A 54,831-nucleotide genomic window follows, 5' to 3' on the forward strand; every position below is an offset into this window, starting at 1 on the left:
ACCCCAGCCCCATCCCCGACCAGCCCTGGCGCCGATCGAACGCCGCCACCGCCAGCAGCCAGGCACACGTCGCCGCCGCGATCCGCCCCGCCCACCGGCAGATCACCTCCTCCACCTCCCCCAACGACGCCGACTCCACATCCACCCCCAGCGCCGAGGAGGCGGCAGGATCGGCGGAANCGGGGAACACAGGAACAGCCATCATGATCACCGGGCCAGGGGTGTCGTCGAACAGGACTCGAACATCGTCCCACCCCCCACCGACAAAAACCCACCAAGATCAACCAGGCGGCAACGCCCACACACCGCCGCGACCGACCCGCACCCCCGCCCCGGACACGGAACCCGGCTTGCAGCACGGCGTCCGGGCATCAGGGCATCAGGGCGTCCGAACATGGAATGCCGCGGAACCCGCACCAGCCGGCGGCAGACCCGCAACGGCGCCTGGAAGCCACGCCGGCGACCAAGCCGGCGGCGTGGCCGGCAACCAAGCCGGCACCCCAAAGACGATCTTGGTGTTCCGCGGAACCGCGTCACGGTCATCGTGCCTGCGCCGCAGGGCGGGCGCGTGATTGCGTCGGTTCCGCTGCGGCTGGCGCTGCGCTCGGGCCTTGTCTGATGCTCGGGCGAGCTCGTCCCGGTCACTGCTGTGGCGTCTCGGTCATCTCCGCCGATCCGGGTCGGGGTCGGCCGGCCGGTGCGAGAGGCCTGCGTGGGAACGGACCATCCGGGTCCTACTTCAGCGCCAAACCGGACGCCGAACCCACCAGAGGAATTCGGGCACGCGGAGATCAGGATGACGCCGGGCGGTCCCAGAGGTGGTGGAGGGCGGCGGCGCGTTCGCGGCGGTCCAGGCCGCGCAGGTCGGCGGTGCCGTGTTCGGTGACGACGACGTCGACGTCGTGGCCGGGGGTGCTCACGGGGGCCGACAGACGCTCGACGAGGGTGGGGCGGCCGCGGTGGGTCGCCGGCATGGCGATGATGGACAGGCCGCCGGGCGAGCGGGCGCCGGCGGCGGCGTAGTCGGCGTGGCCGCCGACGCCGCCGACGGTCGCGCCAGGGAAGCCCTCCACGTTGACCTGGCCCTGCTCGTCAAGCTCGATCGCGGTGTTCACCGCGACGAACGGCAGCCCGCTCGACAGCCGGCCCAGGTCGTGGGTGTGCTCGATGGGATGCAGCAGCCGGCGGCCCGCCGCCCAGGCCAGCAGGCCGGGACCGCCGGCCAGGTAGGTCGTGACCGGGGTGCCGGCGAGCAGGCCGCGGCGGTCGAGGTCGACGACGCCCTCGGGCAGCAGGCCCGAGTCCATGTGCACGGGGGTGCGCAGCGCCTCCAGCACCGCGACGCCGAGCGCCCCCGGCCCGACCTGCAACCGGGCACCGGCGGGGACGAGGGCGGCGACCCGCTCGGCGATCGCCCGGTGCTCGTCGCCGGGGGGGCTGAACTCCAGCGCGATCGGCGGGGTGTCGGTCTCCCCCACCAGGACGAGCCGGTCGGCGGGCAGCGGGGGGCCCGCGTCGCAGTGCGGGGTGGCGTGGGCGACGACGCCGGCGACGCGGGCGCCGGCGGCGATCGCGGCGTGCATCCACGCCACCTCGGTACCGAAGGCGTAGCCGCCGCCGGGAGCCGGCACGACCGTGGCGACCAGCAGGTCCGGGCGCAGCGGACCGTGCAGCAGCGACGGCACCGCCGACAGCCGCACCGGCAGCGCGCGGACCCGCCCGTCGTCCACCGGCCGACGCAGCCCCCAGCCGGACATCACCGCGCGGACGTCGGCGAAGGCGGCGAGGTCGAGCTCCCGGTCGGCGACGGGCAGCCAGCCGAGCAGCAGCCGCACCCCGCCCGCCGCGGCAGCCGCGGCGGCGAGCTCGCCGGACACCGACCGCGGCGCGCCGATCCCGTCGGCCAGCGCCACCCGGCTGCCCGGCTCGACGAGCTCCGCCAGCTTCCCGCTCTCGACACTCATGCCAGCACCGACACTCACGCCATCACCCTCGTCGTCGGGTCAGTCAGCTCAGGTGGACAGGATGGTGACGGCGGCGGTGCCGGGGGCGCCGTAGAGATGGGCGTAGCCAACCCGCGGACTGCCGGCGACCTGGCGGTCCCCGGCGCGGCCGCGAAGCTGGGTGACCAGCTCGTGGATCTGGCGCAGCCCGGAGGCGCCGACCGGCTCACCATTGGCGAGCAGCCCGCCGTCGGTGTTGACCGGCAGCTTCCCGCCGATCTCGGTGGCACCCTCGGCCAGCAGCGTCTCCTGCTCGCCGTCCTTGCAGAAGCCGTTCTCGGCCAGATGGATGATCTCCGAGCCGGCGTCGGTGTCCTGGAGCTGGGCGACGTCGACGTCCTCGGGGCCGATGCCGGCCTGCTCGTAGGCGGCCTGGGAGGCGAAGACGGTGGGGCTCGGGGCCGTCTCCAGCGGCAGCGACGGGCTGAGCAGCTCGAAGGCGCCCTCGCGGCGGGAGAACAGGGTGCTGGCGCGCAGGTAGATCGGCTTGTCGGTGTACTTCGACGCCAGGTCCGCGCGGGCGAGCACGACCGCGGCGGCGCCCTCGTCCGGCGAGCAGTACATGTACTGGGTCAGCGGGTAGTTCAGGTACTGCGACTCGAGGATCTGCTCGGCGGTCATCGGGGTGCGCCNCCATGCCCGCGGGTTCGCCGCGCCGTTGCGGAACGCCTTCGCCGCCGCCCGGGCCAGCGTGATCGGGGTGATACCGAAGTCGTGCATGTAGCGGTTGATCTTCATGCCGAAGAAGTGCGTGGTGAGGAACAGGCCGGCCTCGCCNTACCAGCCGGGCAGGCCGGAGACCGACGGGTGGTCGGAGAACGCGCCGCGGGGGTGCTTGTCCAGGCCGATGGCGATCGCGATGTCGGCGTCGCCGAGGCGGATGGAGTGCGCCGCCATCGCCAGCGAGGTCGCGCCCGTCGCGCAGCCGGTGAACACCGCCCGGCCCGGCACGCCGGTCAGGCCCAGCAGGCCGACGATCGCCTCGGGGTTCTTGACCTCCATGCTGCCCGCGTAGAGCGCCTGGATGGCCGACCACTCGACCCCGGCGTCGGCGAGGGCCTCGATGACGGCGTCCTCGCCCATCTCCAGCGCCGACTTGNCGGGGTAGCGCCCGAACGGGTGCAGGCCCGTGCCGATGATCGCAACGTCACTCGGAGCCATCGCCGTGTCCCTCCTCGGCCCCGACCGGGGCGAACGCGTAGATCAAGGTCTGGTTGCCGTCGGCGTCGGTGCCGAACGGGACGATGCGCAGTTCCATCTCCTGGCCGATGTGCAGCTTGTCGGGGTCGGCCTCGGTGAGCCGGGCCTCGACCCGCAGCGCGCCGGGCAGCTCGACGTAGCCGACCGCGAACGGCTCGAACGTCTTCGGCGTGTCGTCGCCGGTGTAGGGCGGGGACGGCGGGCGGAACCGCTGGCCCGTGAACGTCCAGAGCGTGCCGCGGCGCGGCAGCTCCACCCGCTCCAGCTCCTCGTTGACGCCCCCGACCAGCTTGTGGCTGCGGTACGGGAAGACGACCTTGCCGTCCGACGACCGGCCGCCGATCAGGGCGGGTTCCTCCNCCGGCCAGGTGAACAGATCTTCGGCCAGGGGTACCTGCTGTGCCATTCCCACTCTCCTTCGAGCCTTCGAGCCTGTGCGCGGTCGAGCCTGTGCGCGGGTGGAGCGGTCGAGCGGTCGAGCGGTCAGACGGAGGCGCCGGTGACCAGCGCCCACAGCGGTTCGTCCGAACCGGTGGCGACCACCTCGTCGCCGAGCAGCCGCTCCCAGCGCCGCTGCGTGCCCTCGTCGTCGCGCCACGACCACAGCCGACGGGTCACCAGGTGCAGCGGGTACTCCTGGGTGATGCCGATCGCGCCGTGCAGCTGGTGGGTGTCCGTCGCCACCGTCCCGGCGCTGCGGGCCGCCACCGCGCGGGCCGCCGCCGCGGTGCCGCGCCCCGGGCGGGTCACGGCGACGCTGAGCGCCGCGTCGAGCAGGTCGCGCTCGACGGCCAGGCCGGCGACGAGCTGGCGCACCGCGGGCAGCGCCGACAGCGGCCGGCCGAACTGCTGGCGGGTGGTGACGTGGTCCTTGGTCAGCGTGCAGGCCCGCTCGACGGCGCCGGAGATCGCCGCGGCACGCAGCACCGCGACGCGGTCGAGCACGTCCCCGGCGAGCCCCGCGGAGGCCGCGGCGACGCGGTCGGCGGGCACCCGCAGGCCGTCGAGGCGCAGCGTCCCCGACGGCTCGTCGGCCAGGTCACGCTCGGGCGGGGTGGCGCTCGCCGCGGCGTCGAGGATGGCGACGACGGTGGCGTCGGCCTGCTCGACGACGAGCACGACCGTGGGCACCTCGGACAGCCAGCGAACGCGCGCGACGGTGCCGTCAAAGATCCAGTCGCCCGCGTCGCCGCCGTCGGCGCCGTCGCGGCGGGCCTCGACGGAGCCGGCGGGAGCCAGCGCCACCGCGGCGCGCTCGGCGGTCGCGGCGACGGGCAGGCCGGCGCCGGCCAGCGCCCAGGCGGCCAGGCCGGTCTCGATCAGGGGGACGGCGACGGCGTGGCGCCCGACGCCCGCGGCGAGCTCGGCGACCGCGGCGAGATCCCCGCCGGCGCCGCCGTCGTCCTCGGCGACGCCGACGACCGGCCAGCCGAGTTCGGTCAGCAGCGCCCACAGCGCGCCGGGGGCGGTGTCGGTGTTCGCCCCGAGCACGTCGTCGACGACGGGGCGCAGATCGGCATCGAAGATCATCGTGGCAGCTCCGCCCGGCTGATGACGGTGTACAGGACTTCCGACGAGCCGCCGCGGATCGACGCACCGGGCACGACGGCCAGGCCGTCGACGAGCAGCCGGTGAGCCTCGGTGTCGCCCTCGCAGACGTCGAGGACGTACCGGGCGGTCTCCACGACGTCCTTCTCGAACCGGGTGCCGGCGAGCTTGAGGCCCGCGGCCAGGCGCACCGGCGCCTCGCCCTGGTCGAGGGCGCCGGCGAGCTGCAGGCCGAGCTGGCGCAACGCGGTCAGGCGCGCGGCCAGCTCGCCGAGGCGCTCGGTGGCGGCCCGGTCGGGATGGCGCGCGACGGTGCGGATCATCGCGGCGAGCACGGGGTAGGTGCTCAGGTAGCGCTCCACCCCGCCGCGCTCGAAGGCGAGCTGCTCGGTGACCTGCTTCCAGCCGGCGCCGACCGTGCCGAGCACGCGGTCGTCGGGCACGTGCACGTCGTCGAGGATCACCTCGTTGAAGTGGTGCTCCCCGACGAGGTCGAGGATGGGCCGCACGGTGATGCCGGGGGTGTCGGCGTCGACGAGGAACTCGGTCAGGCCCTCGTGCTTGGAGGCCCCCTCGCCGGTGCGGGCGAGGATGTACAGGTGGGTGGCGTGGTGCGCCGAGGTGGTCCACACCTTCGCCCCGGTGATCGACCAGCCGCCGTCGATCGCCGTCGCCCGGGTACGCACGGCGGCGAGGTCCGAGCCGGCCTCGGTCTCGGACAGGCCCAGACCGACGACGACCTCNCCACGGCAGATCTTCGGCAGGATCTCGGCGCGCTGGCCCTCGGTGCCGACCCGAAGGATCGTCGGGCCGATCTGGCGGTCGGCCGTCCAGTGCGCGGTGACCGGAGCACCGGCGCGCAGCAGCTCCTCGGTGACGACGAACCGCTCGGTGTTCGACCGCCCGCCGCCGCCGTACTCGGTCGGATAGGTCATGCCGATCCAGCCGCGGCGGCCGAGCTCGCGGGTGAAGTCGGGGTCGTAGCCGCGCAGCCAGCTGTCGTTGCGCGCCACGATGCCGGCCTCGGCGACGAACGCGCGGACCTCCCGGCGCAGCTTGTCGTGGGGGTCGGCCATCAGCCGACCTCGTCGCGGGCGACGATCATGAGGTTTCCTCCGAGTGCGCAGCCGCCGCGGGACGCCGCTCGCACCGATGTCGGCGGGATGCTTCGCACCGCGGCCCGGGGGGNGCGATCCAGCCCGCACATCGTAGTTGACGATTTCGTCAGAAGTAAACCGCCGCGCCGGCCGCCGGGCCGGCGCGGACCGAGGCCGGCACGTCACCGGGCGAGCAGCCGGCGAGCCGCCCGGCGGCCGTCGACCGTCGGCTTGTCCGGGAATGCCGTTCCCCGTAGGGTGCATTCATTCTGGGAAGTCCCGCAGGCCGGGAGAACGCGGAGGTCGGGGCAGTGAAACTGCACGGTTTGGATTTGGCGCTGACCGGATGGTTCCAGGTGGCGTGGTCGGTCGACGTCGGCCCGGAACAGGTCGTCCCGCTGCGGTACTTCGGCCGGGACCTCGTCGCCTACCGCGGTCGCGACGGCGTGGTCCGTGTCCACGACCGGTACTGCCGGCATCTCGGCGCGAGCCTGGCCCACGGCGGCTGCGTCGTCGACGACGGCATCCNCTGCCCGTTCCACGGCTGGGTCTGGAGCCCGGAGGGTCGCAACGTGTCGATCCCCTACCAGGAGCGGCCCAACCGCGGCCCGAAGCTGGGAACCTGGACGGTGGCCGAACGCAACGAGACGATCTACGTCTGGCACGACGCCGCCGGCCGGGAGCCGCTGTGGGAGGTCCCCGACGCACTCGGCGACGCNCCACACGCGGCGAGCCGGCGTTTCCACCCGGCCGGCGTGGAGGGCCGCCAGCACTTCCGCGACCTGCGCGCCCACCCGCAGATGGTGCTGGAGAACGTCGTCGACCCGCACCACTTCCAGTTCGTCCACCACACCTCGCGCAGCCCGGTGGTGCTCGAAGAACGCGTGGAGGGGCCGCAGTGGTGGTCGCGGGTCGNCTTCGGGCGCGGCTGGGCGGAGCACGCCCTCGACGCCGCGGGAAGGCTGCGCACCGACAGCGCGAACACGATCGAGATCCTCTGGTCCGGCCCCGGCGTCAGCGTCAACGTCGAGCACATGGGCGAGGGCGTCCGGGTCATCTCGATCAACACCACGCCGGTCGAGGACGGCCGCACGGAGATCTTCGCGACCTACTGGATCGACGAGCTCGACGGCGACCTCGCCGACGGAACCTACGAACGGCGCATGGCCGACGCCAAGCTGGCGCTACCTGACGACATCGTCATCTGGACCAACCAGACCTTCCTCGACGCGCCGGCGCTGGCGACCGAGGAGGCCCGCGGTTTCCGCGCGCTGCGCAGCTGGTCCGCGCAGTTCTACCCGGACGCGGCGGTCGGCCCCGAGGCCCGCAGGACCGCCGCCGCGCCACAGGACGCTGCAGGAGCTGCGAGCCGCTAGAGCTGCAGCAGGGACTTGAGGTTGTCCGAGAGGATCAGCTTGCGGTCCTCCTCGGAGAGCACGGCGGCGTCGCGGACGAAGGCACCCGGAGTCGGCAGGCCCTCCGGGTGCGGCCAGTCCGACCCGAAGATGATGTGCCCGATGCCGAGGGCGTCGGAGAGCGCGAGCAGGTCGTCCTCGTAGAACGNCGCGACCCAGACGTGCTCGCGGAAGCTCTCCACCGGGTCGACGGCGAACTTCTGCGGGATCTTGCCGTAGGCGCTGCGGATCCGGCGGACGAGGTCGAGCACCCAGGTGGAACCGGCCTCGATGGTGGCGACCTTCAGCGCCGGGTGCCGCTCGAACACGCCGTGGCCGACCAGCGCCGCGATGGTGTCCTGGATGGGCCGCTCGACGTGCAGCTNCATGATCTCGGGCAGNGGCGTGGTGCGCAGGCCCTCGAAGGCNCCCTCGCCCCACTTCTCGGCGACCCACTCGTAGCCGGCCTCACCGGTGTGGTATGACACGACGATGCCGGCCTCGGCCGNGGTCGCCCAGAACCGGTCGAAGATCGGGTTGCCCGGGGAGCGGGTGATCGCGCCGGCGCGGACGGGGCCCGGCACCAGCACGACGATGCGGGCGCCGGCGTCACGCACCCGCTCCAGCTCCTTGACGGCCAGGTCGGGGTCGGCCAGCGACAGCACCGGCGTCGAGATGATGCGGTCCTGGTACGAGTAGCCCCACTCGTCCTCGATCCACCGGTTGAACGCCTCGACGATGGCGTGCAGCGCGTCGGGCTTGTCGGTGAGCAGCCCCTCGACGGCGACCCCGACCGTCGGCAGCATGATCGTCGCGGCGACGCCCTGTTCGTCGAGCTTGGCGATGCGCGCGTCGCGGTCGGTGTACTCGGGCTGGCTCTCCTGCAGCCTGCCGACGAACGACGCCAGCTCCCGGCCCTCGGTGTTGTTGCTGCGGAAGTACTGCTCGAACACGCCGGGGGCGGCGACGGTCGGGAACGTCGGGTCCGGGTTGGTGGTGTAGAGCCTGTTGTTGATCACCATCCGGGTCCGGCCGTCCGGCGTCTGCAGAATCTTGATCAGCCGCTTGTACTCGGGCGCCAGGTGACGGGTGAGCGCGTCGGCCGTCTCGTAGTAGTGCTGGTCGGCGTCGTAGAGCGGGTAGCCCAGCGACGGGAGCACGGCCGCGTCGCCGGGGGCTGCCAGGGTGGTCATGGACTCTCCTCGTTGTCGAGCGTGNGGGACGTGAGCGGCAGTTCTTCAGAGCGGGGCAGACGCGAGGGCCTTGCCGAACAGCTCGATCTCGGCCAGGCAGTCGTCGATGCTGCGGGCGTGCGACTCGACCGACAGGTGCGTGACGCCCGCGGCCTCGTACCCGGGGGCGGCGGCCGCGAGCGCCTCGGCGGCGCGCGCCGGATCCCGGCTGACCTGCGGGGTGAAACAGACGTCGAAGGTGGACGGGCGGCCCGCCGCCACGCGCAGTTCACGCAGGGTGGCGATCCGCTCGCCGATCTCGTCGGCGGCCAGGCTCGGCGTGGTGGTGATCTCCGCCATCTGCGCGGGCTGCTCGAAGGGCAGCCAGCCGTCGGCGACCTCGGCGACCCGGCGCATCGCCGCCCGGCTGTTGCCGCCGATCCAGATCGGCGGGCCGGGGCGCTGCGCCGGGCGGGGCAGCATGACGTGGCCCGACGCCGGGAAGTACGGGTCGTCGTCGCGCTCGACGACCTCGCCCGTCCAGGCGGCGTGCATCGCGGCGATGGCCGCGTCGAACCGGCCGCCGCGGCCGTCGAACTGCGCGCCGAGCACGTCGAACTCGGGCTTCTGGTACCCGGCGCCCATGCCCACGATCAGCCGGCCGCCGGAGAGCAGGTCGAGGCTGGCCGTGGACTTCGCCGTCAGGTACGGGTTGCGGTAGCCGGCGACCAGGATGAACGTCAACAGGCGCACGCGCCGGGTGACCGCCGCCATGAACGCCAACGAGACGAACGGGTCGAAGGAGTGGTGGCCGCCACCGTCGATCCACGCGCTGGACGGGAAGGGGTGGTCCGTCGTGGAGACGATGTCGAAACCGCTCTCCTCGGCGGCGACCGCCACGTCGGCGAGGTCACGCTCGCCGATCCACCGCTCCCAGTGCTTCACCGCACGGGTCGGAAACTGGTAGTTGAACTCCACGGCGTCAGACCGCGACCGGGGACCGGTCACCGGCGGGGTCGCGCACCGGCAGGCCGAGTAGCCGCCGCGCGTTGTCACCCATGAAGTCGCGGGTCCGCTTCTCGTCCATGCCCTCGGCGTAGGCGTAGTAGCCGCGCGGCTCGGCGAGGCCCTCCGGGTGCGGGAAGTCGGAGCCGAACAGCACCCGGTCCCAGCCGACCGTGGAGATCACGTCGGCCANGGAGCCCNCCCAGAACGGGCTGACCCACACGTTGCGGCGGAACACCTCCAGCGGGTGCTCGGGGAACGCCTGCGGCATCTTGTTGTAGGCGGCCTGCAGGTCGTCGAACAGCGGGTGGATCCAGGCGCTGCCGTTCTCGATGCTGGCGATGCGCAGCTTCGGGAACCGGGTGAGCGTGCCGTGGCAGATCAGGCTGGTGAGCATGTCGGCGATCTCGCGGTGGCCGAGCGTCACCCAGCGGAAGGCGCTCATCTCGGTGAAGTCGTTGGAGTCCGGCGGCTCCCACCGGTTGATGTAGTCGTCCAGCGGCGGCTGGCTGGAGTGCAGCACCACCGGGATGNCGGCGCGCTCGACGTCGGCCCAGAACGGGTCGAACTCCGGCAGCGCCGGGGAGCGCCAGCCCCGCAGGCCCTTGACCGGCGCCGGCTTGNTCAGGACGACCTTCGCCCCGTTCTCCAGGACGTAGTCGAGCTCGCGGCGGGCGTCGTCGACCAGGGCGCAGCTGATGACCGGCGTCATGAACAGCCGGTCGGCGTGGGTGTAGCCCCAGGTGTCGAGCATCCATCGGTTGAGCGCGTGGATCATCGCGACGACGAGCTCGGGATCCTCGGCGGCGGAGTGCTCGACCAGGTTCGCCAGCGTCGGGTAGACCAGCGCCTCGTCGACGCCCTGGGCGTCCATCTCCACCAGGCGGGGGGCGGGCTCGCGGAACGACGGGCGGGACTCGATGGCCCGCCCGGTCATCTCCCGCAGCGACTGGCCCTCGCGGTTCTGGCCGGAGAAGAACTTCTCCCAGGCACCGGGCGCCGCCACCCGGTCGAAGGTCGGGTTCGGGATGTAGTCGGTGATCTTGCCTCTGATCGCGATCCTGGTCGCCCGGCCGACCTGCACAAACTNCACCGCGCGCCGGTAGCGCTCCGGCAGGTGCCGGGTGAGCGCGTCCGGGGTCTCGTACATGTGCTGGTCGGCGTCGAAGATCGGCGCGTCGGTGAACTGCGTCACGGCTGCTGCTCCTCGCTGCCCGGGGGAACTCGCCGTCGGCGTCAGGTGCCGTCGACCGTGGGCGACCGGGCTTTCGCCACCTCGGTGCTGTCTCGCGTACTGCTGCGCGAGGCCACACTAAGCCGACTTGACGAAACTGTCAACTTTGTCAGAACGTAGCTGACACGGACATGTGGGACCCCGCCGGGTCACTTCGGCCGATGGCAGGCACCGGCGTCGACAGGTCCGTCAGGCCCGGCCCCGGCATGCCCCTCCTAGACTTGGGAGAATCATGGATGAGCCCCCTGCCGTCGATGCGATGGACGCGACGGACGCGACGGACGCGGTCAAGGCGGTTGACGCGGTCAAGGCGGCTCCCAGGGCCATGGGCCACCGCGCGGCCCGCACCCGCGGGCTCATCCTCGACGCGTCCCGCCGGCTGTTCCTGGAGCGCGGCTACGCGGGCACCCGGGTCAACAACATCACCGACGCCTGCGGCATCTCCCGCGCCGGCTTCTACACGTACTTCCGGGACAAGCGGGAAATCTTCGACACCCTGGGCGAGGCCACCTACCACGAGATCCTGCAGGTCATGGCGCGGTGGGAGACCATGGCACGCCCCTGCACCCAGGCGGACGTCGCGGCCTGGGTGTGGGAGTACTTCGCGTTCATGGACCGCCACGGCGCGTTCATCCTGTCCGCCCAGTCCGGCCCCGGCGATCTGGCCGTCGGCAGCGCGCGTAACAAGATGGAGCTGCGCGTGGTCTGGCTGCTCGGGGTGCACCTGCGGGGCCGTCAGCGCACGCCGACCGACGCCCCCGAGGCGCTGGGCCTGGCCGTCCAGTCGATGATGGACCGCGCCTGGTACCACTGCCACGGCCAGCACCTGCCGGTCGACGACACCGACGTCGTCGCCACCATCGCCGGCTTCATCATGGCGGTCCTGACCGCCTGACGCTGACGCCGGCCCTACCGCCTGATGCCGGCCCTGCGCGCGGTGCCGGTCAGGACTCGCGCGGCTCGAAGCGGGCGCGCAGCTGGGCCTTGGCGACCTTGCCGAGCCCGGTGCGCGGCATGAGATCGATCAGCTCGAGCTGCTCGGGCAGCTTCTGGCGCATCAGCCCGGCCTCGCGCAGCCACGCCGACAGCTCCGACAGCGACGGGACCGGCCGCCCGGGTCGGGCGACGACGACGGCGCACACGCGCTCGCCGCGATCGGGGTCCGGCAGGCCGATCACGGCGACCTCGGCCACGTCGGGGTGGCGGCCGAGCAGCGCCTCGATCTCCTGGGGGGCGATGTTCTCGCCCTTGCGGATGATGAGGTCCTTGAGCCGACCGACGATCTCGATGTGGCCGGAGGGGAGCAACCGGCCGAGGTCGCCGGTGCGGAACCAGCCGTCGGCGGTGAACGCCGCCCGGGTCGCCTCCGGGTCGGTGTAGCCGTGGCACACGCCGTGGCCGGCGACCTGCACCTCGCCGACGGCGCCCGGCGCGAGCGGNGCACCGCCCTCGTCGACGAAGCGCAGCCGGTTGACCGGCACCGGCCGGCCGTCGGTGGCGGCCAGCACGTCGGGCGGGTCGGCGATGGCGGCCACCGCCACCATCGGCACCTCCGTCATCCCGTAGTCGTGTGCGAGCACCGCGCCGAGCACCCGGTCCACCTCGCCGACCAGGTGCGGCGGGCAGGGGGCGCCGCCGCCCTTGAGGCTGCGCAGCGTCGGGATCAGCGGCTCCCCCGGGCGGGCGGCGGCGAGGTCGAGCAGCGCGGTGTAGAACGGCGTGCTGCCGCCGGTGGCGGTGACGTCATGGCGGCGGAAGAGCTCCACGGCCTGGTCGGGCACGAACGCCTCGAGCAGCAGGATCGGGAAGCCGGCGGCGAGCGCGGCGATGAGGTACTGGATCCCGCCGACGTGCGCCACCGGGAAGCCGACCGCGCCGACCTCCCCCGCGGCCCGGCCGAGACCGCTCACGCCGGCGAAACAGACCGCGGTCGCCAGCAGCGTGCCGTCGCTGTGCCGCGCCCCCTTCGGGATGCCGGTGGACCCGGAGGTGAAGTAGATCCAGCGCACCTCGTCCGGGAGGTGGTCCGCCCGGTGGTCCGCCCGCTGGTCCGCCCGCTGGTCCGGACGGGGGTCCTGGCCCGCGACCGCGCCGGGCGGGTCGGCCTCCGGCGCGTCGTGGCCGATCTCCAGCAGTCGGGGCGCGGGCCCGCCGGCGGCGGCGACCGCCTGGGCGATCGCCGTGAAGTCGGTGCCCCGCCACGTCCCCGGCACCAGGAAGACCTCCGCGTCGACGGCGGCGAGCGCGGCGCCCACCTCCCGCTCGCGGTAGATCGGGATGACCGGCGCCTGCAGGGCCCCGAGCCGGCGCAGCGCGATCATCACCAGCAGGGTGCTGATCCGCGTGGGGAGCTGCCAGGCCACCCGGGTGCCGGNCGTGACGCCCTCGCCCGCCAGGGCCGCCGCGACCCGGTCGACCTTCGCGTCGAACTCGGNGAAGGTCAGCCGGGCGTCGTGCTCGTCGACGAGCATCAGTGCGTCGGGGGTCGCCTGCGCGCGGCGGGCGACCAGCCCGTCGACCGTGGGAGCCGTCAGCAGCCACGGCCACTGCTCGGCGGCCTGCGCCAGGGCCACCGCCTCGGTCGCGGCCAGACCGCCCGCCGCGGACTGCTCGCTCGACACGGACGTCATGACGCGCCTCCTGAGACTCCGGCGTCCGGCGAGCAGACCACCGCGCCTCCGGCGGCGCGGCGGGGGTCCATGATCGACGGCTCCGCGGGTGACGGCTCCGCGGGTGACGGCGGCTCCGTGATTGACGGCAGTGTCGGACGGGTGCTCTCCTTGACCAGGGCAACCACATCAAAGAGTTGAATCCTTTGTCAACATGGCGCGGGCTGCCGCACCCAGCGAAGGAGACCTCGGATGAACCGACCCGCCACTGCGAGCACGGCCGGCACTCCGAGCACGGCCGCGGGTCCGCTCGCCGGGCTGCGGGTGCTCGACGCCGCCTCCCTGTACGCCGCCCCCCTGCTCGCGAGCCTGCTCGCCGACCAGGGCGCGGACGTGGTCAAGCTGGAGCCCCCCGGCGGGGACGCCTACCGGGCGACCGCGTTCTGGCCGCTGGTCGCGCGGGGCAAGCGGTCGGTCGTCCTCGACCCGGCCGACGCGGGCGGGCGGGCGGCGCTGCGCGGCCTGGTCGCCGCCGCCGACGTCGTCGTCGTCAACGAGCCGGCGGCGCGGCTGGCCGCCCGCGGCCTGGATCCCGCCACGATGCTCGCCGTCAACCCCCGCCTCGTCGTGGCGCACGTGAGCGGGTACGGCGCCGACGGCCCCGCCGCGGGACGGCCGGGCAACGGGACGATGGGCGAGGCGTTCGCGGGCCTGACGCACATGACCGGCGATGCGGACGGGCCGCCGATGCTGCCCTCGGTCCCGCTCGGCGACGCGGTGATGGCCTACGCGGGCGCCTTCGGGGTCGCCGCCGCCTGCCACGACGTGCGGGTCAACGGCGGGCCCGGCCGGGTCGTCGACGTCAACCCGGTGGAGGCGATGCTGCACGTCGTCGGCCCGACGCTGGTCACGGCGGCGGCGGGGGTCGGGGCCGGGGCCGCCCCGCCCGGGCGCCTCGGCGGCGGGCTCGCGGGCTCGGCGCTGCGCGACGTGTACGCCTGCGCCGACGGCGGCTGGCTCGCGGTGAGCGTCTCCACCCCCCGCCAGCTGCGCGACCTCGCCGCGATCGTCGGCGCGCCGGCCGGGACGGTCGGCGGGGAGCTCGGCGCCGCGGTGCGGGCGTGGGCGGGCGGGCTCGACCGCGCCGAGGCCGTGAACCGCCTCGCCGCCGCGCGGCTGCCCGGGGCGCCGGTCAACACCGCCCACGACGTGGTGACGGACCCGCACCTGCGCCACCGGGGAGCCCTGCGCACGCTGCGCACCCCGGAGGGCGCGACCGTCACCGTGCCGGCGCCGTCCCCCCGCGCCGCCCACGAGCCGGCCACGGGCGACCCGGCCACGAGCGCCACCCCCCTCGCCGGTGTGCTGCCCACGGTCGGGCAGCACACCGGCGAGGTCCTGCGTGCATGGGCTGCGTCAGCCCACGAACCGGCGGCTCACGAACCGGCGGCTCAGGAACCGGCGGCGTCGGCGAAGTAGTACCGGGCCAGCAGTTCGACGACGCAGCCGGGCTTGGCGGAGCCGTCGACGTCGATCGTCACCCGGTTGGTGACCTGGACGGCGCCGTCGTCGAGCTTGCGCAGGTCGATGAGGGTCGCGCGGGCGCGGATGCGCGCGCCGGCCCGCACCGGCGACGGGAAGCGCACCCGGTCCAGGCCGTAGTTGATGCCCATCCGGATGCCCTCGATGGTGCGCAGCTTGTTCATGAAGTACGGCACCAGCGAGGCGGTGAGGAAACCGTGGGCGATCGTCGCCCCGTACGGGNCGCCGGCTGCCCGCTCGGGATCGACGTGGATCCACTGGTGGTCCTCGGTGGCGTCCGCGAACAGGTCGATCCGCGACTGCTCCACGGTGAGCCAGTCGGTGGGGCCGATCTCGGTGCCGAGCGCGGCCTCCAGGTCGGCCGCGCTGCGGTAGATCTCCATCTGGGCGTTCTCCCTGTCCGTCGGGCTCAGCGGGTGCTGAGCAGCATCGCGCCGCCGACCGGGCCGCCGCCCACGCCCACGACCGCGACCTCGGGGCTGTTGCGCGCCTGCCGCTCGCCGCCCTCGCCCCAGAGCTGGACGCACGCCTCGTGCAGGAAGCCCATGCCGTGCAGCCGGCCGCCGGACAGCTGCCCGCCGGAGGTGTTCAGCGGCAGCGGGCCGTCCAGGGCGATGCGCTCGCCGCCCTCGATGAACGGCCCGACCTTGCCGTGCTCGGCGAAGCCCAGCGCCTCCAGCCACATGACGGTCAGGAAGCTGAACCCGTCGTAGAGCTGGGCGTGGTTGACGTCGGAGGCACGCAGCTTGGTGTGCTCCCACAGGGTGGCGGCCACGTCGTGCGCCGCCATGGTGGTGATGTCGACGCGCTGGTCCCAGGTGGCCCGCTCGAACATCCCGGTGCCGACCGACTCCACCGTCAGCGGGTGGNGCGGCAGCCCGGCCGCGGCGTCGCGCCGCGAGATGATGACCGCGGTCGCCCCGTCGCAGGGCACGTCGCAGTCGAACAGGCACAGCGGCTCGGAGATCATCCGGGCGCCCAGGTAGTCGTCGAGGGTGAGCGGGTCGCGGTAGATCGCGTCGGGGTTGAGCCCGGCGTTGGCGCGGGCGTTGAGCGGGATGGCGGAGAGCTGCTCGCGGGTGAGCCCGAAGTCGTGCATGTAGCGCTGCGCGGGCATGGACAGCCAGTTCGCCGCGGACAGCGCGCCGAAGGGGCCGGTGTACTCCAGGTGCCCGGACAGGGCCCCGNCGCCGAACAGCACCGACGCCCGGCCGGCGCCGGCCTGCGCGGTCGATTCCCAGACCGAGCGGTAGACGACGACGTGGTTGGCCAACCCCAGGGTGACGGCCATGCACGCCTCGATCGCCGGGCCGATCTGCCCGGCGGTCTCCGTCGAGGACAGGTACCAGCGGCTGCGCAGGCCGAGGGCGTTGNGGACCTCGGTGATCGTGGCCCCGGAGAAACCCAGGTCCGGCACGCCGGGCCCGGGGTAGCTGGCGATGCCGTCGATGTCGTCGACCGACAGGCCCGCGTCGGCGATCGCGCGGGTCACCGCCTCGATGGTCAGGTCCAGCCCGGTGCGCCCGAGGCGCCGGCCGACCTGGGACTTGCCGGCCCCGGTGACGACGGCCTTGCCGTCGAACGGCCCGCCGCTCATCGCGCACCCCCGACCGTTGCCGTGGCCGGCCGGAACAGCGGCAGCCACACCGGCGCGTCATCCGGACCGGGCTCGGCCGGCCACTGTTCGAAGAACACCTCTACCTCCAGGCCCACGNGCACCTCGTCGAGCGGGATGTCGACGATGTTGGTGATGAGGCGGACGTCCGGCTCGTCGGCGAGCTCCACCATCGCCACCACGTACGGCGGCGGGTAGCCGGGGATCCACGGCTGGCGGTTGATCGTGTAGGTGGCCACCGTCGCCCGGCCGGAGACCGGCTCCGGGCCGACGTCGGTGCTGCGGCAGCGCCAGCACACCGGGCCCGGCGGGTGGAAGAAATGTCCGCAGCCCCGACAGTGGCTGATCAGCAGCTTGCCGTCGCGCCCACCGGTCCAGAACGCCGCCGACTCGGCGGTCGGCTGCGGCAGCAGCCGCCGCTCGGGCCTCGCGTACGCCTGGGAACTCGCTGGTGCCGGGGAACTTGTGTCCGTCACGCCGCCTCCTCCCGCGACCCCGCGTGCCGTCGCGGTCGACGGCACCGGCCGGGCCGCGCGCTCGTCGGACGGCGCCCTCGGAGCCGCCGTCCGCAGGTCCCACAGTGGACCTCGGGGGCGGCTGACGCCGCCACCAGGAGCACCCNAGGAGAACTTGACATTTCCGTCAAACAACGGTCTCATGGCCGGGGTGGCGCACCACCGGTGGCGTTGCCAGGCAGGGCAGCGGGCAGTTGACGGGAGATTCACCCCCGGCGGACGAAGGCCGGCCGGAGGCGGCCCGGACGCCCGCCGCGGCCCGGCCGGTCGCGCGGCGGGCGGGGCACGGCACGCCGCGGGCCCACCGCCGACCTACCGACCTCGCCGACCGACCTCGCCGACGTACCGGCCCGCCGATCTTTCAGACCTATCGCAGGCGCACAGCAGGACCGACAGGAGAACTGATGGACAACCCGTTCGCGCCGGAGCTGCTCATCGAGGAGAGGGGTCCAGTCCGCCTCGTCACCCTGAACCGGCCGGAGGCGCTCAACGCGACGAACGAGGCGCTGCACCACGCCCTGGTCAGGGTGTGGCGGCATCTGGCGGAGGACCCGGACGCGCGCGCGGTCGTGCTGACCGGGGCGGGCCGGGCGTTCAGCGCCGGCGGCGACTTCCAGCACTTCGTCGAGCTGTGGGACGACCGTGAGCTGCGCCGCGCCGAGATCGACGGCGCCCGGCGGCTGCTCAACGAGATGGTCGACTTCCCGCTGCCGGTGGTGGCCGCGGTCAACGGCGCCGCGGTGGGTCTGGGCTGCAACCTGGCGGTGTGCAGCGACATCGTGCTGCTCGCCGAGAGCGCGTTCATCTCCGACCCGCACGTGGGCGTCGGGCTGACCGCGGCCGACGGCGGCGCGCCGACCTGGCCGCTGCTGATGGGCATGCTGCGTGCCAAGGAGTACCTGCTGACCTCCGAGCGCATCCCCGCCCACCAGGCCGTCTCGCTGGGCCTGGCCAACCGGGTGGTGCCCGACGCGGAGCTGCTCGACGAGGCGCTGAAGGTCGCGGACAAGCTCGCCGCCCAGCCGCCGCAGGCCGTGCAGAGCACCAAGCGGGCGCTGAACATGCACATCAAGCGGGCCGTGGCCGGCGTGCTGGAGTACGCCCTCGGCGAGGAGTTCGCCTCCTTCGACACCCCCGAGCACCAGGCGCTCGTGCGCAGCTTCCTCGAGCGTTCCAAGGCCCGGGCGGCCGCGGCGGGACGCCCCGCATGACCACCACGACGGCGACCGATCCGACGGCGAGCGGCCCGACGGCCGCCGAGGCGGTGACCGACCCGGCGGTCCTGCGCGACGACCTCGACGCCTACGCCCGCGGGCTGCGCGCGTGGCTGGCCAGCGAGCCGGCGCTGGATCGGTGGCGCGGGCGGCACTACCCGAACACCGAGGAGCGCATCGCCGACCACGGCCTGCTCATGGGTGTGCTGTTCCGCGCCGGCTGGAACCGCTACGGCTGGCCGGAGTCGGCCGGCGGCCTCGGCGGGGACGAGCGCCACCGCGCCGTCCTCTACGACGGCCTCGCCGCCGCCGGGCTGCCGATCCCCGCGCCGCACCTGATGCTGGAGACCCTCGGGCCGCCGGTGGTGCACTTCGCCCCCGAGCTCGCCGCCGCCTACCTGCCGGCCTACCTGCGCGGCGAACAATGGTGGGGGCAGGGCTTCTCCGAGCCGGAGGCCGGCAGTGACCTGGCGTCGCTGCGCTGCCGCGCGCGGCGCGAGGGCGACACCTACGTCCTGTCCGGGTCGAAGCTGTGGACCAGTCACGGGGCGACCTCGAGCCGGCTGGTGTGCCTGGTGCGCACCGGCACCCCGGAGTCGCGCCACCGCGGCCTGTCCATGATCATGCTCGACGCCGACGCGCCGGGCGTCACGATCCGGCCGATCGCGCTGGCCAGCGGCGAGAACGAGCTCGNCGAGGTGTTCTTCGACGACGTCGTGGTCCCCGCGTCCAACCTCGTGGGCGAGGAGGGCAAGGGCTGGGCCGTCGCGATGTACCTGCTGCAGTGGGAGCGGGCGATGTACGCCTGGCTCAGCGCCGCCGACGCGNTGCGCCGGCTGCGGGACCTGCGCGGGCAGGTCGCCACCCGGCTCGCCGCCGGCGCCCGGCTGCCCGACGGCGCGGCCGCGCGCCTGGGCTTCGTCTACGAGCAGATCATCGCGCTGCGCGCCCGCAGCGCCGGCACCGTGCGCCGCCTCGCCGCGGGCGACACGGTCGGCCCCGAGGCCAGCGTCGACAAGGTCCTGCTGGCCACCGTCGAGATCTCCCTGTTCGACCTCGCCCGCGACCTGCTGGGCACCGAGTTCGTCCTCGGCGCCACGGACGAGGTCAGGGCCTGGCGCAACGAGTGGTGGTTCTCCCGCTCGGCGACGATCCTCGGCGGCTCCGCCGAGGTCCAGCGCACGATCATCGCCGATCACGTCCTCGGCCTGCCGAAGGAGGCGAAGTGACCACTTCGGGACTCGATGACGCCACCGCCGAGCTGCTGGCGGGCTCCCTGCGGGAGGTGCTCGCCGAGGGCGGCGACCTCGCCGCGGCGCTGGCGGAGCTCGGCTGGGCCGACGTGCTCGCCGACGACCCGGCCCGCGCCACCACCCTGCTGTTCGCCGAGCACGGGCGGGCGCTGGCCCACTCCCGTGTCCTCGACGACGTCCTGCTCGCCGAGCTCGCCGGCGCGCTGCCCGCCGCGACCGGCCCGCGGGCCCTGCTCTACCCGCTGCACTCCGACCAGCCGGCCGACCCGCGCGGCCCGCTGACCGGGCTGCTGCTCGGCGGCCTCGACGGCATCACCGAGGTCGTCGTGCCGACCGCCCTCGACGCCGCCGACGCGGGCGACACCGCCGACGCGGGCGGCGCCACGCTGCGGATCCTGCCGGCCGAGCTGGTCGCGGCCGCCGCGCAGCCGGTGCGCGGCTTCGACACCGCCGCGGGCTGGCTCACCGTCTCCGCGGCGCCGGCGGGCGCGGCGGGCCCCGCCACCCCGGCCGGCGAGGCGTGGACCCGCGCCGTCGCCGCCGGGCGCCGGGCGCTCGCCGCCGAGATCATCGGCGGCTGCGAGGCGGCGCTGGCGATCGCGGTCGCGCACACCTCGGCGCGGGTCCAGTACGGCCGGTCCATCGCGACCTTCCAGGCCGTGCGCCACCGCCTCGCCGAGGCGCACGTGGCGGTCGAGTCGCTGCGCTCCGAGCTGACGGTGGCCTGGGGCAGCGCCGGGCAGGCGGACGGCGGCGCCTGGGCGGCGCGGCTGGTCAAGCTGCGGGCCGGGCTCGCCCAGGCCGAGGTCATGCGCCACGCCGTGCAGGTCTGNGGCGCGATGGGGCTGTCGCTGGAAAGCGAGCTGCACCGCTTCGTCGCCCGGACCGCCGCGCTCGACCTGCTGCTCGGCGACCACCGTACCCTGGCCGAACAGCTCGGCACCGAGCTTCTCGCCGGCGCCGAGCTCGAACCGGTCGTCGCGATCTGACCACCGCCGCCGTGGCCGGCGGTCGCCCCGTGCGGCCGCCCGCCACGGCGGCCACGGTCGACGCGCTCGAGATGATGGCCATGCAACCGTCCGACACTCCCCGACAACGCGCCCCCGTCTCGGCGGCGGACCTCGGCCCGCGCGCCGCGCGCACCCGGGCCGTCATCGTCGACACCGCCCGCGGGCTGTTCCTGCGCCACGGTTACGCGGGCACCAGCGTCGCCGACATCACCGAGGCGTGCGGCATCTCGCGGGCCGGGTTCTACACCTACTTCCGGGACAAGCGGGAGATCTTCGCCGAGCTCGGCCGGGCCGGGTACCAGTCCAGCCTCGCCGTCGTCGCCCGGCTCACCGCGGTGCCCGACGACTGGCCGGCCGCGGCCGTCGAGGAGTGGATCCGGCTCTACTTCACCCACCTCGACCAGCACGGGGCCTTCGCGCTGGCCGCGATGCTGTCCGCGCCGACGGACGCGGCCTTTCGCACCGACTCCCATCGCACGCAGATCCGCGTCGCCCGCAAGCTCGGCGAGTTGCTCCACGCCCGCCAGCACGACCCCGCCGGCTCGCCGGAGGCGGTCGGCCTGGTCGTGCTCGCGATGCTGGACCGCTGCTGGTACAAGATCCGGGCCACCGAGATCCGGATGGACGAGACCGACATCATCGCCGAGGCAGCGGCCCTGCTCGTCGCCACGATCCACCCCGGCTGAGCCGGGGTGGACTGCCCGCCGCCAGAGTCAGGCCGGCGGGGTCAGGCGGGTCAGGCGGGTCAGGCGGGTTCGGTGGGGCGGCGCACGGCCGAGCGGGGACGGTCGACGAACTCGACGACGGCACCGTCCGGGTCGTGCAGGAACAGCACCGTGAAGCCGCCGGTCGGCGTGTCCGGCATCGGCATGACGACCGGGTCGTCGACGTCGCCGATCGCGCCGTCGGCGACGAGCGAGGCGTGCGCCTCGCGGACGTCCTCCACGGCGAGCGCGATCCGGTAGAGGCCCTGGACGTTGGCCGGCGGCGTCGCCGTGGCCCCGGCGGGCGCGGGCTGCTGGACGAACTCCAGGGAGAACGTCGGGTCCTCGGGCAGGACCAGCGACGCGGTCGGTCCGGTCGGGCTCTCGCCACGGTCACGCACCGTCCAGCCGATCCCGGTGTACCAGGCGAGGGTGCGTTCGAGGTCGGTGCAGCGCATCCGCTCGTGGGACAGCAGCGGCAGCCGGCGCGGATCGCCGGGGGCGGCGGGGATCTCGACGACCTCGATGACGGCTCCGTCGGGGTCGGTCAGCCGCAACGCCGGGCGAACGGCGCCGCGGACCGCCAGTCCCTCGGGCACCGGTGTGAACGCGACGCCGGTGGCCTCCAGGCGCGCGGTGACGATGCGCAGGGACTCGACGCGGTAGCCCAGCGCCGTGAACCCGGTGGGCCGCTGGTCGGCGGTGGCGGGCACGGTGTGCGGCGTGGTCCAGNCGACCAGCTCGACGGCGGGGGCCGAGCGCGGGCCGCGCAGGTCGTAGAGGAACGTGGTGACGCTGGCGGTGCCGGCGCCCAGGCCCATGGTGGCGGTGTCGCCGTCGGTGCTGATCGAGCGCATCCGCGGCTCGCCGCCGAACAGCGACAGGTGGAAGGCGGCGGAGCGGTCGACGTCGACGGTGTTGAGGTTGCAGTGCAGCACGGCGTGGGCATGGTGGGCCGGGCTGGCAGAGGGGGCCGGGCGGGCAGAGGGGGCCGGGCTGGCAGAGGGGGCAGGGCGGGCGGACGGCGACGCCGCCGGGACGCCGCTCGCCGTCGACTCGGTGCTGGTGCTCATGGGGCGCCTCCGGGAAGGGGAGCCGGATCGGCCGCGGGGACCACGGCCGGTCCGGCGGTGCGGTCACGTTCGGTGCGGGTACGCGAGGACGCTCGGCGGACCGTCACGGGCCCAGCACCGCGGCCATCGAGCTCCGCCTGACCCTAGCCAAACTTGACACTTCCGCCAACACTTGTCGCGAACTCGGCTCAGGCTGCCTCGCGGCGTCAGACGGCTCGGCAGCTCAGACGGCTCGGCAGCTCAGACGGCTCGGCAGCTCAGACGGTCGCGGTGGCGGCGGCCCAGGCGGCGGCGAGGTCGTCGACCGTGGTGACGCGGGCGAGCATGGCGATCGTGTTCGCCAGGATGTGCTGGCCGTACTCGGCCGGGGTCGACGCGGCCGCGTCGCGCGTGACGATGACGTGGAAGCCCTCGTGCACGGTCTGCCCCACCGCGAGCGGGATCGCGACGTTGAGCGAGACGCCGGCGAAGACGACCGTGTTCACCCNGTGCCCGCGCAGGATCGGCAGCAGCTCGCTGCCCCAGGTCGGCGACAGGCCGTGGTGGCGCGGGATGATCAGGTCTGTGGGGTCGAGCAGGTCGGGCACGACCTGGGTGGCCGGGTGGCCGGGGCCCCAGTCCTTGCTGCTCTGGGCGGCGGTCCGCCACAGCGGCGCGGTCCCGGGGTCGGTGGACCCCAGCCAGCCCTCGAACGTGGCATGCACGACGAGCACTCCGGCGGACCGCGCGGCGGTGACCAGCCGGCGCAGGCCGTCGCGGATGTCGGCCGAGTCGGCCGCGAGCGACGGCAGCATGGAGTCCGGGCCGAGCACCCCGTTCTGGCACTCCACCAGGACGACCGCGCTGGTCCGGGGGTCGATCGGCCGCGGGGGGCNCTTGCCCGCGGTGTCGTTGTTTGACATCATCGTCAAACATTAACGCTCGGAGCTTCGACGGAGTAGCCCGTGCCGACGAAACACATCCCGGATCCCTGCCTCGCCGACATCCTGCGCCGCAATGCGGAGCGGTTCGGCGACGTTCCCGCCTACCTGTACGAGGGGCGCAGCGTCACCCACCGTGAGCTGCTGCGTCGCGCGACGGCGATCGCGGCGGCCCTCGCCCGAGCCGGCCTGCGCCGCCAGGACCGGGTGGCCCTGCTCGGTCGCAACAGCATCGCCTTCGGTGAGGTACTGGCGGCCGGGCAGCTCAGCGGCCTCGTCATCGCAACCGTCAACTTCCGCCTCGCGGCGCCCGAGATCGCCCGCATCCTCACCGACGCGAAGCCTCGGGCGATCTTCGTCGACGCCGAGTTCCTGCCGATGGTGACGGCGCTGCGCGCGGAGCTCGGCCTCGAACTGGTCGTCCGTCTCGACGACCCGGCCGCGGACCCGGACGGCGCCGGCGTGAACGGCACGAACGTGAACGGCGCCGGCGTGAACGGCGCGAGCGTGGCCGCGGACGGCGCGGGCGGCGAGGTCGTGGGGCTGGCGGAGTTCCGCGACGCCGCGCTCGGCGACGCGCTGCCGTTCGCCGCCCGGCCCGACGACATCGCCTGCCTGATCTACACCAGCGGCACCACCGGCCGGCCGAAGGGCTGCATCATGGGCCAGCGGGAGATGTTCCGCGTCGGCCAGACGATGAACGTCGAGATGCGCACGGGCAGCGATGACCGGATCCTGCTGGTGATGCCGCTGTTCCACATCGGCGCGATGGCGATGGCCTTCGGCCTGCACGCCCGCGGCGGGACCGCGGTGCTGCACCGGCAGTTCGAGCCGGCGGCGCTGCTGGCCACGGTGCCGGCCGAGGGGATCACGGTGCTGCACCTGGCGCCGAGCATGCTGCAGGCGGTGCTGACCGAGGCCGGGGCGGGCCCGGGGGTGGCCGACCCGGCGCCGGTGGCGGCGCTGCGCGGGGTGCGCTCCATCGTCTACTCGGCCGCGCCCATCACGGCGCCGACGCTGGCCGCGGCGCTCGCCGCGATGCCGGACACCGGCTTCCTCAACCTGTACGGCCAGACCGAGGTGATCACCTCCGGGCTGCCCCGCGAACTGCACCGCGGCTCCGGGCCCGAGCGCGACCGCCGGCTCACCTCCGTCGGCTTCCCCTACCCGGACACCGAGATCCGCATCCTCGACGACGACGGGGCGCAGTGCCCGCCGGGCGTGCCCGGCGAGATCGTGGTGGCCTCGCCGGCGATGTTCCGCGGGTACTGGAACGACTCGGCGACCACCGGCGTGACCCTGGCCGAGGGCTGGTGCCACACCGGCGACGTCGGCGTGTTCGACGAGGAGGGTCTGCTGCACCTGGTCGACCGCAAGAAGGACGTCATCATCAGCGGCGGGGAGAACATCTACTCCCTCGAGGTCGAGGACGCCGTGCTCACCCACCCCGCCGTCGTGCAGTGCGCCGTGGTCGGCGTGCCCGACGAGCGCTGGGGCGAGGCCGTGTGCGCCGTCGTCGTCCTCGCCCCCGGCGCCACGCTCACCTCGGGCGAGCTGCGCGAGCACGTGGCCACCCGGATCGCCCGCTACAAGTCACCGCGGTCCGCGGTGGTCGTCGACGCACTACCCGTCCTGCCGACCGGAAAGATCGACAAGAAGGCGCTGCGTGCCCGGCTGGCGGCCGCGCCGCACGAGGTGCCGCGAGAGGTGTCCGCGTGAGCTACCGCTACATCGACTACNACACGCTCGGTGAGGGCCGGATCGCGCGGATCACCCTCAACCGNCCGAAGGCGCGCAACGCCCAGAACCGGGGCCTGCTCGTCGAGCTCGGGGAGGCGTTCGCCCGGGCGGAGGCCGACGACGGCGTGCGCGTGGTGATCCTGCGCGGCGCCGGGGCGTCGTTCTCCGCGGGCCACGACCTCGGCACCCCCGAAAGCATCGCCGAGCGCGACCCGGACGGCCCCGACCTGCATCCCACCTTCCTGTGCAACGGCGCCTCCTACGGCGGCGCGGAGAACCGCACCCGCCAGGAGTGGCACTACTACTACGAGAACACGAAGCGCTGGNGGAACCTGCGCAAGATCACCATCGCCCAGGTGCACGGCAACGTGCTGTCCGCCGGGCTGATGCTGGCCTGGTGCTGCGACCTGATCGTGGCCGCGGACAACACCGTGTTCGCCGACGTCGTCGGCACCCGCCTGGGCATGTGCGGGGTGGAGTACTTCGCCCACCCGTGGGAATTCGGCCCGCGCAAGGCCAAGGAGCTGCTGCTCACCGGCGACTCCCTCGGCGCCGACGAGGCCCACGCGCTGGGNATGGTGAGCAAGGTCTTCCCCGTCGCCGACGTCTCCGAGCGCACGGTGGAGTTCGCCGCCCGGATCGCGAAGGTCCCGACGATGGCGGCGCTGCTGGTCAAGGAGTCGGTCAACCAGGCGCAGGACGCGATGGGCTTCAGCTCGGCGCTCGACGCCGCCTTCACCCTGCACCAGCTCAACCACGCGCACTGGAGCGAGGTCTCCGGCGGCAAGGTGTACGTCGGCACCGCCGAGTACGGCCTGGACGACTGGCGCAACGCCCCCGCCATCCTGNCGGCCGACAAGAACCGGCCCTAGCCACCCGGCCTGCACAGCCCCGCTACACAACCCCGCTACACAACCCTTCCTGCCTACCTGAGCCACCGCGTTCGCGAGCAGTCGCGACGCGGTGGCTCAGTCGCGTCCGTCGACTGAACAGTTGTTCAGTAATCTGAACGGCACTTTGACACGGCGACAGCGATCCGTGAGTGTCATCACATCCCCTCACCATCTTTCCCCGCCCCTTTTCCCCGGAAGAGCGCGGCGATGATCCTCGACCCTGGAGCGCGTCATGATCACGACTGAGAAGCATGCCGAGGTCCGCGAGCTGCTCGACGCCGAGCGGGCGGCCGGGCGACGGGTCGCCATGGTCGGCACCAGCGGCGNCACCCACGCCGGGCACATCTCCCTGGTCGAACAGGCGAAGAAGGAGTGCGACGTCGTCGCGGTGTTCTGGAACGGGGCGCTGAAGCTGGAGTGGGCCTCCGGCGGCGTGCAGGCCTACAACCGCGACCTCGCCCACGACCAGGCGCTGTTCGAGGCGGCCGGCGTCGACATCTTCTACATCCCGATGCGCGACGACCTCTACCAGCGGCCCTCGAACACCTTCATGGCCATGCCGGGGATGCTGCGGCACCTGACCGGCATGCCCGAGGGCGAGCACATGGAGCTGCTCGTCACGATGGTCGCGACCCTGCTCAACATCGCGGGGCCCTGCCTGACGTTCTTCGGCGAGAAGGACTGGCAGCAGCTGGTGATGTTCCAGCGGATGGCCGAGGACCTGCACCTGCCGTCGCGGGTCATCGGCTGCCCCACCCGCCGGGAGCCCGACGGGGTGGCGATCTCCAGCCGCAACACCAAGCTCTCCCCCGAGCAGCGCGCCGCCGCGCCGGCGCTGTACGCCGCGCTGACCGCCGCGGCCGACGCGATCGCCGCCGGGGAACGCGACGCCCGCGCCGCGGCCGAGGTCGCCCTGGCCCGGCTGCGCCCGGTCGCCGACCCGGACTACATCGTCGCCGTCGAGGCCGCGACGCTGCGCCCGCTGGACACCCTCGACCCGGCCGCGGAGGGCGGGCCGAGCGACGGCGAGGTCCGCCTGCTCGCCTCGGTCCGCTTCGGCACCACCCCGCTGGTCGACAACATCGGCGTCACCGTCCCCACCGCCTGAGCGGCGGGGCCCACGTCCGCCCCGCCCCCNCCGCCACGGCCTGACAGCCGCGAACCGCCAACCGCCAACCGCCACCCCTGACAGGAGCGCCCCATGGATGTCGGTGACCTCATCCTCGTCAGCGTCGACGACCACGTCGTCGAGCCGCCCACCATGTTCGACGCGCACATCCCCGCCCGCTACCGCGACCGCGCGCCGCACGTCGTCGAGACCGCCGACGGCAACCAGATCTGGACCTACGAGGGGCAGATCACCCCGAACATCGGCCTCAACGCGGTCGCCGGCGTTCGCCCCGAGGACTACGGCTTAGACCCGACCCGGTTCGACCAGATGCGGCCGGGGTGTCACGACATCGACGAGCGCATCCGCGACATGAACGTCAACGGGGTGCTGGCCANCCTGAACTTCCCGACGTTCGCCCAGTTCTGCGGCCAGTTCCTCACCCGGGCCACCGCCGACCGCGAGCTCGGACTCGCCGTCGTGCGCGCCTACAACGACTGGCACATCGACGAGTGGGCCGGCGCGCATCCCGGCCGGATCATCCCGCTGGCCGTCATGCCGCTGTGGGACGCCGAGCTCATGGCCGCCGAGATCCGGCGGGTCGCCGCGAAGGGCTGCCGCGCGGTGACCTTCTCGGAGAACCCGGCGAAGCTCGGCCTGCCGAGCCTGCACAGCCGCTCCTGGGACCCGTTCTGGGCGGCCTGCGCCGAGACGGGCGTCGTCGTCTGCCTGCACATCGGCTCGTCGTCGCAGGTGCCGGTGACCGCCGAGGACGCGCCGATGGAGGTCTCCATCGCGCTCAGCCCGATGAACACCCAGTCGACCCTGACCGACCTGCTGTTCTCCGGCGTGCTCCCCCGCTACCCGGACCTGCGGATCGCGCTGTCCGAGGGCGNCATCGGCTGGATCCCCTACACCCTCGAGCGCTGCGACTACGTCTACCGCCACCACCGCGCGTGGACGGGCACCGAGCTCGGCGACCGGCTGCCCAGCGAGCTGTTCCGCGACCAGATCTACAGCTGCTTCATCGACGACCCGGCCGGTCTCGTGCTGCGCGAGCGGGTCGGCCTGCACACGATCATGTGGGAGTGCGACTACCCGCACGGCGACTCGACCTGGCCGAACAGCCCCGAGGAGCTGGCCCGCTCGCTGGCCGGCATCCCCGACGACGAGGTCAACGCGATCACGCACCTCAACGCGCTGCGGGCGTTCGACTTCGACGCCTTCTCCCACCGCCCGCGCGAGCGTTCCACCGTCGCCGCGCTGCGGGCCGAGGGCGCCGACGTCGACCTGACGCTGCGCCACATCCTGCGCGAGCACCGCGGCAGCACCCCGGGCGAGCTGGCCGCGATCGCCGTGCAGGCCGCGGGCAGGGGATGAGCGCCCCGCACCAGCAGCAGGTCCGGTCGTACCGGTCGCACCGAGAGGACGGCAGATGAGGCTTCAGGGCAAGGTCGCGCTGGTCACCGGCGGCACCGCCGGCATCGGCGCCGGGATCGTGCGGATGTTCGTCGCCGAGGGCGCGGCGGTGGCGTTCACCGGGCGCAACATCGAGACCGGCACCACGCTGGAGAAGGAGTTACGCGACGCCGGCGGCACCGCGACCTTCGTGCGCGCCGACAACAAGATCGAGTCGGAGGTCGCGGGTGCCATCGCCGCGACCGTCGACGCCTATGGCCCGGTCACCGTGCTGGTGAACAACGCGGCGGCGACGGACGTGACGATCAGCGGCGTCGACAACCACGTCGACGAGATCACCAACGAGGACTGGGACTACACCGTCCGGACCGCGCTGTACGGGACGCTGTGGGCGAGCAAGTACGCGATCCCGCACATGCGCACGGCGGGCGGCGGCTCGATCATCAACATCTCGGCGTCGTCGAGCATCCTGTCCGTGCGCTCCCGGCCCGCCTACCAGGCGTCCAAGGGTGCGATCAACGCGCTGACCCGGCAGATGTCGGTCGACTACGGCCCGGACTCCATCCGCGCCAACGCGATCATCGTCGGGTTCATCAACACCGAGGGCGACGTCATGCGCAAGCTGCTCGCCGACGAGGAGTACATGCACGTCATCCGCAGCATGCTGTCGCTGCCGCGGCTCGGCGAGCCCGCCGACATCGCCGCCGCCGCGGTCTACCTGGCGGCCGACGAGTCGAAGTACGTCACCGGCACGCAGCTCACCGTCGACGGCGGCGCGACCAGCCACCAGCCGGTCGTCCCCCGCGTCGTCCCCCACGAGCCGGTCGCCGGCTAGCGGTCGCGGGCAGGCGGGCCGGATCCGCTGGGCGACCGGCGGATCCGGCCCGGGTCACGGGCGGCGGGTCAGGCGGCCGGGGGGCTGCCGAGGACGCCGTCCTTGACCAGACGGTCGATCTCGTCGGTGTCGTAGCCCACCTCGCGCAGCACCTCGCGGGAGTGCTCGCCGAGCGCGGGCGCGCCCAGGCGCATCACCGGATGCGCGTCGTCGAACTGGGCCGGCGCGGCGGGCAGGCGCAGCCCGGGGCGGGTCGGATGGGCCATGAGGTAGCCGTTGTCGACGACGGCCGGGTCGGCGACGACCTCCTCGGGCACCGCGTAGAACGAGAAGATGCAGTCCTGCTCCCGCAGCCGGGCGTCGAACTCGGCGCGGGTGAGCGCGCCGATCGCCGCGCGGAACGCCTCGCCCAGCTCGCCCCAGGCGGCCCGGCGCGACGCGGCGTCCGGGTAGGCGTCGATCAGCTCGGGCAGACCGACGGCGGTGCAGGCGGGCGCCCAGTAGCGGGCCTCGTCGAGCATCACGAGGTTGACGAAGCGGCCGTCGCCGGTGCGGTAGGTGTTGACCAGGGGGCTGCGCGGGCCGCCGCCGGTCATCTGCATCTGGCGGCCGGTCAGCGAGCTGTAGGCCAGGTCGGGGCCCATCGTCCAGGTCGCGCCGTTCAGCAGGGCGGTGTCGACGACGACGCCCTTGCCGGTGCGCAGGACTCCGACGAGGGCGGCGCAGACCGCGCCCGCGAGGAACATGCCCGTCGGCACGTCACCGAGGGCCGGGCGCTGCATCGTCGGCTCCGGCGCGTCCGGCGCGGTGAGCACGTGGGCGACGCCGCCGCGGGCCCAGTAGGAGACCCCGTCGTAGCCGCCGGCCTCGGCGTCCGGGCCGGCCTGGCCCTGGCCGTGGCCCTTGGCCACGACGAGCTTCGGGTTGAGGGCCAGCAGGTCCGCGGGTTCGGTGCGCAGCTTGCGGCGCACCCGGGGCAGCTGGTTGGTGATGTAGACGTCCGCCCAGCGGACGAGCCGTTCGAACACGGCCCGGCCGGCCGCCGTCTCCACGTCGAGCGCGACGCCCCGCTTGTTGCGGTTGACCAGCTCGAACATGAACTCCTCACCGTCGGCCTCGGGCACGAGGCGGTTGGCGTGGATCTGGCGCATCGGATCGCCGGTGGGCCGTTCCAGCTTGACGACGTCCGCGCCGAAGTCGGCCAGCGCCGCCGCGGCGGACGGCACGAAACCGTGCTCGGAGAACTCCAGCACCCTGATACCCGCGAGGGGAAACGTCATAAGATCAACACCTGGTCTCCCTGTGGTCGGCCGGCCGGCCGCACCCCATGATGATCACCGGAGTTCGGGATCACCTCGTCCGTTCGTCAGTTCGTCAGGGCGACCGAAACTTGACGGAAGCATCAAGTTTCCCCCGCACCAGCCCGGCACGGGGGCCGGTTCGGCCGCCCACGCCCCGCGTGGCCGCGCCGCCGATGCGTTGACGCTCCCGCCAGGACGTTCCTAGAATTGTGTTCTACATCGCGGCTGCCGGCTTGACCACACCTCGTTCCCCGCCGCGAACCCCGCCGCGAGGCGCGGGGCCCCGGGAGCCGACCGCCGTTCCCCACCTGACCACCCGACGCCCCGGCCGCAGGCCGGCGGGCGAGCGGGCACCCACGCCCAGGAGGCACAACGCATGGATCTCGGGATCGCCGGCAAGGTCGTCTTCTTAACCGGCGGGAGCAAGGGGATGGGCCGCGAGGCCGCCCGCCTGCTGGCCGCCGAAGGCTGCAAGGTGGCGATCGTCGCCCGGACGAAGACCGCCATCGACGAGGCCGTCGAGCAGATCACGGCCGACGGCGGCACCGCGATCGGGGTGTCGNCCGACCTCACCGACCGCGCCGACGTCGACCGGGCGGTCGCCGAGGTCACGGCGACGTTCGGGCCGCCGCTGATCGTGATCGGCCAGACCGTGTTCAACATTCCGGGCGACTTCGAGGACATCACCGAGCCCGAGCACTATGTCGAGTCGTTCCGCAGCTACACGATGAGCCAGGTCTACCTGCTGCACGCCGTGCTGCCNGGGATGCGCGAGGCCGGCTGGGGCCGCTTCGTCCACATCGGCTCGGNGACCGCCAAGGAGCCGNTGGGCGCGATCCACCACGCCATCGCCAACGCCACCCGCCCGTCGACGATCGGCCTGCTCAAGACCGTCTCCGACGAGTACGCCCGCTACGGCATCACCGTGAACACGGTCGCGCCGGGCTGGATCGAGACCGCCAACGCGATCGCGTACATGGACGCCAACGTCGGCGTGCACGACGCCGACGCCCGCCGCGAGTGGATGCGCACCAACGCCGGGGTGCCCGCCGCGCGCCTCGGCCGCCCGGACGAGATCGCCTCGATGATCGTCTACCTGTGCTCGGAGCAGGCCGGCTACGTCACCGGCAACTGGATCGAGGTCGACGGCGGCCACCACCGCTCGGCGTTCTGAGCCCCGCCGGGATCGGGCCGCCCCCGGCGGTCCGAGGCCGGCAGCTCTTCCGTCCCCGCCAACGCCCTCATCGCTGACAACGCTTTCATCGCCGACAACGCTTCCATCACTGAAGACGCTTCCATCACTGACAACGCCCTCATCCTGACGGTAGTCTTAGTAGTGTTACAGCTCATAGAGCTGCGTCACGTTCACCGACGAGGAGCTGGGAGGCATCTGGTGCGTTCCTCCGTCCTCCGCAAGCGTCAAGGAGTGTCATGCAGGTCGAAGACCTTATTCTGATCAGCGTCGACGACCACGTCGTGGAACCGCCCACGCTGTTCGACGCGCACATCCCGGCGAAGTACAAGGACCGGGCTCCGCACATCGTCAAGGGCCCCAACGGCGGCGACCTGTGGGCGTTCGAGGACGGCTTCGCCCCGAACGTCGGCCTCAACGCCGTCGCCGGCTGTCCCCCGGAGGAGTACGGGCTCGACCCCACCGAGTACGCCCAGATGCGCCCCGGCTGCTACGACGCCGACGAGCGCGTGNGGGACATGAGCGCCGGCGGCGTGCTCGCCGGCATCAACTTCCCCACCTTCCCGCACTTCTGCGGCCAGCTCTTCCTTCGCGCGAAGGACAAGGACCTCGCGCTGGCCAGCGTGCGCGCCTACAACGACTGGCACATCGACGAGTGGGCCGGCTCCCACCCGGACCGNCTGATCCCGATCAGCCTGCCGGTGCTGTGGGACCCCGAGCTCNCCGCCGAGGAGGTCCGCCGGGTCGCGGCGAAGGGCGCCCGCGCGGTGACCTTCTCCGAGAACCCGACCAAGCTGGGCCTGCCGAGCTACCACACCGAGTACTGGGACCCGTTCCTGCGCGCCTGCGCGGACAACAACGTGGTCGTGTGCATCCACATCGGCTCGTCGTCGTCGATGAACATCACCGCCCCGGACGCGCCGCCGGAGGTCATGATCGCCCTGACCCCGGTGAACAGCCTGATGGCGGTCACCGACCTGGTCTTCTCCGGGATCTTCAAGCGGATCCCGAACCTGCAGATGGCCCTGTCCGAGGGGGGCATCGGCTGGCTGCCCTACGCCCTCGAGCGCGCCGACTACGTCTACCAGCACCACCACGCGTGGACGTTCACCGACCTCGGCGGCCGGCTGCCCAGCCAGGTCTTCTACGACCACATCTGGACCTGCTTCATCGACGACCCGGTGGGCGTGAAGCTGCGCGACCAGGTCGGCATCGACAAGATCATGTGGGAGCTGGACTACCCGCACTCGGACTCCACCTGGCCGCACGGTCCCGAGAAGCTGTTCAAGGACCTTGCCGGGGTCTCGGACGCCGACATCAACAAGATCACCCATGAGAACGCGATGCGGGCCTTCTCGTTCGACCCCTTCGCCATCCGGCCGCGGGAGAAGTGCACCGTCGCGGCGCTGCGCGCCGAGGCGGCCGACGTCGACATCGAGCCCAAGAGCATGGGTCGCCGCAAGGCGGAGGCCGACTCCGGCAACGCCTCGCTGCTCGGCTCCGTGGCCGCCACGGGCAGCTCGGGCCAGTAGTCCCACCCGCATAGTCCCACCCGCGCGGTCCGGCCGGTTCCGGCCGGCCCGCGCGGTCACGTCCACGACCGTGCCGGCCTCGCTCAGACGTCGGCCGTGTGCCGCGCGGGGGCGCCGGTCGTGGGTCGGGGGCGCTGCGCGCGGGGGCGCCGGCGGTCTCGGACGGTGGCGACCAGGGCCCGGGCGAACGTGCGGCCGGTCTGGGGCAGCGAGCGCAGGAAACCGGGGTCGGTGAACCCGCCGGCGCGGTCGTCGAAGATGCCGTGCGCCCCGGCGTCGCGGTCACCGTCGGCCGGCGCGCGCAGGTTGTCCGGCCGGTCCGGCGCCAGCGGGGCGTCGGTGAGCTGGGACTCCCACGCGCCCAGGGCGGCGTAGTGGTTGCCGAAGCCGGGAGCGATCGAACCGGCGGCGACCAGGGCCTTGTTCCACGACCCGATGATTTTCGAGCGGCGGCCGTCGACGGCGGCGCGCACGATGACCTTCGCGCACAGCTCCGGCTGGTAGATCGGCGGGACGGGCTGGGGGTGGCGGTCCAGCGAGGTGTGGCACCAGGAGAACTGCGGGGTGTTGACCGCGGGCAGGTGCACCATTGACATCCGGACTCTGCTGCCGTCGTGCAGCAGTTCGGCGCGGGCCGATTCGAAGAAGCCGCGGCTGGCGAACTTCGCCGCGCAGTACGGGGCCTGCAGCGGGATACCGATGAAGGCCAGGGCCGAGCCGACGTTGACGATCGAGCCGCGGTCGCGGGGGCGCATCCTGGTCAGCGCGGCCATGGTGCCCCAGACCTGACCGAGGAACGTGACCTCGATCGCCCGCTGGAAGTCCGCCGGCGAGGTCTGCGCCAGCGGGGCGAAGCTGGTCGTCATGGCGTTGTTGACCCACACGTCGAGGGGCCCGAGTCGGTCCTCCACGGTGGTGGCGGCGCGGTCCACCGCCGCGTGGTCGGCGACGTCGGTGGGCAGGACGAGCGCGCGCCTTCCGCGCGACTCGATCTCGGCCGCCGCCGTCTGCAGCCCGGCGCGTCCGCGCGCCAGCAGTGCGACGTCGTAGCCGTGATCGGCCAGGGCGAGCGCCGTGGCCCGTCCGACTCCCGCCGACGCCCCGGTTACCAGAGCCACCTTGCGTTCCGCCATGCCGGCCTGCCTCCATTCAGCGTGAGCTGCCATTCATCGCCGCTGCCGATCCCCCGCGCGGGCCTCCCTACCCGCCATCCCGGTGTTCATCCGGGGCGAGAACAGCGGCGCATTCCAGCAGCAGGGCGTGGACGAACGCCTGCGGCAGGTTGCCGCGCAGCTGGCGTTGGTCGACGTCGAACTCCTCCGCGAACAGGCCGGGGCTGCCGCAGCTCGCCCGCGCGCGTTCGAACAGCACCCGCGCGCCGAGCCGGTCGCCCCGGTCATGGCGGGCCAGGGCGAGCAGGAAGCCGCAGAGCAGGAAGGCGCCTTCGGAGTCGCCGAGCGGCCCGCCACCGTCCGGGGGAAACCGGTAGACGTAGTCGTCGCGGACGAGCTCGGCCTCCACCGCGGCGACGGTGGCCCGGCTGCGGGGGTCGTCGGGCCGCAGCGCGCCGCGCAGGGCCGGCAGCAGCAGCGACGCGTCGATCCGCCGATCGCCGGGACTGCGTTGCCAGCGGCCGCCGGGATGCAGGCAGTCGGCGCTGACGTCGGCCAGGATCGCCTCGGCCAGGTCGTGCCAGCGGGAGGCCAGCCGGGCCGGCGCGTGGGCCGCGACTGCGTGCAGGCCGCTGACGCAGGTCAGCCGGGAGTGGGCCCACCGCCGGTCGTCGATCTCCCAGATGCCGGCGTCGGGTTCGTGGCCGCGACGCACGATCGCGTCGACCGCCGCCTGCGCGGCCCGCCAGCCGTCGGCGTCGAGCCGGCCGTGGCGGGCGGCGAGGCCGAACAGCTCGAGCGCCTCGCCGAACGCGTCGAGCTGGAACTGGCCGCCCGCCCGGTTGCCCGCCCGGTCGGATCCGCCCGGGTACCCGGCGAGGTGGGACAGCACGCGCTCGTCGGGCACCGCGCCACCGCGGGTCGTGTAGGCGGGTTTCATCGCCGGGCCGTCGGCCAGCAGCCGCTGCGCCACGAAGCCGACCGAGGTGTCGAGCAGCCGGTACTGGCGGTGCGCGACGACCGCCCGTCCGGCGTAGCACTGGTCGCGGATCCAGGCGTAGCGGTAGTCGTAGTTGCGCCCGGCGCGGGCCCGCTCGGGCAGGCTCATCGTCGCGGCCGCCGCCATCCCTCCCGCGCTGCTGGTGAGCCCGGTCAGGACCGCGAGCGCCTGCTCGGTGTCGTGGACGGCCAGAGCACCGGCGGCCAGGGAGCCGGCAGCCGGTGCACCGACGGCGTCGCGCCACCCGGCCTCGGTCGCCCGCCACAGGTCCCACGCGCCGCCGACCCGCGGCCGCCGCAGGGGCCGGTCGGAGATCTCCAACAGCAGGTCGTGCTGCTCGCCGGCCGCCAGCTTCAGCGTGACGACCAACGGTCCGCCACCGGTGCGGGTCGCGTTCGCGGCGCCCCACCAGCGGAAGGTCACCGGCCCGGACCGGCCGGTCCAGGCGGCGCCCGCGCCGTGCTCGCCCCCGTACCCACCGTCGTACCCACCGTCGCGTTCGTCGCCGAGGGTGAGCTCGCCCATGTCCGCCAGGCCGAAACCGGCCCGGACGTCGAGGACGACCCGGATCTGCGCGGAGCCGGCCAGGACCCGGATGCGGCGCAGGACCACCGCGGTGTGCGGGTCGGCGGGCAGCGCGAGCGCGTCGCGGCACTCGACGACGCCGTCGGTGGTGACCCAGCGCCCGTTCCAGATCAGCGACCGGCGGTCGTAGTGGCCGCCCCAGCTGTAGCGGCCGACCGGCGTGACCGCGTAGCAGCCGGCGCCGCCGATCAGCGTGGCGAAGACGGCGTCGGAGTCCCAGCTCGGCGCGCACATCCAGGCCAGGTCGCCGTCCGGGCCGACCAGCGCCCCACGCTCCCCGTCGCCGAGGAAGGCGTAGTCGCGCAGGACGTGCGGGGGGAACCAGCCGCTCGGGTCGCCCCCGTCCGGCCCCGCGGCGTCCGGCACGCCGTCGTTCGGCACGCCGTCGTTCGGCACAGCCGACATGCCCACGTCCCCCTCCCCTCGCACCAGGCAGGAACCGCCTGCGCGCTTACCGCCGCTCAACCTCCGCATACCTTGTGTCCCCACAGGGACGGACAAACCCGATTGGTCCCGCCGGTCTGACCGGTCTGACCGGTCTTCCGGACACCGCGCCCACCCTGCGGACGCTCGCCGGATCCAGCGGGCGGCCTGTCAGCGATCCCGGCCGAACACCCTGGCCGGGTCCTCGATGAGGTTGCCCTTCTGGTCGTAGACGGCGACCCCCGACGATCTCAATGCCAGGGCGCTGCGGCGCAGATGGTGGGCGCACAGCAGGATGTCGACCTCGTGGGCACGCGTCTCGCTCGGGGCGAGCGTTACCTGGGCGACCGGCTCGGAGGGGCAGCAGCAGGACCGGCTGCCGGGCTCGATCGCCCGGTGCGGCGGGCGCGGGCCCACCCTGGGCGCACCGTTCTGCACATCCGGCCTGGCCGTCACGGCCGACCGGGACTGGTGAATGCCGGGGAGATTCATGAGAGGACCATCCCGCGGCAGCCATCCGGCCACACGNGTCGATCGTCCTGCCCGGGAAGACAAACGGTCCGCTCCGCCCGGAGTCGGACATGCCGCACCGGGATGGTGGTGACGGTGCACCCTGCCGCCTGCTCCGAGCCGTGCTCCGCCCACCCCGACATCGCCTGTCTGATTCTGACGTCGTACGACGACGACGACGAGGCGCTGTTCTCCGCCATCATGGCGGGCGCGGCCGGCTACGTGCTCAAGGAGATCCGTGGCAACGACCTCGTGAGCGCCATCCGGGCGGTCGCGGCCGGGCAGTCGTTGCTCTCCCCGTCGGTCACCCGCCGTGTGCTGGAACGCATGCGCGAAGGGCCGAAGACGGACCCGGCGCTGGCCTCCCTCAGCGCCCGGGAACGCGCCCGGGCAGCCGCGGTGCCGCTCAGCCCGAGGGCGTCGCGGCCGTGGCCTCGACGTGCCGGGTGAGCCCGTCGCGGGCGCGCGGGTCGGCGACGTGGGCGATGATGTCCCGGGCCTGTCCCTGCACGCTGCGCCCCCACAGTGCGGCCGTGCCGTGCTCACTGACGACATAGCTGTGTTGGAAGCTGGTCGTCGGCTCGTCGAGTGCCGCCACGACGGTCGAGGTGTCCGACTTGGCATGCCAGCTCGGCAGCGCGATCACCGCATGCCCGCCCGGCGCGTGCAGAGCACCGGCGACGAAGTCGGGCTGCCCGCCGAAACCGGACCAGACCCGCCCCCGCACGTGCGAGGCGTTCACCTGAGCGTGCAGGTCGACCTGCAACGCCGTGTTGATCGACGTCATCGCCGGCTGGCGGGCGATCACGCCGGGATCGTTCACGGTCTCGGTACGCAGCAGCCGCACCCGCGGGTTGCGGTCCACCCACCCGTACAGCTCCGCCGAGCCGAACAGGAAGCTGGTGACCAGATCGGCGCCGGTGTCGAGCGCGCCCGCCCGGTCGAGGGCCAGCACGCCGTCGGAGAACGTCTCGGTCCAGACCCGCAGCCCGCGACGGCCGGTCAGCGCGGCGAGCGTGGCGTTCGGCACCCCACCGATGCCGAGCTGCAGGGTCGCGCCGTCGGCCACCAGGGCCGCGACCCGCTCCCCGATCGCCCGCACCACCTCGTCTCCCGCCCGGACCGCGGGGTTCGGCAGGGGCTGGTGCGCCTCGACGGCCAGGTCGACGATGTCCAACGCCAGCTCCCCGTCGCCGAACGTGTACGGCATCGCCGGGTTCAGCTGGGCGATCACCAGCCCGCCGCCGGCCCGTGCCGCCTCCACCGCCGCCGGCAGGATGTTGACCTCAGTGCCGAGCGACACCCGCCCGTTCACCGGCGGGCTGGTGTGCAGCACGACCACATCGGGCCGGCAGGGCCCTGCCAGCAGGCGGGGAACCAGGCTCAGCCGGCAGGGCACGTACTCCAGCGTCGCCACCCCCCGCATGCCGGGACCGACGAACGGCGTCACCGGCGACACCCCCGCTCGCACCGGCAGACCCACCTGCGGATTGAGCACGAACAGCCGGTAGGACTCGACGACCTCGTCCACCGCCCNCAGCGCCACCGTCGGACTCGCGAAGTTCCCCGACGCCACCACCACCGGCCGCCGGCTGCCGGCGCCGTCACCGCGACCGGCGAGGTGCCCCGCGACCATCTGGCCGAGCAGGGACGTGCTGACGACTCGCATACCCTCATCGTCGCAATCCGCGGCCGGGGGCGATCAGGTACCCGGCCTCAACCGCTCGCGGCCACGCCACGTGCCGTCCCCGACGATGCCGGCAACCCCGATGCCGGCAACCCCGATGCCGGCAACCCCGATGCCACCCCCGGCGAGGTCGACGCCGCGGTGGCGGCGAGGCGCGCTCTCGCTGCTGGTACCGGACGTACGCGAAGGCATCCCGCGCCGCCTCCATGGTGTCGTGCACCAACCGGCCGCTGAGACACTCGCGGATCGCCGTTTCGGCCGCCGCGAGGGACACCGCGCCGGTCAGCGCGGCAAAGCCGCCCAGCAGGGCGGTGTTGGGCGTGCCCATCCGAGCTCACGCCGCGCGATCTCGCCGGCGGGCACCGCCAACGTGCGCTCCGGTCGGCGGCCGCCTGCAGCCGGTCCCACCGGCCCGTTACCTCTGGTGCGGGCGGGACGGAGGAAGGTGGGTTGTCCGGCGGCTCCGGCGGTGCCGGCGTGCCGAAGGTCCTGGCCGGCGAGCCGTTCGTCCCTGTCCACCGCGGGCCGGCGGGGCGAATCTCGACGGACACCGGTTGCGCCGCGTCGACGACGGCCCGGAGCTCGTCCCGGCGAGGATCTCCCGGGCGGCGGTTACAGCGGGGCGGCCCAGTGCAGGTGGGTGCCCCCGCCGGTCGGCGTGGCGAGGGTGCGGGTGCCACCGAGCTGCTCGGCGCGTCTGCCGGGTAATCGTGCGCAGGTCGCCCCCGGAGGGACCGAAGGTCCGCCGCCACCGGGACGAAGGTCCCGACACGCCCCGCGAACAGCCCACCGCGACGGGCCGGTCGTCGCCCTCCCCGCGGCACTTCTCGGCGACGAGTGCCGGAAGGCACCCGGCCGCGGGTCCTTCGGACCTGCCGAGGCCGACCTTCCGGGCCTGGCCGGGCCCGGCTGGGCCTGGCCGGGCGACGCGGAATCGGACACCTGTAGGTGGTGGGCGGAACAGGTGGGAGTCTTGGCAGCATGACTGCCACGGTGGATGTCGAGGAGCTCGACAGTCCCGTTCCGGAGCTGGACGAGCCGTCGCTGGACCGGCTGATCGCCTACTGGAATGCCGCCAACTACCTGACGGTCGCGCAGATCTATCTGCGGGCCAACCCCCTGCTGCGGGAGCCGCTGCGCCCCGAGCACATCAAGCCGCGGCTGCTCGGGCACTGGGGGACGTCACCGGCGCTGAACCTCGTGTACGCGCACCTCAACCGCCTGGTCGGCCTGACCGGCCAGGACGTGCTGTACGTGGCGGGCCCCGGGCACGGCGGCCCGGCCCTGGTCGCGAACACCTACCTGGAGGGCACCTACTCGGAGATCTACCCGGCGGTGTCCGCGGACACGGCCGGGCTGACCAGGCTGGTCGAGCAGTTCTCCACCCCGGGGGGCATCCCCAGCCACGTCAGCGTGCCGACACCGGGGTCCATCCACGAGGGCGGCGAGCTCGGCTACGCCCTGGTGCACGCCTTCGGCGCCGCCTTCGACCATCCCGACCTGCTGGTCGCCGCCGTCGTCGGCGACGGGGAGGCCGAGACCGGCCCGCTGGAGGGCAGCTGGAAGGGCATCACCTTCCTCAACCCGGCCCGCGACGGCGCGGTCCTGCCGATCCTGAACCTCAACCAGTACAAGATCGCCAACCCCACCGTGCTCGGCCGGCGCAGCCGCGACCAGGTGACCGCCTACCTCGCCGGCCACGGGTACGAGGTCCTGTGGGTCGAGGGCAGCGACGTCCGCCAGGTCCACCGGGACNTCGCCGCCGCCCTCGCCACGGCCCACCAGGCGATCCGGCGCCTCCAGCACGCCGCCCGCCGCCCGGGCGGTACGGTCACCGACACCCCGGTCTGGCCGATGATCGTGCTGCGCACCCCGAAGGGCTGGACCGGCCCGCACGAGGTCGACGGCGTGCAGGTGGAGGGCACCTTCCGCGCCCATCAGGTGCCGCTGGCCACGGTCCGGGAGAACCCGAAGCACCTGGCCCAGCTCGACGCGTGGCTGCGGTCCTACCAGCCCGAGCGGCTGTTCGACGCCGACGGCCGGCTTGCCGCCGAACTGGCCGCGCTCGCCCCGGCCGGGGACAAGCGGCTGGGGGCCACCAGCTATGCCAACGGGGGCAGGCGCACCGAACCGCTGCGCCTGCCCGACTGGCGGACGCACGCNCTGGACATCGACCCGCTCCACCGCGGCCGCGACTCCTACGAGACGACCCGGCCGCTCGGCGAGCTGCTGCGCGACGTCTACCGCGACAACCCGACCACCTTCCGGGTCTTCAGCCCGGACGAGCTCACCAGCAACCGGCTCGGCGCCATCCTGGAGGTGACCGACCGCTGCCTGGTCGCCCCGATCGACCCGCACGACGACCGGGTCTCCCCCTCCGGCCGGGTCATGGAGGTGCTCTCCGAGCACCTGTGCCAGGGCTGGCTGGAGGCCTACACCCTCACCGGCCGCCACGGCCTGTTCGCCACTTACGAGGCGTTCGCCATGGTGTCCGCCTCGATGCTCATCCAGCACACGAAGTGGCTGCAGGAAGCGGCCCGGCTCGGCTGGCGCGAGCCCGTCCCCAGCCTCAACGTGCTGCTGACCAGCACCTGCTGGCGCAATGATCACAACGGTTTCTCCCACCAGGGACCCGGCCTCATCGACACCGTCGTCCCGCTGTCCCCCGGCGTCGTGCGGGTCTGGCTGCCGCCGGACNCCAACAGCCTGCTGTCCGTCGCCGACCACTGCCTGCGCAGCCGCGACCACGTCAACCTGCTCGTGGCCGACAAGCAGCCGCACCTGCAGTACCTCACCGCCGCCGAGGCCGACGAGCATGCGGCCCGGGGCGGCTCCGTCTGGGACTGGGCGGGCACCGAGACCCCGCTCGGGCGCGATCCCGACATCGTTCTCCTCGGCATCGGTGACGTCCCCACCATGGAGATCCTCGCCNCCGCCCAGCTGCTACGCCGGTTCGTGCCCAGCCTCTCCGTGCGTGTCGTCAACGTCATCGACCTGATGGCCCTGCTGCGCAGCGACCTGCACCCGCACGGTTTCTCCAACCCGATGTTCCGGGCCCTGTTCACCGACGAGACCGACGTCGTCGTCGGGTTCCACGGCTACAGNCGCGGCGTGCACCAGCTCCTGCACGGCCGGCACAACCCCCAGCGCTTCCACGTCCGCGGCTTCATCGAGCAGGGGACGACGACCACCCCGTTCGACATGCTCGTCCGCAACGAGGTCAGTCGTTACCACCTCGCGCNCCTCGCCATCGAGTTCGCCCGCACCACCCGTCCCGGCACCGACCGCCTCGTCACCCACTGCGAAACTCAGCTCAGCCGCCACCACGGCTACATTCGCGACCATCTGGAGGATCTGCCCGAGATCCGCACCTGGACCTGGGACGATCCCCCGCCGGCCGCGGAGCCGTCCGCCTAGAACCGGCACCGACCGCGGTGCCCCAGGTACTTTCCGCCGCCCGCCGCTACTGCGGGAACTCCTCCAGCGCCTGCTGAAGCTCCTCGCGCGTCCCGGCCAGGGCGACGACACCGAGATCGTCGGTGGCCGCCCAGACACGGTGATCGCCGATCTGGTAGTCGGCGATGCGCAGCGAGCCGTGCCGGGCGGCGGCGTCGACGGGAATGTGTCGGGGGATCCGCGGCGTCGGACTGGCCATCGCCCTCACCTCCAGGGTAGAAGATCCCCAACATAGCCGTGCCGGGCCGCTCGAGGTGTCGCGCAGGCGCCCGCCGGCGTCAGCGGTCGCGCCAGGCGGCGAGGACCTTCTCGGCCGACTCGGGGTCGGTGTGCGGGCGCGGGGGCGGCGCCGGGGTGGCGGAGAAGCGCGGGGTCGGGGCGNCCTGGGTGACGCCGTCGACCTCGACGACCGTGCCGCGGGCGGCGATCTGCGGGTGCGCCGTCACCTCGTCGAAGGTCAGCACCGGGGTGAGGCAGGCGTCGAGGTCGGCGAACGCGGCGACCCACTCGTCGCGGGTGCGCCGGACGAAGGCCTCGGTGAAGCGGGCGCGCAGCACCGGCCAGCCCGCCTCGTCGTCCTGCGCCGGGAGGTCGGCGCCGGCCAGGTCCAGGCCGAGCAGCAGGTTCGCGTAGAAGGCCGGTTCCAGTGCGGCGACGGCGACGAAGCGACCGTCGGCGCAGGTGTAGGTGTCGAAGAAGGGCGCGTGCCCGTCGAACAGGTTGCTCTCCCGGGCGTCGTTCCACCGCCCCTGGCCGCGAAACGACCAGACCATCTGCGCGAGCATGCTGACGCCGTCGACGATGGCGGCGTCGACGACCTGGCCCCGGCCGGAGCGCTCCACCTCGTGCAGCGCCGCGAGCACCCCGATGACGCCCTGCATCGCGCCGCCGGCGAAGCCGAGCAGGTTCAGCGGTGGCAGCGGCCGTTCCCCGGCGCGGCCCAGTGCCCCCAGCACCCCGGTCAGCGCGATGTAGTTAATGTCGTGGCCGGCCTGGTGGGACAGCGGCCCCTGCTGGCCCCACCCGGTGATCCGCGCGTAGACCAGCCGGGGGTTACGGGCGAGGCAGTCCTGCGGGCCGATCCCGAGGCGCTCGGCGACGCCGGGACGCATCGCCTCCAGCACGACGTCGGCCGCCGCGGCGAGGTCGAGGGCGGTGTCCCGCCCCTGCGGCGAGCGCAGGTCGACCGTGACGTGCCGGCGCCCGCGCAGCACCGGGTCGCCGGCCGTGGCCGGGTAGGGGCCGCCGCCCGGCCGGATCAGGCGGACCACGTCCGCGCCGAGGTCGGCGAGCGCCATCGCGGCCATCGCCACCTGGCCGAGGCCGGCGAGCTCCACCACGCGCAGTCCGGCCAGCGGTCCCGCACCCCGATNCATCTGACCTCCGGTTCCTGGCGCCGAGAAAGCGCTGTCTACCTGTCTATCGGATATGGCCGAATCCGGCGCGGTGATCGCTCAGCCGGCACCGCCGGAGGCGGGCAGCTCCCGGCCGCACAGCCGCTCGTCGAGGACGTCGAAGGTGCCGGCGGCGGTGGCCTGGACGANCGCGAGGCAGGTGGTGGGNCGGCCCAGGTTGGTGCTGAGGTTCAGGGGCGAGATCAGGCCCCCGGCGTCGTAGCTGTGCACCGCGCGCAGGGCGTCGACGAAGCCCTTGCGGGTCGGGCAGGCGCCGGCCTCCTGCAGCCCCCGCAGGAACAGGTCGGTGTCGATGTAGGCGATCATCGCGAGGTCCTGGCGAGGATTGGCGATCTGGGGGGCGTAGCGCGACATCGCGTCGAGGTAGCCGGCGATGGGCGCCCCGCCGGCCTCGAACGGCCGGTAGAACACCGGCACGACGACGCCGGTCATGGCGCCGTCCGCCTCGGCCAGCGCCTGGCCGTCGTAGCCGCTGAGCGAGAGGATCACCTTCGGGTTCCACCCGGTGGCGGGCAGCTCGCGCAGCACCGCCGGCAGGTCGGGGGTGCCGACGACGGTGAGCAGCGTGTCGGCGCCGGTGGCGGCAAGCCGCCGGGCGATCGCGGCCGGGTTGTCCGCGTTGGCGGTGTAGCCGATCTGGTCGACGACACCGATGCCGACCGCGCGCAGGCTCGTGGACAGGCGGGCGCCGGCGTCGTTGACGCCGGTGGACAGGGCGGTGGTGAGCAGGACCGCCCGGGTGCCGCCGTGGGACTTCACGAACGTGCCGTAGGTGTCGGTGGGCGCGCCGTTGGTGTAGGAGAAGGAGAACATGTTCCGCCGGGTCGACCAGCCGTCGCTGGCGGCCAGGCCCGCCACCGGCACGTCCCGCTCGGCGAGGTAGCCCGCGCTGCCGTCGGCGGCCAGGGAGTACTCGAGGATGCCGAAGTCCCCCTTGCCCTCGACCAGGTCGCGGGCGCCGATCGCGTTCGCCTCCGTCGTGCCCTGGTCGTCCCGCCAGTCGTAGACGATCTTCCGGCCGTGGACGCCGCCGGCCTCGTTCGCCAGCCCCAGGCGGGCGTCGACACCGCCCCGCACGGCCGCCAGCGTCGACGCGGTGGGGCCCGAGTCGGGGTAGAGCAGGCCGAGGCGGACCTGGTCGGCGGTGACCCCGGGGGTGTCACAGGCGGCGGACGCGGGTTGCGTGTCCGACGAGCAGCCGCCCGCAAGCGCACTCAGCGCGAGCAGCGCGACGGTCAGGACCAGGGACGAGCGTGTGCGAGGCATACCGGCAGGACTCCCGAGCGGACGCGAGCGGCGTGCGGAACACGAACCCGCGGACGAGAAGGATCACNCCGGAATTCGCCGGACGCGCGCACCCCCGTACTCGCGGTTCGTCATAGCTGCCGGTGCGGCCAACCGCCCGGCTTCTGCCGCGGCGAGGCACGCTGACCAGCGAAAGGAGACGCTACCGAAATATACCGACATCCGCCACACCTGTCGTTTACGTGGCCGCACCGCTTCCGCGCGACGCCGTCCCGGTCCTGCCGAGTGACACGAGGGACACGGTCCAGTCGGCCTTGAGCGCTAAATTATCTATATCTTAGAATGTTCGCCGACGGGCCCTCGCTCCGCCCGATCCCTCCCCGCCCGACCGAAGGAGACAGCGTGGCCGCAGGCGGTCCGCACCGGTCACCCGACGCCATCGGCCGGCGGATGCGCGTGCCGAAGATGGCCGAGCTGGTCGCCTCGGACCTGCGGCAGGCCATCGTCCGCAACACCCTCGCCGAGGGTCAGGCGCTGCCGCCCGAGGCCGTGCTCATGGGGCAGTACGGGGTCTCGCGGCCGACCCTGCGGGAGGCGCTGCGCATCCTGGAGGCGGAGTCGCTCATCACGGTCCGCCGGGGCGCGGGCGGCGGGGCCCGCGTCCAGTCGCCGAACCCGGCGGTCGCGGCGCGCTACGCGGGGCTCGTCCTGGAGCACCGCGCCACCACGATCGCCGACGTCTGGGACGCCCGGCTGCTGCTCGAACCGCCGACCGCCGCCGCGCTGGCCCGCCGGCGCACCCGGGCCGACCTGCGGGCGCTGCGTGCCCTGCTGGCCGAGCACGACGCGGCCACGGAGCGGGTGCAGGGGGTGCGGCTACACAACGAGTTCCACACCCTCGTGGTCCGCCTCGCCGGCAACGAGACGCTCGCCCTGCTGATCACCCTGCTCGGCGAGATCATCAACCGGACCACCTGGACGCGCGTCGAGGCCGACCTCGGCACCCCGGAGCTGGNGCGGGCCGAGCGCGGGACCGTGCGGGTGCACGCCATGCTCGTCGACCTCGTCGAGGCCGGGGACGCCACCGGCGCGCAGGACCTCTGGCGGCGCCACCTGGCCGCCGGCGCCCGCTACCTCGGCCAGGGCGGGCGCGACGAGGCCACGCTGGACCTGCTCGGGCGCCCCGGCGAGCCCGGGGCGCCGATCGACTCAGACGGCTGGCTCGCGGGGTAGGCCGAGGACGCGCTCGGCGAGGATGTTGCGCTGCACCTCCGAGGTGCCCGCGTACACCGTGCCCGCCCGGGCGTTGAGCGAGACCTCCCACCAGCTCGTCGTCGACTCCGGGTCGGCGCCCGGGTCGTCGGTCCGCAGCGGCCGCGACGGCCCCTTGCCGACGAGCACCAGGCCGTCGAGCCCCTCGATGTCCAGCGCGAGCTGCGTGACCTCGCGGTGGTACTCGCTCCAGTAGAGCTTCGACACCGAGGACGCCGCCCCCAGCTCGCCGCCGGCCAGCACGTCGCTGAGGATCCGGTAGCCGAGGAAGCGCATGACCTCCACCCGGGACCGGAAGTACGCCAGCCGCCGGCGCACCGAGGGCTCGTCCGCGACCCCGCGCCGGCGGGCCAGCTCCACCAGCCGGTCGAGCTCCGCGGCGAACAGGATCGGGTTGGTCGCCGCCTCCTCGCCGCGCTCGTAGGTCAGCAGGGTCGAGGCGACCTTCCACCCGTCGCCGGGCTTGCCGACGATGGCGTCCGCGGGGCAGCGGGCGTCGGTGAAGAACACCTCGCAGAAGTCCTCCCCGCCGGTCATGTGCCGGATCGGGCGGACCTCCACCCCCGGCTGGTCCAGCGGCACCAGCAGGAACGACAGCCCCCGGTGCTTGGCCGCCTCGGGCTCGGTGCGGGCCAGCACGAAGATCCCCGTGCTGCGGTGNGCCCCCGACGTCCAGATCTTCTGCCCGTCGATGTGCCACTCGCCGTCGACCAGGCGTGCCCGCGTCCCCGCCGCGGCGAGGTCGGAGCCGGCGTTCGGCTCGGAGAAGCCCTGGCACCAGATCTGCTCGCNGGACAGCAGGCCGGGCAGGATGGTCGCCTTCTGCGCCTCGGTGCCGTAGCGCAGCAGGGTGTTGCCCAGCATCTTGAACCCGGTCGAGTCCTGCGGCTGCACCCCGAACGGCACCCCGGCCCGGGTCAGCTCCTCCACCAGCACCACCTGGTGCAGGGTGGTCAGCCCCCGGCCGCCGTGCTCCACCGGCCAGGCCACCCCCAGCAGCCCGCGGCGGTGCAGCGTCCGGCGCCATCCGGTCACGAACTCGCGGACCGCCGCCGCGTCGCCCAGGGCGCCCGTCCCCGGCCAGTCCGGGGGCAGCTCCTCCGCCAGCACCGCCCGCACCTCGGCACGGAACTGCTCCACCTCCGCCGGATACCGCGTGTCCACCCTGACCTCCCCACACCCGCGACGGCTAGAATCAGATAAACAATATCCCTATCCTTGTGTGTCGAGCACAGGGTCCTGTCTCGACCACAGGGTCCTGTCTCGAGTACAGGGTCCCGNCTGAAGCACAGGGTCCCGTCGACGTCCGCCGACTCGCCGCCACACTCCGGTCGCCGGGCCCGGTCACCCGCTGGAGGTTCCGTGCAGTTCCGGTACAGTCCCGAGCACGAAGAGCTGCGCCGCGGCATCCGGCGCTACTTCGCCGAGGTNGCCGACGCCGATGCGGTGCGGCGCGACATGGCGACGCCGACCGGGTGGGACCCGGTGACCTGGCAGCGGCTGTGCGACGAGCTGGAGCTGCCGGCCCTCGCCGTGCCGGAGGAGTACGGCGGCGCCGGGTTCGGCCTGGTGGAGCTCGGCATCGCGCTGAGCGAGGCCGGCCGCAGCCTGCTGTGCGCGCCCCTGCTGTCGACCAGCATCGCCACCCAGGCGCTGCTGCACGCCGGCGACCCCGACGCCGCCGCCGCCCACCTGCCGGGCCTGGCCGCCGGCACCACCACCGGCACCCTCGCCGCCCGCGAACCCGGTCGGCCCTGGGACGCCACCCCCACGACCACGGCCGAGCGCGCCGGGGACGGCTGGGCGCTGAGCGGCGTCAAGGACTGGGTGCTCGACGGGCAGAGCGCCGGGCTGTTCGTCGTCACCGCCACGACCGCCGCCGGGACGTCGCTGTTCCTCGTCGACGCCGGCGCCGCAGGCCTGGCCGTCGAGGCGCTGCCCGTCGTCGACCCGACCCGGCAGGTCACCCGGGTCACCCTCACCGGCACGCCCGGTGTCCTGCTCGGCGCCGACGGCGCCGGTGCGCCGGGCCTGGCCCGCACCCTCGACGCGGCGGTCACCCTGCTCGCCGCCGAGCAGCTCGGCGTCGCCGAGGCGGCCCTGGCGTCGGCGGTGGACTACGCCAAGCAGCGCGAGCAGTTCGGCCGGCCGATCGGCTCCTTCCAGGCGATCAAGCACAAGCTGGCGACCGTGCTGCTGGAGGTGGAGGCGGCCACGTCGGCGGTGATGTACGCGGCGTGGACCGCCGACGAGTCCCCCGCCGAGCTGCCCGAGGTGGCCAGCATCGCCGGCCTGACCTGCTCGGAGGCGGCCCTGCTCGCCGCCGGCGAGAACGTCCAGGTGCACGGCGGCATCGGCTTCACCTGGGAGCACTCCGCCCACCTGTACCTCAAGCGGGCCACGACCGACCGGCTGCTGCTGCGCGACCCGCAGGAGCAGCTCGACCGCATCGCCGCGCTCGCCGGCATCACCGCCCACGCCCCCGCGCAGCCGGACGGGGCCGCGGCCGTCGACGTCCTCGCCGGCTCCACGGAGAGGTGAACCCGGCCGGCGGGCGCAGCGCGGCGGGCAGCCGGCGGGTGCCGGACGCCCGGCACCGGGCGGGCGGGTCAGCCGAACATGTCCAGGACGGTGGTGCCGTCGCCGCGCTCGAGGTAGTCCCGGCCGGCGACGAGGTGGCGGCGCCACAGCCGCTCGGCGCGCTCGGCGTCGCGGGCCTCGATGAGGTCCACGACCCGGGCGTGGGCGGCCCGGCTGCGCGCGACCGCCGTGTCCAGGTCGGGCGAGCCGGCGTCCGACTGCACCCGCGACCGGTCGGCGAGCTCGACGATGTGCTCGATCATGCCCATCAGGACCCGCAGCGTCTGGTTGCCGGTCAGCTCGATCAGCAGCGGGTGGAACCGCTCGAGGCGGCGCAGCGTGTCCAACGGCGACTCGGCGGGTTCGGCCGGCTCGTCGAGGGCGGCCCGCAGCCGGGTGATCTCCGTCGGCCCGCCGGCACGGGCGAGGTGGGCGACGGCCTGCGGCTCGGCGACCTCGCGGACCGCCAGCACGTCGGCGAGCGCGGTGCCCTGGTGCTGCAGGATCAGCCCGGCGTAGCGGGCGGCGACGTCGACGTTCGGCGGGCGCACCCGCACTCCGCCGCCCGGCCCCATCCGCACCGTGATCAGCGATTCGCTCTCCAGCACCCGGAAGGCCTCGCGCAGCGTCGGGCGCGACACGTGGAACTGGGCCATGAGCGCGCTTTCGGGGGGCAGCGCCTCGCCGGCGGCGAGCTCCCCGCGGACGATCTGCCGACGCAGGTGCCCGGCGACGAGCTCGGCCGACTTCGGCAGGCGCACGCGCCGGTCCGCCCCCGGGCGCTCCTCGGGGGCCGCTCCGACGGGCCCGGCAACAGTCATGTCCGCAGTTTCCTCACAATGACATTCACGTCGACGACAGTCACGTCGACGACATTCACGTCGACGACAGTCACGTCGACACCGACGACGACACTCACGACGACACGTGCGTCGCCGGCTGTACCGGCCCGGCCGACCACGAGTTCCTTCATACCCCATCCGGCGCGCGCCGCAGATCACCGCGGCGCGCCGGCCGCCCAGGGTGACCATTCGCTTGACTGGCCGGAAGGTGGGCGCAAATGTGCCCCTGGGGCCCTCGCGCCCGGCCACGCCGACCGCCGCCTGGCTGCCTGCCCACCTGCCACGTGACCTCAACTGCCCTGACCTCAACTGCTGCCGTGACCTCACCCTGCTGCCGTGACCTCTACTGCTGCCGTGACCTCTACTGCTAGGAGTGCGCCCGTGTCCGAATCCCCCACCCGCGTCGCGATCGTCACCGGGGCGGCCCGCGGCATCGGCGCCGCGATCGCCCAGCGGCTGTCCCGCGACGGCCTGGCGGTCGCCGTGCTCGACCTGGAGGAGGCCGCCGCCAAGGGCACCGTCGAGGCGATCACCGCGGCCGGCGGTCGCGCCCTGGCGGTCGGCGCGGACGTCGCCGACCCCGAGCAGGTCACCGCGGCCGTCGCGGCCGTCACCGAGGGGCTCGGCGCGCCGACCGTGCTGATCAACAATGCCGGCATCACCCGGGACAACCTGCTGTTCAAGATGAGCGAGGCCGACTGGGACTCGGTGATCGGCGTGCACCTGCGCGGCGCGTTCCTGATGACCCGCGCGGTTCAGAAGCACATGGTCGACGCCGGCTGGGGCCGCATCGTCAACCTGTCGAGCACGTCGGNGCTGGGCAACCGCGGCCAGCTGAACTACTCCACCGCCAAGGCCGGCCTGCAGGGCTTCACGAAGACGGCGGCGATCGAGCTCGGCAAGTTCGGCGTCACCGCGAACTGCATCGCGCCGGGCTTCATCGCCAGCGACATGACCCGGNCCACCGCCGCCCGCATGGGCAAGACCTGGGAGGAGTACGTCGCCGCGTCGTCGGGGGTGATCCCGGTCGGCCGGGNCGGCGAGGTCGACGACATCGCGCACACCGTGTCGTTCTTCGTCAGCGAGGGCGCCGGCTTCGTCTCCGGCCAGATCATCTACGTCGCCGGCGGGCCGAAGGCTTGACCACCACGACTGGCCGGGCCGAGCCGCCCGGCGCCCGGGCCAGGGAGTACGCCGAGACGCGCTTTCGGGTGCTGCCCCCCGTGCACGGCGACGACGGTACCCGGGTACGGATGCGGATCGGGCCGTGGCTGGCCGGACCCGACGGCGTCCCGACGGTCGGCTCGCTCGGGGTCGTGGTCGACGACGCGATCGGCTCGGCGATCCTGCGGGCCCGCCTCGGCGACCGGCATTCGGTGACCTCCCAGCTCTCGCTGGAGGTCGTCGTCCCCCCGCCGTGGGCCGGCCCGGAGCTGACCGCGCACGCCACGCTGCTGGGCCGCGACGCCGTCGGCGGGCTCGCCGCCGCCACCGTGTACGACGGCGAGGGCCGGGTGGTGGCCGTGGCGACCGGCCGTTGCCGCTACGTGCCGGCGGACATCCTGCCGCCGGGCGGAATGCGCCCGCCCCTGCCGCCCGCGGACCACGAGTCCCTGTTCGACACCCTCGACCTGGCGCCGGCGTCGACGTCGGCGTCGGCGTCNGCGTCGGCCGGAGCGATCCCCGAGCAGACGTCACCGGCGGCCGGGGCGTTGTCGGCGGCCGGGGCGGCGGGGCCCGAGGCGGGCTGGCCGGCGCTCGTCCTGCCGAGCGGTCCCGGGATGCAGAACCCGCACAACACCGTGCACGGCGGTGTGCTGCTGTGCGGCTCCGATCTCGCGGTGGCGCTGGCGGACCCGGACGGGCCGCCACACACCACATCGGTCCGGATCAGCTTCCTGCGCCCCGGCGACGGCAACCATCCCGTCACCTTCACGACCCGCGCGGTCCACCGGGGCCGTTCCCTCGCGGTGTACGAGGTCAGCGCGGGCGGCCCGGCCGGCCGTCCGTACACGGTGGCGACGGTGATCCGCGAGCGCTGACNCCCCCTGACNCCCGCTGACCGCCGCTGACGCCCCGCACCAGGACGAGCGGCCGAGCGGGGGTCGTGGTCAGCGGTTGCCTACCATCCGTGACATCGCTACGTTCGGCGCATGCCGAGTGCCGCGGACCGGGCCGGAGTCCTGATCGTCGGCGCCGGCCCGACCGGCCTGCTGNTGGCCGCCGAGCTGGTCCGACGCGGGGTGCGCGCCCGGATCGTGGAGCGGGAGTCGGTCCGATCCCCCGCCAGCCGCGCCCTCGCCGTCAGCAGCCGCACGCTGATGCTGCTCGACGACCTCGACCTGGCCGCCGAGGCGGTGCGCCGCGGTCATCCGCTGCGCCAGGTCGAGGTGCACGACGTCAGCGGCCGACCCGACGCGGGCGGCGGGCGGCCCGGCGGGAGCGGACCCGGCGGGAGCGGACGGAGTGCGGGTCGGGGGGCGGGGCGGAGCGGGGGGACGGTCGTGCGGCTGCCCATCGGTCGGGTGCCGAGCCCCTTCCCGTTCACCCTGTCGCTGCCACAGCCGCAGACCGAGGACCTGCTGCGCGCACACGCCGCGCGGCTGGGGGTGCGGATCGACACCGGCGTCGAGTGCGCGGCGGTCCGGCAGGAGGGCGACCATGTCGTCGCGCAGCTGCGGCACGCCGACGGTTCGACGCGCACCGTCCACACCGACTGGCTGGTCGGCTGCGACGGCGCGCACAGTCAGGTCCGGCGCGCCGCCGNCATCGCCACGCACGGCTTCGACCTGCCCGAGACCTTCGCCCTCGGCGACGTCGTGACCGACTGGGCCCGCGAGCGCGCGCACGGACAGGTGACCTTCTCTCCCGCCGGGGTCGTCGCCGCCTTCCCGATGCCCGGCCCCCGGCACTGGCGCTTCATCGCCGACCTCCCCGACCTCCCCGGCATCGATGACCTCCCCGGCGCCCACTCCGACGACCACGCCGACCACTCCGACGATCACGCCGACCACTCCGACCACTCCGACGGCCAGGCCGACGACCGGGCCGACGACCGGGCCGACCACTCCGACGACCGGGCCGATCCCGACGTGGCGGCGGAGCTGCAACGGCTGCTCGACGCGCGGCTGACCGACCCGCCGCGGCTGACCGAGACGCTCTGGACCACCACGTTCCGCGTCCATCAGCGCCGGGCGGAGAGTTTTCGCCGCGGGCGGGTGATGCTCGCCGGTGACGCGGCGCACTCGCACAGTCCCGTGGGCGGGCAGGGCATGAACACCGGCCTGCAGGACGCCTACGCCCTGGGCTGGCGCCTCGCGCTGGTCGCCACCGGCCGGGCGGACGCGACCCTGCTCGACACCTACGCCGCCGAGCGCGAGCCGGTCGCCGACCGGCTGCTGGCCGGCACGGCCCGGGCGACCCGCGTGATCACCGCCCAGCACCCGGTCGCCCGGCGGGCGCGCGGCCTCGCCCTGCGACTCGTCGCCGCGAGCCCGCCGCTGGGCCGCCGCGCGGCCGCCGCACTCAGCCAGCTCGGGCTCGGCTACCCCCACGGTCCCCTCACCGACCTCGACCCGCACCGCATCGGACGCCGGCGCGGTGTGCCGGGCCCGGGCGCCCTCGCCCCGGACGTCGCGCTCGCCCCCGACGTCGCGCTCGCCGCCCCGGACGGCCCGACGCTGCGCCAGGCGACCCGGACCCCCTGGTTCTCGCTCCTGCTGTTCGCCGGCAGCGACGACGCCGCAGCCCGGCGGCTGCACGACGACGCCGCCCTGATCCACGCCCGCTTCGGCGACCTCGTCACCGCCCGGATCGTCGCGACTGCACCCACCGTCCGGGATACCCGCGACGATCCTTCCGGCGGTGAGCATTCCGGCGGCGATCACTCCGGCGGAGCGCATTCCGGCGGAGCGCGTTCCGGCGGAGCGCATTCCGGCGACGATGGCACCGTCCTCGACCCGGCCGGCCGGGCGCGGGCACGCTACGGCGCCGCGATCGGTGAGGCCGTCCTCGTCCGTCCCGACGGCTACCTCGCCTACCGGTCGACCACCGACCCCGTCGGCCGGCTGGAACGCTACCTGCGCACGCACGGCATCACCCCAGCGCCCGCGGGGGTCGCCGCGCCGGCCTCGACCACGGCCGCGGGCAGGACCTCCTGACCACCCCGAAACCGGCCGGCGACACGGAACCCGTCGCGCCGCGAAGGACTCGTGTTCTCAGCCCGCCCCCTGCTCAGCCGGGGTGGACANCTCCGACCGTGCCGCCGCAAGGGCAAGCGGATCCAGGTAGTCGCGATACAGGAAGATCTTTCCCCCGTCCTGATGCCCGTCGACGCCGCTCACGCAGACGAACATACGTTCGACATCGGGATCTCGTTGTCCTACCGTTGACCTATGAGTTTCGAGGACGGCGCGCGAGACGGGCCGGTGCCACCGGCGCGGCTGGCGGTGATCGCCGGGCAGGTCGAGGGGCTGCTGTCGGATGAGACCTGGCGGCTGTCGGACGGCGAGTTGGAGGCGTTGATCGAAGGGGTCTGCCGGCTGGTCGGGCGGGTCGCGGCGGCGCGTGGTCGGCTGCTGGTCGAGGCGCAGGATCGGGGTTTCGCGCTGCGTCAGGGAGCGGTGGACACTGCTGCCTGGTTGCGGGATCGGCTGGCGCTGGCGTCCCGGGAGGCGCGTAGGCAGATCACTCTCGCCCGTGATGTTCACGAGGTGTGCCGGGCCACCGGCGCGGCCCTGGCGGCCGGTGAGCTCACCGTCGAGCACGCCGTCGTGATCTGCGAGGCGATGNGGTCGCTGCCTGCCGGGGTGACACCCGAACAGCGCGGCGAAGCCGAACTGGCCCTGCTCGCCTTCGCCCACACGTTCGACCCCTACCAGCTGGTGAAACTCGCCGCCCGCCAACGCGAAGCACTGACCATGGTCGACACCTCCCCCGGCGGCGACGACCCCCACGCCGACAGCCAGACCGGCGAACACAACAACCCCGGCAGCGGCCGCACGGGCAATGCTGGCGCCGGCAATGCTGGCGGGGATGGTGACAGCGCGGACACGAACAACCGCGAGAGGCCAAGCCCCGATCCCGCCGACATCCGCCGCCTGACCCTCACCGACACCCCCGCCGGCACCACCCTGCTCAGCGGCGAGCTCGACGCCGAAGGCGCCGCGATGCTCCGCACCGCGTTGGACAGCCTCGCCGCACCCCACCCCGCCGTCGACGGCACCTCTGATTCCCGCAGCCCGGCCCGCCGCCGCGCCGACGCCCTCATCGACCTGATCAGCCGCGCCCTCGGCGCCGCCGCACTACCGGAATCCGGCGGAGTTCGACCCCACCTGACCGTCACGATCCCCTGGAAGACCCTGCTCGCCGCCGACACCATCCCCGCCACCACCAGCTGGGGGCTTCCCCTGCCCCGCGCTGCCCTGGCCCGACTGAGCTGCGACGCGGAAATCAGCCGCATCCTGCTCGACCCCGCCGGTGTCCCCCTCGACGTCGGACGATCAACCCGCACCGTTCCCGCGCACCTGCGCCGCGCCCTGGCCATCCGCGATCAGGGATGCGTGTTCCCGGGCTGC

40 protein-coding genes and 54 pseudogenes (1 of these 94 only partly in view) are annotated in these 54,831 nt (G+C 73.6%); 51 read left to right on the forward strand and 43 right to left on the reverse strand.

Annotated elements, in window-relative coordinates; all coding sequences use genetic code 11:
* Nucleotides 1-791: 791 nt before the first annotated feature.
* The 9 genes and pseudogenes from UK94_RS22440 to UK94_RS62125 form a co-directional block, all read right to left on the reverse strand.
* Entirely contained in the window at nt 792-1,964 is a 1,173-nt protein-coding gene (locus UK94_RS22440) for an acetyl-CoA hydrolase/transferase C-terminal domain-containing protein (RefSeq protein ID WP_041939349.1), read from the reverse strand.
* A gap of 48 nt (nt 1,965-2,012) precedes the next feature.
* Nucleotides 2,013-2,635 (reverse strand): thiolase family protein (locus UK94_RS62110; protein ID WP_235489255.1); only part of this gene is annotated, 623 nt, incomplete at its 5' end.
* Nucleotide 2,636: 1 nt separating this feature from the next.
* Nucleotides 2,637-2,780: pseudogene (locus UK94_RS62115) on the reverse strand (thiolase family protein); the annotation flags it as partial.
* Nucleotide 2,781: 1 nt separating this feature from the next.
* Nucleotides 2,782-3,102 (reverse strand): annotated as a pseudogene (locus UK94_RS62120) (beta-ketoacyl synthase N-terminal-like domain-containing protein); the annotation flags it as partial.
* Between the two features lies 1 nt (nt 3,103).
* Nucleotides 3,104-3,164: pseudogene (locus tag UK94_RS74700) on the reverse strand (hypothetical protein); the annotation flags it as partial.
* A partial coding sequence (locus UK94_RS22450; protein ID WP_235489256.1) for an OB-fold domain-containing protein occupies nt 3,151-3,562 on the reverse strand: 412 nt, incomplete at its 5' end. The gene UK94_RS22450 and the pseudogene UK94_RS74700, both read right to left, overlap by 14 nt.
* A gap of 124 nt (nt 3,563-3,686) precedes the next feature.
* The gene (locus UK94_RS22455) at nt 3,687-4,733 is read right to left on the reverse strand and encodes an acyl-CoA dehydrogenase family protein (RefSeq protein ID WP_011604645.1); all 1,047 of its coding nucleotides are present in this window, start codon (nt 4,731-4,733) and stop codon (nt 3,687-3,689) included.
* A partial coding sequence (locus tag UK94_RS22460; protein ID WP_235489259.1) for an acyl-CoA dehydrogenase family protein occupies nt 4,730-5,494 on the reverse strand: 765 nt, incomplete at its 5' end. The genes UK94_RS22460 and UK94_RS22455, both read right to left, overlap by 4 nt.
* Before the next feature lies 1 nt (nt 5,495).
* Nucleotides 5,496-5,827 (reverse strand): annotated as a pseudogene (locus UK94_RS62125) (acyl-CoA dehydrogenase family protein); the annotation flags it as partial.
* Nucleotides 5,828-6,204: 377 nt separating this feature from the next.
* On the opposite strand from UK94_RS62125, the gene UK94_RS62130 reads away from it, so the two are divergent.
* The 4 genes and pseudogenes from UK94_RS62130 to UK94_RS62140 form a co-directional block, all read left to right on the forward strand.
* Nucleotides 6,205-6,376, forward strand: a 172-nt coding sequence (locus UK94_RS62130; RefSeq protein WP_235489325.1) for a Rieske 2Fe-2S domain-containing protein, incomplete at its 3' end; no start/stop codon positions are given.
* Nucleotide 6,377: 1 nt separating this feature from the next.
* A pseudogene (locus tag UK94_RS74705) lies at nt 6,378-6,566 on the forward strand (Rieske (2Fe-2S) protein); the annotation flags it as partial.
* A 1-nt stretch (nt 6,567) separates the two neighbouring features.
* Nucleotides 6,568-6,763 (forward strand): annotated as a pseudogene (locus tag UK94_RS62135) (Rieske (2Fe-2S) protein); the annotation flags it as partial.
* A gap of 1 nt (nt 6,764) precedes the next feature.
* Nucleotides 6,765-7,224 (forward strand): annotated as a pseudogene (locus UK94_RS62140) (Rieske (2Fe-2S) protein); the annotation flags it as partial.
* Here the strand turns inward: UK94_RS62140 and UK94_RS62145 are convergent.
* From UK94_RS62145 to UK94_RS62185, 9 genes and pseudogenes are all read right to left on the reverse strand, one after another.
* A partial coding sequence (locus UK94_RS62145) for an amidohydrolase family protein (RefSeq protein WP_235489261.1) occupies nt 7,221-7,411 on the reverse strand: 191 nt, incomplete at its 5' end. The pseudogene UK94_RS62140 and the gene UK94_RS62145 sit on opposite strands and share 4 nt — an antisense overlap.
* A gap of 1 nt (nt 7,412) precedes the next feature.
* Nucleotides 7,413-7,627 (reverse strand): annotated as a pseudogene (locus UK94_RS62150) (hydrolase); the annotation flags it as partial.
* Between the two features lie 44 nt (nt 7,628-7,671).
* Nucleotides 7,672-7,750 (reverse strand): annotated as a pseudogene (locus UK94_RS62160) (hypothetical protein); the annotation flags it as partial.
* A gap of 1 nt (nt 7,751) precedes the next feature.
* Nucleotides 7,752-8,435 (reverse strand): annotated as a pseudogene (locus UK94_RS62165) (hydrolase); the annotation flags it as partial.
* A 45-nt stretch (nt 8,436-8,480) separates the two neighbouring features.
* Nucleotides 8,481-9,392, reverse strand: a complete 912-nt coding sequence (locus tag UK94_RS22475; protein WP_011604641.1) for a TIGR03619 family F420-dependent LLM class oxidoreductase — start codon at nt 9,390-9,392, stop codon at nt 8,481-8,483.
* Between the two features lie 4 nt (nt 9,393-9,396).
* Nucleotides 9,397-9,611, reverse strand: a 215-nt coding sequence (locus UK94_RS62170) for an amidohydrolase family protein (RefSeq protein WP_235489263.1), incomplete at its 5' end; no start/stop codon positions are given.
* A 9-nt stretch (nt 9,612-9,620) separates the two neighbouring features.
* Nucleotides 9,621-9,952: pseudogene (locus tag UK94_RS62175) on the reverse strand (amidohydrolase); the annotation flags it as partial.
* A gap of 1 nt (nt 9,953) precedes the next feature.
* Nucleotides 9,954-10,042, reverse strand: a pseudogene (locus UK94_RS62180) (hypothetical protein); the annotation flags it as partial.
* A 1-nt stretch (nt 10,043) separates the two neighbouring features.
* Nucleotides 10,044-10,356 (reverse strand): annotated as a pseudogene (locus UK94_RS62185) (amidohydrolase); the annotation flags it as partial.
* Between the two features lie 529 nt (nt 10,357-10,885).
* Here UK94_RS62185 and UK94_RS22485 point away from each other — a divergent pair.
* Entirely contained in the window at nt 10,886-11,548 is a 663-nt protein-coding gene (locus UK94_RS22485) for a TetR/AcrR family transcriptional regulator (RefSeq protein WP_011604639.1), read from the forward strand.
* Between the two features lie 49 nt (nt 11,549-11,597).
* Here the strand turns inward: UK94_RS22485 and UK94_RS62190 are convergent.
* The 4 genes and pseudogenes from UK94_RS62190 to UK94_RS74710 all read right to left on the reverse strand — a co-directional run.
* Nucleotides 11,598-12,092 (reverse strand): class I adenylate-forming enzyme family protein (locus tag UK94_RS62190; protein WP_235489266.1); only part of this gene is annotated, 495 nt, incomplete at its 5' end.
* Nucleotide 12,093: 1 nt separating this feature from the next.
* Nucleotides 12,094-13,027, reverse strand: a pseudogene (locus tag UK94_RS62195) (AMP-binding protein); the annotation flags it as partial.
* A 1-nt stretch (nt 13,028) separates the two neighbouring features.
* A pseudogene (locus UK94_RS62200) lies at nt 13,029-13,087 on the reverse strand (hypothetical protein); the annotation flags it as partial.
* Between the two features lies 1 nt (nt 13,088).
* Nucleotides 13,089-13,283 (reverse strand): annotated as a pseudogene (locus tag UK94_RS74710) (cyclohexanecarboxylate-CoA ligase); the annotation flags it as partial.
* A gap of 231 nt (nt 13,284-13,514) precedes the next feature.
* Between UK94_RS74710 and UK94_RS22495 the strand changes: the two are divergent.
* Complete coding sequence (locus UK94_RS22495; RefSeq protein ID WP_055751421.1) at nt 13,515-14,741, forward strand: CoA transferase; 1,227 nt, start codon at nt 13,515-13,517, stop codon at nt 14,739-14,741.
* Here the strand turns inward: UK94_RS22495 and UK94_RS22500 are convergent.
* From UK94_RS22500 to UK94_RS22510, 3 genes and pseudogenes are all read right to left on the reverse strand, one after another.
* Nucleotides 14,714-15,026, reverse strand: a 313-nt coding sequence (locus tag UK94_RS22500; protein WP_235489270.1) for a MaoC/PaaZ C-terminal domain-containing protein, incomplete at its 5' end; no start/stop codon positions are given. The genes UK94_RS22495 and UK94_RS22500 overlap by 28 nt on opposite strands.
* 1 nt (nt 15,027) lies before the next feature.
* A pseudogene (locus UK94_RS62205) lies at nt 15,028-15,187 on the reverse strand (MaoC/PaaZ C-terminal domain-containing protein); the annotation flags it as partial.
* Between the two features lie 1,332 nt (nt 15,188-16,519).
* Nucleotides 16,520-16,940, reverse strand: a pseudogene (locus UK94_RS22510) (OB-fold domain-containing protein); the annotation flags it as partial.
* 398 nt (nt 16,941-17,338) lie between these two features.
* Between UK94_RS22510 and UK94_RS22515 the strand changes: the two are divergent.
* From UK94_RS22515 to UK94_RS22530, 7 genes and pseudogenes are all read left to right on the forward strand, one after another.
* Nucleotides 17,339-18,145, forward strand: coding sequence for an enoyl-CoA hydratase-related protein (locus UK94_RS22515; protein ID WP_011604634.1), 807 nt, complete (start codon nt 17,339-17,341; stop codon nt 18,143-18,145).
* Nucleotides 18,142-18,841, forward strand: a 700-nt coding sequence (locus UK94_RS62210) for an acyl-CoA dehydrogenase family protein (protein WP_235489273.1), incomplete at its 3' end; no start/stop codon positions are given. The genes UK94_RS22515 and UK94_RS62210, both read left to right, overlap by 4 nt.
* Nucleotides 18,842-18,885: 44 nt before the next feature.
* Nucleotides 18,886-18,975: hypothetical protein (locus tag UK94_RS74715; RefSeq protein WP_268761562.1), on the forward strand; the 90-nt coding region annotated here is incomplete at its 3' end.
* 1 nt (nt 18,976) lies between these two features.
* Nucleotides 18,977-19,377, forward strand: a pseudogene (locus UK94_RS62220) (acyl-CoA dehydrogenase family protein); the annotation flags it as partial.
* Nucleotides 19,378-19,832: 455 nt separating this feature from the next.
* Nucleotides 19,833-20,233, forward strand: a 401-nt coding sequence (locus UK94_RS62225; RefSeq protein WP_268761563.1) for an acyl-CoA dehydrogenase family protein, incomplete at its 3' end; no start/stop codon positions are given.
* Between the two features lies 1 nt (nt 20,234).
* A pseudogene (locus UK94_RS62230) lies at nt 20,235-20,390 on the forward strand (acyl-CoA dehydrogenase); the annotation flags it as partial.
* A gap of 29 nt (nt 20,391-20,419) precedes the next feature.
* Nucleotides 20,420-21,097: a TetR/AcrR family transcriptional regulator gene (locus UK94_RS22530; RefSeq protein WP_011604631.1), complete on the forward strand. Its 678-nt coding sequence runs from the start codon at nt 20,420-20,422 to the stop codon at nt 21,095-21,097.
* A gap of 59 nt (nt 21,098-21,156) precedes the next feature.
* On the opposite strand, the gene UK94_RS62235 is transcribed toward UK94_RS22530, so the two are convergent.
* The 3 genes and pseudogenes from UK94_RS62235 to UK94_RS62245 form a co-directional block, all read right to left on the reverse strand.
* Entirely contained in the window at nt 21,157-21,573 is a 417-nt protein-coding gene (locus UK94_RS62235; protein WP_235489330.1) for a VOC family protein, read from the reverse strand.
* 872 nt (nt 21,574-22,445) lie between these two features.
* A partial coding sequence (locus UK94_RS62240; protein WP_235489276.1) for an isochorismatase family protein occupies nt 22,446-22,675 on the reverse strand: 230 nt, incomplete at its 5' end.
* A 1-nt stretch (nt 22,676) separates the two neighbouring features.
* Nucleotides 22,677-23,048, reverse strand: a pseudogene (locus UK94_RS62245) (isochorismatase family protein); the annotation flags it as partial.
* 84 nt (nt 23,049-23,132) lie between these two features.
* Between UK94_RS62245 and UK94_RS22545 the strand changes: the two are divergent.
* The 11 genes and pseudogenes from UK94_RS22545 to UK94_RS22565 all read left to right on the forward strand — a co-directional run bounded on the left by UK94_RS22545 (nt 23,133) and on the right by UK94_RS22565 (nt 29,103).
* Nucleotides 23,133-24,827, forward strand: coding sequence for an AMP-binding protein (locus UK94_RS22545; RefSeq protein WP_011604628.1), 1,695 nt, complete (start codon nt 23,133-23,135; stop codon nt 24,825-24,827).
* Between the two features lie 21 nt (nt 24,828-24,848).
* A pseudogene (locus UK94_RS74720) lies at nt 24,849-24,891 on the forward strand (hypothetical protein); the annotation flags it as partial.
* 1 nt (nt 24,892) lies between these two features.
* Nucleotides 24,893-25,174: pseudogene (locus tag UK94_RS62250) on the forward strand (enoyl-CoA hydratase-related protein); the annotation flags it as partial.
* A 1-nt stretch (nt 25,175) separates the two neighbouring features.
* Nucleotides 25,176-25,422 (forward strand): annotated as a pseudogene (locus UK94_RS62255) (enoyl-CoA hydratase-related protein); the annotation flags it as partial.
* A gap of 1 nt (nt 25,423) precedes the next feature.
* Nucleotides 25,424-25,696 (forward strand): annotated as a pseudogene (locus UK94_RS62260) (enoyl-CoA hydratase); the annotation flags it as partial.
* A 277-nt stretch (nt 25,697-25,973) separates the two neighbouring features.
* Nucleotides 25,974-26,067 (forward strand): annotated as a pseudogene (locus UK94_RS62265) (pantothenate synthetase); the annotation flags it as partial.
* A 1-nt stretch (nt 26,068) separates the two neighbouring features.
* A pseudogene (locus tag UK94_RS22555) lies at nt 26,069-26,849 on the forward strand (pantoate--beta-alanine ligase); the annotation flags it as partial.
* A gap of 93 nt (nt 26,850-26,942) precedes the next feature.
* A pseudogene (locus UK94_RS62270) lies at nt 26,943-27,246 on the forward strand (amidohydrolase); the annotation flags it as partial.
* Nucleotide 27,247: 1 nt separating this feature from the next.
* A pseudogene (locus UK94_RS62275) lies at nt 27,248-27,744 on the forward strand (amidohydrolase family protein); the annotation flags it as partial.
* Nucleotide 27,745: 1 nt separating this feature from the next.
* Nucleotides 27,746-28,229: pseudogene (locus UK94_RS62280) on the forward strand (amidohydrolase family protein); the annotation flags it as partial.
* 55 nt (nt 28,230-28,284) lie between these two features.
* The gene (locus UK94_RS22565) at nt 28,285-29,103 is read left to right on the forward strand and encodes an SDR family oxidoreductase (protein WP_011604624.1); all 819 of its coding nucleotides are present in this window, start codon (nt 28,285-28,287) and stop codon (nt 29,101-29,103) included.
* 68 nt (nt 29,104-29,171) lie between these two features.
* Here the strand turns inward: UK94_RS22565 and UK94_RS22570 are convergent, their stop codons facing one another.
* The gene (locus tag UK94_RS22570) at nt 29,172-30,383 is read right to left on the reverse strand and encodes a CoA transferase (RefSeq protein ID WP_011604623.1); all 1,212 of its coding nucleotides are present in this window, start codon (nt 30,381-30,383) and stop codon (nt 29,172-29,174) included.
* Nucleotides 30,384-30,780: 397 nt separating this feature from the next.
* Between UK94_RS22570 and UK94_RS62285 the strand changes: the two genes are divergently transcribed.
* The 7 genes and pseudogenes from UK94_RS62285 to UK94_RS62325 form a co-directional block, all read left to right on the forward strand.
* Nucleotides 30,781-30,966, forward strand: a 186-nt coding sequence (locus UK94_RS62285; RefSeq protein ID WP_235489278.1) for an SDR family NAD(P)-dependent oxidoreductase, incomplete at its 3' end; no start/stop codon positions are given.
* Between the two features lies 1 nt (nt 30,967).
* Nucleotides 30,968-31,166: pseudogene (locus tag UK94_RS62290) on the forward strand (short-chain dehydrogenase); the annotation flags it as partial.
* Nucleotide 31,167: 1 nt separating this feature from the next.
* A pseudogene (locus tag UK94_RS62295) lies at nt 31,168-31,213 on the forward strand (hypothetical protein); the annotation flags it as partial.
* Between the two features lie 18 nt (nt 31,214-31,231).
* Nucleotides 31,232-31,578 (forward strand): annotated as a pseudogene (locus tag UK94_RS62305) (SDR family oxidoreductase); the annotation flags it as partial.
* A gap of 257 nt (nt 31,579-31,835) precedes the next feature.
* A pseudogene (locus UK94_RS62310) lies at nt 31,836-32,108 on the forward strand (amidohydrolase); the annotation flags it as partial.
* Nucleotide 32,109: 1 nt separating this feature from the next.
* A pseudogene (locus UK94_RS62315) lies at nt 32,110-32,275 on the forward strand (amidohydrolase); the annotation flags it as partial.
* Nucleotides 32,276-32,319: 44 nt separating this feature from the next.
* Nucleotides 32,320-33,128 (forward strand): annotated as a pseudogene (locus tag UK94_RS62325) (amidohydrolase family protein); the annotation flags it as partial.
* An 83-nt stretch (nt 33,129-33,211) separates the two neighbouring features.
* Here the strand turns inward: UK94_RS62325 and UK94_RS22585 are convergent.
* The 3 genes from UK94_RS22585 to UK94_RS22595 all read right to left on the reverse strand — a co-directional run.
* Nucleotides 33,212-34,261, reverse strand: coding sequence for an SDR family oxidoreductase (locus tag UK94_RS22585; RefSeq protein ID WP_050997136.1), 1,050 nt, complete (start codon nt 34,259-34,261; stop codon nt 33,212-33,214).
* A 67-nt stretch (nt 34,262-34,328) separates the two neighbouring features.
* Nucleotides 34,329-36,230 (reverse strand): glycoside hydrolase family 15 protein, encoded by a 1,902-nt coding sequence (locus UK94_RS22590; protein ID WP_235489280.1) that lies wholly within the window; start codon nt 36,228-36,230, stop codon nt 34,329-34,331.
* Nucleotides 36,231-36,419: 189 nt separating this feature from the next.
* The coding region (locus UK94_RS22595; RefSeq protein WP_313949572.1) for a hypothetical protein at nt 36,420-36,776 on the reverse strand (357 nt) is incomplete at its 5' end.
* Nucleotides 36,777-36,884: 108 nt separating this feature from the next.
* On the opposite strand from UK94_RS22595, the pseudogene UK94_RS22600 reads away from it, so the two are divergent.
* Nucleotides 36,885-37,142 (forward strand): annotated as a pseudogene (locus UK94_RS22600) (DNA-binding response regulator); the annotation flags it as partial.
* A gap of 22 nt (nt 37,143-37,164) precedes the next feature.
* Here the strand turns inward: UK94_RS22600 and UK94_RS62330 are convergent.
* Both UK94_RS62330 and UK94_RS34025 read right to left on the reverse strand, forming a co-directional pair.
* Complete coding sequence (locus tag UK94_RS62330) at nt 37,165-38,184, reverse strand: acetyl-CoA hydrolase/transferase C-terminal domain-containing protein (RefSeq protein ID WP_313949575.1); 1,020 nt, start codon at nt 38,182-38,184, stop codon at nt 37,165-37,167.
* Nucleotides 38,185-38,460: 276 nt separating this feature from the next.
* Nucleotides 38,461-38,637 (reverse strand): hypothetical protein, encoded by a 177-nt coding sequence (locus tag UK94_RS34025; RefSeq protein WP_157734398.1) that lies wholly within the window; start codon nt 38,635-38,637, stop codon nt 38,461-38,463.
* A gap of 789 nt (nt 38,638-39,426) precedes the next feature.
* Between UK94_RS34025 and UK94_RS62335 the strand changes: the two are divergent.
* From UK94_RS62335 to UK94_RS62365, 7 pseudogenes are all read left to right on the forward strand, one after another.
* A pseudogene (locus UK94_RS62335) lies at nt 39,427-40,200 on the forward strand (phosphoketolase); the annotation flags it as partial.
* Between the two features lies 1 nt (nt 40,201).
* Nucleotides 40,202-40,607: pseudogene (locus UK94_RS62340) on the forward strand (phosphoketolase); the annotation flags it as partial.
* A gap of 1 nt (nt 40,608) precedes the next feature.
* Nucleotides 40,609-41,142: pseudogene (locus UK94_RS62345) on the forward strand (phosphoketolase); the annotation flags it as partial.
* Between the two features lies 1 nt (nt 41,143).
* A pseudogene (locus UK94_RS62350) lies at nt 41,144-41,376 on the forward strand (hypothetical protein); the annotation flags it as partial.
* Between the two features lies 1 nt (nt 41,377).
* Nucleotides 41,378-41,549: pseudogene (locus UK94_RS62355) on the forward strand (hypothetical protein); the annotation flags it as partial.
* Nucleotide 41,550: 1 nt separating this feature from the next.
* Nucleotides 41,551-41,686 (forward strand): annotated as a pseudogene (locus tag UK94_RS62360) (hypothetical protein); the annotation flags it as partial.
* Nucleotide 41,687: 1 nt separating this feature from the next.
* Nucleotides 41,688-41,862 (forward strand): annotated as a pseudogene (locus tag UK94_RS62365) (hypothetical protein); the annotation flags it as partial.
* A gap of 46 nt (nt 41,863-41,908) precedes the next feature.
* Here UK94_RS62365 and UK94_RS22615 read toward each other — a convergent pair.
* The 4 genes and pseudogenes from UK94_RS22615 to UK94_RS22625 form a co-directional block, all read right to left on the reverse strand.
* Nucleotides 41,909-42,100: a hypothetical protein gene (locus UK94_RS22615; protein ID WP_041939348.1), complete on the reverse strand. Its 192-nt coding sequence runs from the start codon at nt 42,098-42,100 to the stop codon at nt 41,909-41,911.
* A gap of 79 nt (nt 42,101-42,179) precedes the next feature.
* Nucleotides 42,180-42,282 (reverse strand): hypothetical protein (locus tag UK94_RS74725; RefSeq protein ID WP_268761564.1); only part of this gene is annotated, 103 nt, incomplete at its 5' end.
* 1 nt (nt 42,283) lies between these two features.
* A pseudogene (locus UK94_RS22620) lies at nt 42,284-43,273 on the reverse strand (CaiB/BaiF CoA-transferase family protein); the annotation flags it as partial.
* Nucleotides 43,274-43,464: 191 nt separating this feature from the next.
* Nucleotides 43,465-44,582: pseudogene (locus UK94_RS22625) on the reverse strand (ABC transporter substrate-binding protein); the annotation flags it as partial.
* Between the two features lie 444 nt (nt 44,583-45,026).
* Here UK94_RS22625 and UK94_RS22630 point away from each other — a divergent pair.
* Together UK94_RS22630 and UK94_RS62370 are read left to right on the forward strand one after the other, a co-directional pair.
* Nucleotides 45,027-45,576, forward strand: a 550-nt coding sequence (locus UK94_RS22630) for a GntR family transcriptional regulator (protein ID WP_235489340.1), incomplete at its 3' end; no start/stop codon positions are given.
* A gap of 1 nt (nt 45,577) precedes the next feature.
* A pseudogene (locus UK94_RS62370) lies at nt 45,578-45,794 on the forward strand (GntR family transcriptional regulator); the annotation flags it as partial.
* Here UK94_RS62370 and UK94_RS62375 read toward each other — a convergent pair.
* The 3 genes and pseudogenes from UK94_RS62375 to UK94_RS62385 all read right to left on the reverse strand — a co-directional run.
* Nucleotides 45,771-46,493, reverse strand: a 723-nt coding sequence (locus tag UK94_RS62375; protein ID WP_268761560.1) for an acyl-CoA dehydrogenase family protein, incomplete at its 5' end; no start/stop codon positions are given. The pseudogene UK94_RS62370 and the gene UK94_RS62375 sit on opposite strands and share 24 nt — an antisense overlap.
* A 1-nt stretch (nt 46,494) precedes the next feature.
* Nucleotides 46,495-46,616 (reverse strand): annotated as a pseudogene (locus tag UK94_RS62380) (acyl-CoA dehydrogenase family protein); the annotation flags it as partial.
* Nucleotides 46,617-46,625: 9 nt separating this feature from the next.
* Nucleotides 46,626-46,997: pseudogene (locus UK94_RS62385) on the reverse strand (acyl-CoA dehydrogenase family protein); the annotation flags it as partial.
* Between the two features lie 198 nt (nt 46,998-47,195).
* Between UK94_RS62385 and UK94_RS74730 the strand changes: the two are divergent.
* Together UK94_RS74730 and UK94_RS74735 are read left to right on the forward strand one after the other, a co-directional pair.
* A partial coding sequence (locus UK94_RS74730) for a hypothetical protein (RefSeq protein WP_268761565.1) occupies nt 47,196-47,263 on the forward strand: 68 nt, incomplete at its 3' end.
* A gap of 1 nt (nt 47,264) precedes the next feature.
* Nucleotides 47,265-48,374, forward strand: a pseudogene (locus UK94_RS74735) (acyl-CoA dehydrogenase family protein); the annotation flags it as partial.
* Nucleotides 48,375-48,442: 68 nt separating this feature from the next.
* Here UK94_RS74735 and UK94_RS22645 read toward each other — a convergent pair.
* Complete coding sequence (locus tag UK94_RS22645; RefSeq protein ID WP_050997133.1) at nt 48,443-49,234, reverse strand: GntR family transcriptional regulator; 792 nt, start codon at nt 49,232-49,234, stop codon at nt 48,443-48,445.
* Nucleotides 49,231-49,386: a hypothetical protein gene (locus UK94_RS34030; protein WP_157734399.1), complete on the reverse strand. Its 156-nt coding sequence runs from the start codon at nt 49,384-49,386 to the stop codon at nt 49,231-49,233. Before UK94_RS34030 ends, UK94_RS22645 begins: the two co-directional genes overlap by 4 nt.
* A gap of 250 nt (nt 49,387-49,636) precedes the next feature.
* Between UK94_RS34030 and UK94_RS62400 the strand changes: the two genes are divergently transcribed.
* From UK94_RS62400 to UK94_RS62430, 8 genes and pseudogenes are all read left to right on the forward strand, one after another.
* On the forward strand, nt 49,637-50,069 hold a 433-nt coding region (locus tag UK94_RS62400; RefSeq protein WP_235489282.1), incomplete at its 3' end, for an SDR family NAD(P)-dependent oxidoreductase.
* Nucleotide 50,070: 1 nt separating this feature from the next.
* Nucleotides 50,071-50,215: pseudogene (locus UK94_RS62405) on the forward strand (SDR family NAD(P)-dependent oxidoreductase); the annotation flags it as partial.
* Between the two features lies 1 nt (nt 50,216).
* A pseudogene (locus tag UK94_RS62410) lies at nt 50,217-50,291 on the forward strand (hypothetical protein); the annotation flags it as partial.
* Between the two features lies 1 nt (nt 50,292).
* Nucleotides 50,293-50,398: pseudogene (locus UK94_RS62415) on the forward strand (beta-ketoacyl-ACP reductase); the annotation flags it as partial.
* A 638-nt stretch (nt 50,399-51,036) separates the two neighbouring features.
* Nucleotides 51,037-51,297: a PaaI family thioesterase gene (locus UK94_RS62420; protein WP_235489345.1), complete on the forward strand. Its 261-nt coding sequence runs from the start codon at nt 51,037-51,039 to the stop codon at nt 51,295-51,297.
* A gap of 813 nt (nt 51,298-52,110) precedes the next feature.
* The gene (locus UK94_RS22660; RefSeq protein ID WP_235489347.1) at nt 52,111-53,415 is read left to right on the forward strand and encodes an FAD-dependent monooxygenase; all 1,305 of its coding nucleotides are present in this window, start codon (nt 52,111-52,113) and stop codon (nt 53,413-53,415) included.
* Between the two features lie 234 nt (nt 53,416-53,649).
* Nucleotides 53,650-54,045 (forward strand): DUF222 domain-containing protein (locus tag UK94_RS62425; RefSeq protein WP_235489284.1); only part of this gene is annotated, 396 nt, incomplete at its 3' end.
* Nucleotide 54,046: 1 nt separating this feature from the next.
* A pseudogene (locus UK94_RS62430) lies at nt 54,047-54,831 on the forward strand (DUF222 domain-containing protein); its annotated part runs 93 nt beyond the window's last position; the annotation flags it as partial.

This window comes from Frankia sp. AvcI1 (genome assembly GCF_001420875.1).
Classification (GTDB): Bacteria; Actinomycetota; Actinomycetes; order Frankiales; family Frankiaceae; genus Frankia; species Frankia alni.

Excerpts from the sequence above, each read along its gene's own strand:
- UK94_RS22485 (WP_011604639.1), top strand. The coding sequence starts at position 10,886 with ATGGATGAGCCCCCTGCCGTCGATGCGATGGACGCGACGGACGCGACG.
- UK94_RS22565 (WP_011604624.1), top strand. The coding sequence starts at position 28,285 with ATGAGGCTTCAGGGCAAGGTCGCGCTGGTCACCGGCGGCACCGCCGGC.
- UK94_RS62235 (WP_235489330.1), bottom strand. The coding sequence starts at position 21,573 with ATGCGCTGCACCGACCTCGAACGCACCCTCGCCTGGTACACCGGGATC.
- UK94_RS22440 (WP_041939349.1), bottom strand. The coding sequence starts at position 1,964 with ATGAGTGTCGAGAGCGGGAAGCTGGCGGAGCTCGTCGAGCCGGGCAGC.
- UK94_RS62330 (WP_313949575.1), bottom strand. The coding sequence starts at position 38,184 with ATGCGGGGGGTGGCGACGCTGGAGTACGTGCCCTGCCGGCTGAGCCTG.
- UK94_RS22570 (WP_011604623.1), bottom strand. The coding sequence starts at position 30,383 with ATGACGTTTCCCCTCGCGGGTATCAGGGTGCTGGAGTTCTCCGAGCAC.
- UK94_RS22515 (WP_011604634.1), top strand. The coding sequence starts at position 17,339 with ATGGACAACCCGTTCGCGCCGGAGCTGCTCATCGAGGAGAGGGGTCCA.
- UK94_RS22590 (WP_235489280.1), bottom strand. The coding sequence starts at position 36,230 with ATGTCGGCTGTGCCGAACGACGGCGTGCCGAACGACGGCGTGCCGGAC.
- UK94_RS62420 (WP_235489345.1), top strand. The coding sequence starts at position 51,037 with ATGCAGAACCCGCACAACACCGTGCACGGCGGTGTGCTGCTGTGCGGC.
- UK94_RS22495 (WP_055751421.1), top strand. The coding sequence starts at position 13,515 with ATGAACCGACCCGCCACTGCGAGCACGGCCGGCACTCCGAGCACGGCC.
- UK94_RS22585 (WP_050997136.1), bottom strand. The coding sequence starts at position 34,261 with ATGGCGGAACGCAAGGTGGCTCTGGTAACCGGGGCGTCGGCGGGAGTC.
- UK94_RS22645 (WP_050997133.1), bottom strand. The coding sequence starts at position 49,234 with ATGACTGTTGCCGGGCCCGTCGGAGCGGCCCCCGAGGAGCGCCCGGGG.
- UK94_RS22615 (WP_041939348.1), bottom strand. The coding sequence starts at position 42,100 with ATGGCCAGTCCGACGCCGCGGATCCCCCGACACATTCCCGTCGACGCC.
- UK94_RS34025 (WP_157734398.1), bottom strand. The coding sequence starts at position 38,637 with ATGCCTTCGCGTACGTCCGGTACCAGCAGCGAGAGCGCGCCTCGCCGC.
- UK94_RS34030 (WP_157734399.1), bottom strand. The coding sequence starts at position 49,386 with ATGAAGGAACTCGTGGTCGGCCGGGCCGGTACAGCCGGCGACGCACGT.
- UK94_RS22455 (WP_011604645.1), bottom strand. The coding sequence starts at position 4,733 with ATGATCTTCGATGCCGATCTGCGCCCCGTCGTCGACGACGTGCTCGGG.